Source organism: Hydrogenophaga atypica, from assembly GCF_042665215.1.
In the GTDB taxonomy this organism is placed as follows: Bacteria; Pseudomonadota; Gammaproteobacteria; order Burkholderiales; family Burkholderiaceae_C; genus Hydrogenophaga; species Hydrogenophaga defluvii_A.
Genome location: NZ_JBHTCA010000005.1, coordinates 1 through 54,349, shown reverse-complemented (window position 1 = coordinate 54,349; position 54,349 = coordinate 1). Strand labels below are relative to the sequence as shown.

The window sequence follows — 54,349 nt, the reverse complement described above, 5'->3', positions numbered from 1 at the left end:
CAACACCGTGGTCTCCGGCACCATGAAGATGCTCAACGCCCTGGAGGATTTCAAGCAGTTCGACGACGCGGGCGCACAGGTCGCGGTGATCGAAGGCTTCGGCATCTTGCTGCGCGTGTTGTACCCAGCCACGCCCCACATTGCCCACGCCCTGTGGACCGAGCTGGGTTACGCCGGCACCCTGGGCGAGCTGCTGGACGCACCTTGGCCGCAGGTGGATCCGGGTGCCTTGGCGCAGGACGAGATCGAACTCGTGCTGCAAGTCAACGGCAAACACCGCGGTTCCGTGTTGGTGCCGGCTGGCGCCGACAGGGCCACCATCGAGGCCGCCGCCCTGGCCAGCGAAGCGTTTGCCAAGGCCGCCAACGGCGCTCCGCCGAAAAAGGTGGTGGTGGTGCCCGGTCGCCTTGTCAACGTGGTGGTGTGACCATGGGCACACGCCGCGCTGTGGTGTTGGCTGGTGGTGTGGCGCTGCTGGGGGGCTGCGGCTTCAAGTTGCGTCAGCCGCCCAAGCTGGCCTTTGAAACCATCCGCTCGCCTGGCAACTTTGCCACGCCGGTGGCACGCGAGCTGATGCGGGCCCTGGAGCAGGCGGGGGTGCGCGTGTTGCCACCCGAGCCACCGCGCCAGCCCGGCCTGCCACCGCCCGCCAGCGAACCGGTGGACGTGGTGATGGACGTGCTGGCCGACCAGCGCGAGCGTGCCGTGGTGGGCATCACCGCCACGGGCCAGGTGCGCGAGCTGCAGCTGCGCACACGCTTCCGTTTTCGCCTGCGCAGCGCCCAGGGCGCCGATCTCATCGAGGACAGCGAGCTGCTGCAGACGCGCGACATCAGCTTCACCGAAACCGCCGTGCTGGGCAAAGAGGCGGAAGAAGCGCTGATGTACAAGGACATGCAGACCGACATCGTCCAGCAGGTGCTGCGCCGCCTGAGCGTCGTCAAGCGTTGAACGCCACGGGCCGGGGTCACTCTCCCGCCACCACCACCCGGTTGCGCCCACCTACCTTGGCCTGGTACATGGCCGTGTCGGCGGCTTTGAAGAGGGCGTCGGCGTCGGCATGGAGCACCGACAGCGTGGCCACGCCCACACTGACCGTGACCCGCAGCGGCGTGTCCAGACCTGGTGCCGGCACCGGCATGTCCTGCATGGCCTTGCGTATGCGTTCCCCGGCGTAGCGCGCCTGAACCACGTCGGTGTCGGGCAGCAACACCACAAACTCTTCACCGCCGTAGCGCGCCAGCGTGTCGGCCGGGCGAAGCATGGCTTGCACCGCCATGCAGATGGCGATGAGCACGCGGTCGCCCACGTCGTGGCCGTGGGCATCGTTCACGCGTTTGAAGTGGTCGATGTCAAACAACAGGCAGGACAGCGGGTGGCCATAGCGGTGCGCGCGGGCGACCTCCAGTGCCGCCTGGTCCATCAGGTAGCGGCGGTTGCGCGCCCCCGTCAGGGGATCGGTGGTGGACAACAACTCCAGCTCGCGCGTGCGTTCCTGCACCCGGTCTTCCAGCTCCTGGTTCTGTGTTTCCAGCGCGGCTTTGGCGGCGAGCAATTCGTCCTGTGTGCGCTTGATGTCGGTGATGTCGTGTTGCACGCCGATGAAATGGGTCAACGCGCCGCGCTCGGAGAACACCGGTGCCAGCGTGAGCTGGTTCCAGTACAGCTCACCGTTCTTGCGGTAGTTGCGCAGGCTCACCTGCACCGGCTCGGCGCGCTGAAGCGCTTGCCGCACCGCGTGCAGGCCGGGCTGGTCGCGGTCGTGGGCACTCAGGAAGCGGCAGTTGTGGCCCAGCACCTCGTGGGCGCGGTAGCCGGTGCTGCTGAGGAATTTCTGGTTGACGTAGACGACGGGAAAATCGTCCACCTGCGCATCGGCAATGGCGATGCTGTCGTCCGACGCCTCCACCGCGCGCTGGAACAGACGCAAGGCGTTTTCGCGTTGCCGGGCTTCGAGCACGAAAGCACCCAAGCCCAGCGCGGACAACACCACCGCCAGCAGGAATTCCTGCAACTGCAGGTCGCTGCGAGGCAGGTTGCCACTGGCGTAGGGGCCTGATTCCGCCGCGGTCAGCACGATGGCGATGGCGGCTGTCCAGAGGCTGGCCCAGGCACCGCCGACCGTGCCGTGGCGCAAGGCCAGCCAGGCCACGGCGGGCAGCATCAGCACCACGCTCAGCGCCGGGCTGTCCAGACCCGTGAAGCGCTCGCCAAACACCAGCAGGTTGAGCACGACCAGCAACAGGGTTTCGGGCCACCAGCGCCAGCTGCGCAGCAGGTGCAGGTGTTCGCTCTTGAGCTGCGGCCCCCAGAGGTCCAGCAGCAAGGGCGTGAGCACCATCAGGCCCAACGCATCGCCCAGCCACCACACCAGCCAGTGGCCCCACAGCCCCAGGCCCTCTGGATGTTGTGGGTGCAGCAGTGCCCCCAGCAGGGCCGACAGCCCGCTGGCCAGCCCCGCGCCCAGCACCACAAACCAGCCCACGTGGACCACCCGCTGCACAGAGAACACCCGCCCGCACAACCGCGTGATGGTGTAGGCGCCGACCAGGACTTCCAGGATGTTGGCGGTGGCAAAACCCAGCGCTTGCGGCAGGCTGTAGGTGCCCCAGTCCACCAGCAGTTCCACGGGCACCATCAGGGCGGCAAAAAACCCCCATTGCCGCCGGGGCGACAACAGCAAGGCGGCCAGCACCACCGCGTTGGGCAGCCACAACATGGCCGGGCCATCGGGCGACAGCGTGAAGCGCACCGACAGCCAGCCCGTGGCCGCGTACAACACGCCCACCAGCAACAGGCGCGCCCACAGCGCGTCCAGCCCCCAGAAGTGTGGGCGCGGGATGCTGGCGGGCGTGAAGCCGTGGGTGGGCGGCAGCAGCGAGTCCATGGCGTGGCGGGCGGGGAGGGGCCTGGGGGCCAAGCTTTGACAATTCGACTATAACGGGGGCTGACACTTTTGCCGCTTCATTTACCGTACCGGGTATGCCCAATCCGCTCGAAGCCTCCGCATCCGCGCCGTCCGTGCATGGCGTGCCGCAGCCCCACAGCCCCGAGGAGCTGTGGCGCCTGCTGCAAAACCCCCAGTCCACGGCCCATGGCGCGCAGCACCTGGGCGATGCGCTGGTGCAAAGTGGCGTCATCACGGTGCGCCAACTGGCCGAAGCGCTGCAAACCCAGGTGGAGGAGCGCAAGCTGGGCGTGTACCGCCAACTGGGCCGTCAATTGCTGGACAAGGGCGTGCTCAGCGAAGCGCAACTGCGCCAGGTGATCGCCGGCTGGCTGGGCAACCGCGTGGTGGACGCCCGCCACTACCGTTTTGACCCCGAGGCCCTGGCCATGGTGCCACGCGCTGTGGCAGAGGCCGAGTCGGTGCTGCCCCTGTTGCGGCACGAAGACCTGCTGGTGGTGCTGATGGCGGACCCGCTGGACAAACGGCTGCACGATGAATTGCGCTTCATGACGCAGATGCGCATCGTGCCGGTGCTGGCGGCGCCCGGCACGCTGATGCCGGCGCTGGAGCGTGCCTACCAGGCCAGCGCGGGCAGCCCCACGCCCACCACGGGCACCCGCATGGCCGCCAAAGATCTGGCCGTCAACCTGATGGCGGGCAGCGATGTCGGTGTGAGCGAACCCGATGGCGACATCGTCAGCGAGTCCGACAACACGCTGGTGCGCATGATCAACTCGCTGATCGAGGAAGCCATTGCACAGAAGGCCTCCGATATCCACATTGAAACGCGGCCAGCGCCCAAGACGGTGCGCATCCGCCTGCGCCTGGACGGCGAACTCAAGCGCTACCTGGAGGTGGAGTCGCGTTTTCGTTACGCGCTGGTGGCCCGCATCAAGATCATGGCGGGCATGGACATCTCCGAGCACCGCAAGCCGCAGGATGGCAAGATCGACTTCGCCCGTTTTGGCGGCAGCAAGACCGAGCTGCGCGTGGTCACCGTGCCCACCGCCAACGGCCTCGAAGACGTGGTGCTGCGCCTGTTGGCGGGCTCCAAGCCCATCCCGGTGGACGCCATCGGCCTGAACCCGCGCGACCTCACCCAACTGCAGCGCCTGGCGCAAAAACCCTACGGTCTCATCCTCGTGTGTGGCCCCACCGGCAGCGGCAAAACCACCACGCTGCATTCGCTCATCGCCGACATCAACACCGAGGGGCGCAAGATCTGGACCGCCGAGGACCCGATCGAAATCACCCAGGAGGGCCTGCGTCAGGTGCAGATGAACCCACGCATCGGCTGGACCTTTGCGGCCGCCATGCGCACCTTTTTGCGCGCCGACCCCGACGTCATCATGATCGGCGAAATGCGCGACGAAGAGACCGCGCGCATCGCCATCGAAGCCTCGCTCACCGGCCACCTGGTGTTGTCCACCCTGCACACCAACTCGGCGCCCGAGAGCGTGGGCCGGCTGCTGGAAATTGGCCTCGACCCGTTCAACTTCTCCGATTCGCTCCTGGGCATCCTCGCGCAACGCCTGGTGCGCCGCCTGTGCAAGGCCTGTGTGACCGCCCGACCCGCCACGCAGGACGAACTGGAGGCCCTGGCGACCCAGTATCTGGAGAGCGTTCAGCACGTGGATGCGCGCGACGTGGCAGCGCAGATCGCGCGCTGGACCGAACAATATGGGCAGGACGATGGCCACGGCGGGCGCTACCTGCGCAGCTTCATCAAAGGCGGCGTGGGTTGCACCGTGTGCGAAGGGCGTGGCCACAAAGGCCGCCTGGGCATTTACGAGCTGATGCTCAACGACGAAGACATCCGCCACCACATCCGCCGCCGATCCTCGGCCACCGAGATCCGCGACACCGCGCTCAAGGCCGGCATGAAAACACTGCGACAAGACGGCATCGACAAGGTCATTCAAGGCCTGACCGATCTGCCCGAAGTCATCGCCGCGACGAACTTATGACCACCCCGTTGCTTGCCGTGGGCCACTGACATGTTGCTCCAGGCCCTCACCACCGCACGCGACCTGGGTCGCCTGCAGGACATCCTGGGCGTGTTGATCCGCCATGGTTTTGGCGACACGGTGCGCCGCCTGGGTTTGGCCGACGCGCTGGAAAAAGCCGGCCACGCCTTGCGGTGGGACCACGCGGCCGACCTGGCCCGCCTGCCGCCGCCGGTGCAGGTGCGGCTGGCACTGGAGGAGCTGGGGCCCACCTTCGTCAAGCTCGGCCAGATCCTGGCCGGTCGCGCCGACCTGTTCGGGCCCGAGTGGATCGCCGAATTCGAGAAGCTGCACAGCCAGGTGCCTGCGCTGCCGCTGGACAGCCTGCGCCCGCAGTTGCGAGACGACCTCGGCGGTGAGCCCGAGGCCGTGTTCGCGCGATTTGACGCCGAGCCGCTGGCCGCCGCATCGATTGCCCAGGTGCACCGCGCGCAACTGCACGATGGCACCGAGGTGGTGGTCAAGATACGCCGCCCTGGCATCACGGACACCATCGAGGCCGACCTGCGCCTGCTGGAGCGCCTGGCCGCATTGGCCGAGGCCGAGCTGCCCGCGCTCAAGCCCTACCGGCCGCAGTTGCTGGTGCGCGAGTTCGCCCGTTCGCTGCGGCGCGAGCTGGACCTGGCCAACGAATGCCGCAACGCCGAGCGCATTGCCACCAACCTGGCGGCGCTGGAGCACATCGTCATCCCACGCGTGCACTGGGCACACACGGGCGCCCGCGTCAACGTGCAGGACTTTCTGGACGGCGTGCCTGGCCACCAGCTGGACCGTCTCACGCCCGAGGCCGGGTTTGATCGCCAGCTGCTCGCGCGACGCGGTGCCGGCGCCGTGCTCAAGATGATCGTGGAGGACGGTTTTTTCCACGCCGATCCGCACCCCGGCAACGTGTTCTACCTGCCGGGCAACCGCATTGCCTTCATCGACTTCGGCATGGCCGGACGTCTGAGCGAGCGCCGCCGCGACGACCTGTTGCAACTGCTGCTGGGCCTAGTGGAGCACCGTGCCCAGGCCGTGGCCGACGTGCTGCTGGACTGGGCGGGCGACACCCACGGCATCGACACCGCCCAGTTGGAGAGCGAGATCGAGGCCTTTGTGGACCAGTACCACGGCGTGTCGCTGGCCAAGCTCAGCCTGGGCCAGATGCTGGCCGATGTCACCACCATCCTGCGCGAACACAAGCTGGGCTTGCCGTCCGATCTGGCTCTGCTCATCAAATCTTTCATCACCCTCGAAGGCATGGGCCGTGGGTTGGACCCCGGCTTCCACATGGCCACCGAAGCCCTGCCCTTGCTCAAACGTGTGCTGCGTGCGCGCTACCAGCCCAAGGCGCTGGCCAGGCGGGGCTGGTCGCTGCTGCGCCGCAGCCTGGGGGCTTTGGAGCAGTTGCCCGACGACCTGGGGCGTTTGCTGCGCAATGCGCGGCGCGGCCGATTGCAGGTGGGCATCGAGCTGGCCCACCTCAAGCGTGTGGGCGACCAGATCGACCGCGCGGCCAACCGCCTGAGCATGGCGCTGGTGGTGGCCGCGCTCATCATCGGCTCGTCCATCGTGCTCACGGTGCAGGGTGGCCCCACGCTGTTTGGCCTGCCGGCTTTTGGCCTGATGGGTTTTGCGGGTGCGGTGGTGTTCGGCATCTGGTTGCTGCGAGCCATGGCGCGCAGCGGGCGCGAGGACGGAGACGATTGAGCCTTCAACTCATGCCTTCAGGCGCGAAATGCGCCCCCTACTTGTCAGCCTGCAACTCCGTGAGCAAGTGCAATGGCCTCACATCTTTTGATTTGACATCGTCTTCATTCAAGGTGATGTATTTTTTGTTCAAATAAACTTGAATGCGGGACCAGGAGTCGCCATAGGGCTGCCTTAACGTCAACACGACTTTTCCATCATGCAGGTAATTGATGCCGTTGCCGCCATGAGTGGCTTTGTAGCGCAAGGCTTTTCCATCGATCCCTTCGTTAAAAGCTTGGTGTCCGGTGGTCTTTAATATCACATCGTAGAGATCATTTTCATTTTTTTCTGCGAAGTGCGCCATTTCGACTTCTACACCATCACCCTTGAGAAATTTTCCATATGGATTCACCACTGGTCGCTCTTGCGCTGCGCTGAGTGTGCAAAAAAACGCCAAGGCGGCGAATGTTATTTTCAATGCGTTGATATTCATTAATGTTCGATATGTAGTCAAGTGACGACTGACTAAAGCGGTTTAGGTAATGTCTGCCGAAAGCGGGTGCTGACTGTGGGGGTTGGTCATATAAATATTTAGGCTCTTAATAGGGTTTGATAGTTCTATCGCAGATAGGTTCTGATCATTCCTTTGCGTGCAGACGTGGAGTTCTCGCACATGCTTTGGGCTTGCTTGTAAATGGCATGTGCCTGCTCCTTGTTTTTTTCAATCACCTCTTGATGGCTCGCTTTGCCTAAAACCACGTTGTAGTTTAGGTAGTGAGCGCTTTGAGTCGAAAGCGTTTTCTTGGCCTGCTCAACCATTTGATCCAGCAGTTCAAAAGAGCCGCCCCAACGCGGACTGAGATAGTTGACGGCATTGATGCGTGCGGCGAGGTTTTTGGGATCGACCTGATTGGCTACTTGAAGCCATTGGGCCGCATGTTGCCCAGCCGCTTGACCTTGGCTCGCGGCGATGCCAATCGCAATACTATGGGGCAAGGCCGAATGGGGGTCGAGTCGCATGGCTGTTTCCAAGTAGGCCATCGATTTTTCGTTGAACTGCTTCATTGCGCCCAATTGGGCGCGGCTGACCTGTGCAGCAGGACGATCACTGCGAGCGAAGCTGGCTTGCTGTGCATAAAAGCTGCCGGCAAGCAAGTTGGCAAAAAACGATTGAGGGCGCTGATCCACCCACATGTGCACCAATGCCTCTTGTCCCATGCTGAATGTTTCCAGCTCAACAAGTGTGCGCAACGTCAACAAGTCTCCACCCTCTGAGTTCAAATTGTTTTTGTGAAGCGTGGCAAGTAATTTTTCAAGTTTTTCATATTGACCGTTGCTCAGCAGTTCGACTCGTTGTGTAAAGTCCATGCCAACGGAATCGCCGGGGACCAACGTACATTCTGCCGCCTGCGCAGTCCCCATGCATGCACTCAATGTCATTGCGACAACCAGTCGCGAGTTGCTTAATTTTCGAACGATTGACTTTGAAGACATCATAATTTCCTCCTGGATATGTTGATTGATGCGTTGACGCTAAGAAATAAATTGCGATCAATGGGGTTTGAGGGGTTGCAGTAGATGCAGGCTCATTGCGCTCTGGTTGTTTAAAGTGATTTTTCTGAATTTTGCAAGCACAGGATTCTAGATAACTTAAATTCAGTCTCGTTCTGGTCCTGCAAAATCTGTTATTTGATGTTGCAGTGCTTTGGTTGACTGGTTTGAAGCTTTGTTTGAAAAGCAGTGGCGCCAGAATATATGTGGCGACGTGCCTTGCGTTGGTTGCACATCGCTGCAATTTTCTGGACCATTACTGTATGAGGACGCCACGCAGAGCACAAGTGAATTGACAAAAAATGCATTTCACCGAAATGAATCCCAGCTGATCGCAGCGTGTTGTTGATGCACGTGTTCAATGTCGAGGACGAGGCCGCTTTTATTGCCCACTGCAAAGCAGCCTACGAGCAACCCTTGCAGTAGATTTTTGAATGAGCCCGCTGCTCTTGGCCAACATCACCGTGACCTTGCTGCTGTTCATGGCGGCGATGCTGATGGGCCTGTGGAGCTTGCTGCGCGGACCCCACGCGCAGGACCGCGTGCTGGCCCTGGATTTTCTTTACGCCGTGGGCATGCTGGTGCTGGTGCTGGGCAGTGGCGCGGTGGCTTTGCTGTCGGGTTTGGGTCTGTGGCGCCTACCCGATTTTTTCTTGCGCATGCACGCCCCCGCGCTCGTCTTCACCCTCGCGGCATGGGACGTCACTTTTGCCTTCATCGTTCACTTCAGCGCCACCGGCCAGGGACTGGCGCTGCACGTGTGGCTGATCATCATCGTGTTGTCGATCACCGCGCCGGTCTGCAGCATGCTGCTGATGCGGGCCGTGCTGTTCCGCCGCCGCTGTCCGAGCGGGATTGAAGCACGGGGCGCCGACGATAATCCGTGCCCATGCAAGTCCCCTCGGCCCAGATCGCCCCACACCTTCAGCGTGGCCTCAAAAGCCTGTACACGCTGTACGGCGACGAACCCCTGCAGCAACAAGAGTGCGCCGATGCCGTGCGCAGCGCGGCACGGGCGGCGGGCTACACCGACCGCAGTGTGTTCACCGTGGCCGGTGCCCATTTCGACTGGAGCGAGGTTTTGGCCGCTGGTGGCTCGCTCAGCCTGTTCGCCGACAAGCAGATCGTGGAGATCCGCATCCCGTCGGGCAAGCCGGGCAAAGACGGCTCACAGGCTTTGCAGCAACTGGCCGAGGCCGCGCGTGGCAACGACAGCGTGTTGACCCTGGTGTTTTTGCCGCGCCTGGACAGCGCCACCCAAAAGGGCGCGTGGTTTGGGGCGCTGGACGCCAATGGCATCACCGTGCGCACCGACCCCATCGAACGCCTGGCCTTGCCGCAGTGGATTGCGCAACGCCTGCAAGCCCAAGGCCAGCGTGTGCAGGCCGGCGAGGCCGGGCAGCGCACGCTGCAGTTTTTTGCCGACCGCGTGGAGGGCAACCTGCTCGCGGCGCACCAGGAGATTCAGAAACTGGGCCTGCTGTTTCCCGAAGGCGAGTTGTCGTTTGAGCAGGTGGAAAGCGCGGTGCTCAACGTGGCCCGTTACGACGCCTTCAAGTTGGCCGAGGCGGTGCTGGGCGGGCAGTTGGGCCGTGCCCAGCGCATGCTCGACGGCCTGCAGGCCGAGGGTGAAGCGCCGGTGCTGGTGCACTGGGCCCTGGCCGACGACGTGCGCACGCTGCACCGCGTCAAGCAGGCCATGGCCGAGGGCAAGCCTTTGCCCTTGGCCTTGCGCGAAAACCGCGTCTGGGGCGCGAAGGAAAAGCTCATGGAGCGTGCCCTGCCGCGCATCACGGCCGCCCAGGCGGCGGCGTTTGTGGTGGATGCACACCGGGTGGACGGCATCGTCAAAGGCCTCAGGCAGGCCGATTGGCCCAGCGACCCGTGGCAGGCCTTGCACCGCCTGGCCATGGGCGTGTGCCGGGCCTGCGCAACACGTTAAGGGCGCAACGCCCGCCTGAGCGCGTCGGCGCACAAGGCGACGGCTTCGTTGGCCTCGTCGATCACCCGGCCCATGGGCATGAAACCGTGGATTTGCCGCTCAAAGCTCAACAGCGTCGCGCGGACACCCGACTCGCTGAGCCGCTGCGCGTAGGCGATGCCTTCGTCGCGCAAGGGGTCGTAGCCGGCGGTGAGTACCAGCGCGGGTGGCAGTCCCGCCAGGTCGGGGTGGCGCAGCGGCGAGGCGCGCCAGTCGTTGTCCTGCGCCGGGTCGGCGATGTAGTGGTCGTGGAACCAGGTCATGGTGTCGGCCGTCAGCAGGTAGCCCTGTGCGTTGCGCCGGTGCGAGTCGTGCGTGCGGTGTTGGTCGGTGGCCGGGTAAATCAGCAGTTGAAAGGCCAGTGGCACCTCGCCACGCAGCGTCAATGCCACCACCGCCGCCAGGTTGCCGCCCGCGCTGTCGCCGCCCACCGCCAGGCGGGTGGCGTCCAGCCCCAGCGCAGCGGCTTGGGCCGCCACCCAGCGCGTGGCGGCGCAGGCGTCATCCACGGCGGCCGGGAAAGGGTGCTCCGGTCCCATCCGGTAGTCCACCGACACCACCACACAACCCGAGGCGATGGCCAGCTGCCGGCACAGGGTGTCGTGGGTGTCCAGGTCGCCAATCACCCAGCCGCCGCCGTGGAAGTACACCAACGCCGGGCGCGGGCCCGCGCCGTCGCCGTGGCGGTACAAGCGCAGCGCAATGGGGCCGTGAGGGCCGTCGGCCACCAGCGCCTGCACGGTGTCGATGGGTGGTGGCTCGGGCTGGGTGATGTGGCGACGTTCGCGGTAGAAGCGGCGGGCCTCCTCCACGCTCAAGGTGTGGGTGGGCGGCACGCCACGTTCGATGATGAGGTCGAGCAGGGCGCGGGCTTGGGGGTGCAGCATGGGGCCTCCAGGGGTGTGTGGGCGCAGTTTAGGTGCGTCGGTGCGAAAATGCCGTCATGAACGCGATGAATGTCCCCGAACTGATGCAGACCCTGGGCGTGCAGGCCCGCCGCGCCGCTTTCGAGATGGCACGTGCCCCGGCCGCGCGCAAGCGCGATGCGTTGCTGGCCTTGGCCCGCCTGCTGCGCGCCAACGTGGACGCCCTGCAGGTGGACAACGCCAAGGATCTGGAGCGTGCCCGTGCCAACGGGCTGAGCGAGCCCATGGTGGACCGCCTGAAACTCACGCCCAAGGTGCTGGAAACCTGCGCCGAAGGCTGCGAGCAGCTCGCCGCCATGGCCGACATCATTGGCGAAATCATCGGCATGAAGCAGCAGCCCAGCGGCATTCGCGTGGGCCAGATGCGTGTGCCCATCGGGGTGTTCGGCATGATTTACGAGAGCCGGCCCAACGTCACCATCGAGGCCGCCAGCCTGTCCATCAAGAGCGGCAATGCGTGCATTCTGCGCGGTGGCTCTGAGGCCATCGACAGCAACCGCGCCCTGGCCAAACTGGTGCAACAGGCCCTGGCCGAGGCCGGCCTGCCGGTGGACGCTGTGCAGCTTGTGCCCACCACCGACCGTGCTGCCGTGGGCCAGCTCATCACCATGCCTGCCTATGTGGACGTGATCATCCCGCGTGGTGGCAAGGGCCTGATCGAGCGCATCAGCGCCGAGGCCAAGGTGCCCGTGATCAAGCACCTGGATGGCAATTGCCACACCTACGTGGACGACCCTTGCGACATCGCCATGGCGGTGAAGGTGGCCGACAACGCCAAAACGAACAAGTACAGCCCCTGCAACGCCAGCGAAGGTCTGTTGGTGGCGCGTGGTGTGGCGGCCGATTTTCTGCCGCGCATTGGTGCCATCTACGCACAAAAAGGCGTGGAAATGCGTTGCTGCCCCGAGGCCAAGGCGCTGCTGGTGGCTGTGCCCGGCGCGCAGGTGAAAGATGCGACCGAGCAGGACTGGTTTGAGGAGTACCTGGCGCCCATCATCAGCATCAAGGTGGTGAGCGGCGTGGACGAGGCCATTGCCCACATCAACCGCTACAGCAGCCACCACACCGACGCCATCCTCACCACCGACCATGTGCACGCCCAGCGCTTTTTGCGCGAGGTGGATTCGGCCAGTGTCATGGTCAACGCCAGCACGCGCTTTGCCGATGGCTTCGAGTACGGCTTGGGGGCGGAAATTGGCATCAGCACCGACAAGTTCCACGCGCGTGGGCCGGTGGGCATCGAGGGCCTGACCTCGCTGAAGTACGTGGTGCTGGGCGAAGGCGAAGTGCGCGGCTGAGGGGCTGTGGCCAGCCCGGTGGTGGGCGAAACGGGCTGCCATGCCTTCCCGACGCCACCGGGTGTGTCCCGGCTGTGTCCATGGCAGCCCGCCCGTTTTCCCTGAATGTTCTGCTGACCCTCTGTGGGGCCTGAACCGTCGGCTGCTCTGTGGCGCCGTGTGGGTTGTTCGCTCCCTGATCGCTGCGTTCTCTGACGCTTGGGCTCCCTGGCAGTTTGGACGGGTGGTGTTGCGCCTCCCCGGATCGGATGCATGGCACCGATCCCGCAACAGTCACCCGTCCCCTGTCTTCTTCTTGTCTCGCCGTGTGGCGCCTCCCTGTGACGCTGACCGACTTTTCCCTCCCTGTACCGGCCCATCGCTTCGTGGTGGCGATGTGTGTCCCGGTGAGATGAAGTGTGGCCTCAAAGGTAAAAACAAACTTCCGCTCTTGTGACATTTGTGTCAGATGCTGGAAAGTTTTTCACCGATCCCTTGTCACGTTGTTGCGGGCCCAACTGTAGTCAAAAAGTGCATACAAGATGCTCGGAGAAATGGGGAGAGGGCCATTCCTTAGATAAAAAATGCGGAATTTGTAACTAAGGTGACTTTTCGGTCAGAATGGGGGTGAGATCGGGTTGACACACGGCGGACTGGCCGAGCACCCGTCAAAAGCCTTCAGCACCATGAACCCCAACGATGCCGCCTTGTCGCCTTTTGGCGTGAGGACCAACGGTCCCACCATCCACGACTTCCCCGAGGAGGCGCGTGCGTTTCTGCGCGACAACGGTCAGATGCGGGTGTACCAGCGGGGCGAAACGGTGCAGCGCACCCGGGTGCCGCTGACCGCGGCGGCCTGGCTGCAAAAAGGCCGCTTGCGCACCGTTGTGTACCAGCCCGACGGTTCGGAGCATGCCCGAGGGTGGGTCATGACCGAGGAGCTGTTTGGCCTCTTCAATATACTGCTGCCCGATTGCCCCGCGCTCAACCACCTGGTGGTGGACACGGACGAGGCGCACGTCCTGCATTTTTCGCGCGACCTCCTGCTTGACATGATGCACCGCTTCCCCGACGCCCGGTGGGGGGTGTCGGTGGCGCTGAGCCGGCGCATCGCGCAGATGTCCGATTTCATCGACGTCACCGGTCCGGGCTTGCTGGAAGACAAACTTCGCGCCTTGCTGGTGTGGTGGTCGAGCCACTATTCTGTGCCCGCACGCGACGGCAGCGTGGAGCTGTGGGTCACACAAAACGACTTGGCCAATGGCGTGGGTGCCTCCCGCCAGCGCGTGCAGATGGAACTGAAGGCCATGCGCGACCGAGGCGAGCTGGACGTGGCGTACCGCAAGATCGTTTTGCGACCGCGTTTTTTTGAGCAACTTCAGGCGACCCAGGGCTGATTGACGATGAACGACCCGAGTGGCGCTTTTTCTCCCTTCGGCATCAAAACGGTGGGCTTCACCGTGCACGACCTGCCGCCCGAGGCACGCCACCTGCTGCAGACGCGTGGCACAAGGCGGCGTTACCGCCGGGGTGAGGAGGTGCAGCGCCGCGGGGTGGTGCCGGCGCATGCCTCATGGCTGTTGAGCGGGCGTTTGCACTGCATGGCGGCGCATCCCGACGGGGCCGAATTGCACGGCGGCTGGATCATGGCGCAAGAGATTTTTGGCATCAACAACTTGATGTTGAACCGCAGTTCACGCATGACCATCCGCGTTGACACACCCGACTGCGAGGTGCTGCATTTTCCGCTGGAGGTTTTGCGCGAGCTGGTCATGACCCTGCCCGAGGCCGGCGTGGGCGTGGCCGTGGGCTTGAGCAAACGGCTGCGTCAGCAGTTCGACATCATCGAGGTGGTGGGCCAGCGCACCCTGGCCGGCAAGTTGCGGTCGGTGTTGCGTTGGTGGAGTACTCACCACGGCATCCCTGCGCGCGATGGCAGTGTGGAGCTGTGGGTGGGGCAAGGTGATTTGGCCACGGGTGTGGGTGCCTCCAGGCAGCGTGTGCACGAAGAGTTGAAGCACTTGCGTCAGAGCGGCGACATTGAGCTGGCGTACCGCAAGGTGATCCTGTACCCGCGGTTTTTTGAACACCTCGATTCGCCCGCCGCTCCCGACTGAGGCCCCCAAAAGCAGTTCAGGCGGGGTGTGTTGCGCCTCCCCGGATCTCTCGATCCCGCAACACACACCCGCCTTCCTGTCTTATCGTCGTCGCTCTGTGGCGCCTCTCCCTTTTTCGCTCCCTCTGTTCTTCTGCTGACTTTTTGTTATTGCTCCCTGCTGAGTCCGTACTGTGCCGGGGAATGTCACGAAAGAAATCCACAACCGTGACATTTCCGTCAGATACCGTCAGCTTGGGTTCAGACGGGGTTTTCGCACCGTCAAGCCTCCGCTGAGGACGCTGGCGGGATAATCCTGCCCCATGAACCCCAAGCAGCGTGTGGTCGTCGGCCTGTCCGGCGGCGTGGATTCGGCCGTGAGCGCCCATTTGCTCAAGCAGCAAGGCCATGAGGTCATCGGCATCTTCATGAAGAACTGGGAAGACGATGACGATAGCGAGTACTGCTCGTCCAACATCGACTTCGTGGACGCCGCCAGCGTGGCCGACGTGATTGGCATCGAGATCGAGCACGTCAACTTCGCGGCCGAATACAAGGACCGCGTGTTCGCCGAGTTCCTGCGCGAGTACTCGGCCGGCCGCACGCCCAATCCCGACATCCTGTGCAATGCCGAGATCAAGTTCAAGGCCTTTCTTGACCACGCCATGCGCCTGGGTGCCGAAAAAATCGCCACTGGCCACTACGCACGCGTGCGCGAGCACGGCGGTGCTTTCCAGTTGCTCAAGGGCCTCGATGCTTCCAAGGACCAGAGCTATTTCCTGCACCGCCTCAACCAGGCGCAGCTGAGCAAGACGCTGTTCCCGGTGGGTGAACTGCACAAAACCGAGGTGCGTCGCATCGCGGCGGAGATTGGCCTGCCCAACGCCAAGAAGAAAGACAGCACCGGCATCTGTTTCATCGGCGAGCGGCCGTTCCGCGACTTCCTCAACCGCTACATCGCCAAAGAGCCCGGCCCCATCAAAGACGACAAGGGCCGCACCATCGGTCAGCACCAAGGCCTGAGCTTCTACACCCTGGGCCAGCGCCAGGGCTTGGGCATTGGTGGTGTGAAGGAAAAAGGCGCACAGCGTGGCGGTGGTGAACACGCGCCCTGGTTTGTGGCGCGCAAAGACGTGGCCAAGAACACGCTGTGGGTGGTGCAAGGCCACGACCACCCGTGGCTGTTGTCGCCCACCCTGCGGGCGCAGGACGCGAGCTGGGTGGCGGGCGTGCCGCCAGCGGCTGGCAACATCGCCGCCAAGACGCGTTACCGGCAGAGCGACGCGCCGTGCCGATTTGCGCCCGAGGGCGAGCGGGGCTTCCGTCTGGATTTCAGCGAGGCCCAATGGGCGGTCACGCCGGGGCAGTCGGCCGTGTTGTACGACGGCGAGGTGTGTTTGGGTGGCGGTGTCATCGACACCGAGGCGGCCGACTTCGCTTGACCGATCAGGCCGCCAGGCTCACCCGGTCGCGGCCACTTTCCTTGGCTTGGTACAGCGCCTTGTCGGCACGGGCGATCCAGGCGGTCGCGTCTTCGCCTTGCTGCTGCGTGGCCACACCGGCCGACAGCGTGAGCGTGAGCACCACCTCGTTGGTTTGTTTGTGGCGAATTTTGAGTGCCTTGGTGCGCAGGCGCACGCGCTCGGCCACTTCCTTCGCCAGTGCCGGTGTGGCGTGGGGCAACAAAATGGCGAACTCCTCGCCACCATACCGTGCCACCGTGCTGCCGGCCTCGCCCACCGACAGCCTGAGCAATTCGCCCAGGGCGCTGAGCACGCGGTCGCCCATCAGGTGGCCGTGGCCGTCGTTGATGGCCTTGAAGTGGTCGATGTCCAGCATCACCAGCGCGTGTTGGGTGCCGGCGTTGGGCGGGGTGCGCAGCAACTGGCCCATCTTGTGGTCCAGCCCTTTGCGGTTGAGCACGCGGGTGAGCGCGTCCACAAACACGTCTTCCCGGGCGCGCTGCAGGTCGGTGCGCAGCTGCTCGATCTCGCGCTGACTGGCGGCGACCTGTGCCTGCAGCGCGGCCGCCGAGCTGCGCATCGCCTCGGTCTGCTGCAGCGCCTGGCCCAGGTGCAGGCCCAGGCGCTCGGTGTCGCTGGATTGCAGCGCCTGCGACAGGCCGGCCAGGTGTTGTGTGAAGTCGCCCGCCTCGTTGCCGGTGCGCGCCGCGCTCTCCGACATGCCCGTCATCACCCGCTGCATGTCGCCACTGATGCGCTCCATGGTCTTGTCGTCGATGCCGGCGATGTGTTCGCGGTACAGGCGCACCATGGTGTTGTCGCTCAGGCGCGCTTCGGTGCGGGTGAAGTGGTCAAAGGCCTGGTTCAGGCGGCCGTTGATGCCGGCGACGTATTCGTAACACACGGCGTAGGTGACCGGGTTGAAAGCGGCGCTGTGCTGGTTCATCAGTGCCAGCACGGCACGCAGCAGTTCGGCGCTTTTTTCCTTGGATTCGGTGTAGAGCATGTCTCGGGCAAACCAGGTGGGTCAAAAGGCAAACAAAACAAACAACAGGCAAAAAAAACCCGCCGAGGCGGGTCGCCCGTCAGAACGGGATGTCGTCGTCCATGTCTTCAAAACCGCTGCTGGCCGGTGCCGGCCGGGCAGCGGGTTGGCGGGGTGCGGCAGCGGGCGCGGCCGCACGCGGTACAGCCGCCGGGCGGCTGTAGCCACCACCACCACCACCGCCCTCGTCACCGGGGCCACCCATGCCTTCACGGCCGCCCAGCAACTGCATTTCGGTGGCGATGATGTCCACCGTGTTCTTCTCCACGCCGGTGGCCTTGTCCACGTAGGTGCCGTATTTGAGCCGGCCTTCAACGTAAATGGGGCGGCCCTTTTTGACGTATTCGCCGGCGATCTCGGCCAGGCGGTCGTAGAACGTGACGCGGTGCCACTGCGTGTCTTCCACCGTTTCGCCGGTGTTGCGGTCCTTGCGGCGGCTGGAGGTGGCCACACTCACGTTGGCCACGGCCTGGCCCGAGGGCAGGTAGCGAATTTCGGGGTCGCGGCCGCAGTTGCCGACGAGGATGACTTTGTTGACGGATGCCATGAGTGGAATGTCCTGATGTGAGTACCGAGATTGTGCCGCAAGTGGCTTGGCCTGGCGCTGATGGCTGGTCAGTCGAGGTGGGCCAAGTGATTGGTAGCGGCGCGCGCCAGCGCCTCATCGAAGGTGGCCAACGGGCAGCGCAGCTCGGCGGCCAGCCACAGGTAGGCCGCGTCGTAGGCGCTCAGGCCGTAGCGCTGGGCCAGATCGACCACTTGCACCGGGTCCGTGGCGTGCAGTTCGATGTCCAGCTCGGCGGCGATGGTCAGGCCGGTGAGCGCGTGGGTCTCGCCGCGTCGGTGTTTTTTGAGGGCCACACTGGCGATTTCGCTGCTCAGCAAATGGGGTGCGTGCAGATTGCGGCCGTCAAACCGGCCCTGCGCCGCTTCAAACCAGGGTTCGCGGAACACCAGGCCAGCCACGGCGCTGCAGTCCACCACCAGCGGTGGGCGCTCCAGGTAGCTCGGCGGCGGCTCGGCCACAAACAGCGGGGCGAGCGCGGTCATCGACTGTCGCGGTCTTCGCGGATGAGGGCCAGGCTGGAGGCCTGCTCGGCGATGGGCTGCGGGTGGCGGGCCCGCAGTTCCGCGCTCACCTGTTCAATGGTTTTCCAGCCCCGGCGCACCGGGCCCAGGCCACCTGCCGGGGTTGTACGGCGCAACACCGCGCCCGAGGTGGGGCGCACGCCGACCTCGTGCACCGCCTGCTCCAGCAAGGCCATCAGTTCGCCTTGGAGCGAGCGGTGGTTGCGCGCAGCCCGTTGGCGCAGGGCGTTGGCCCAGTCGTCGGGCACGTCTTTGATGGAAAGATGAGGCATTTTGAAGCCATTTCAGATGTGGTTTCATTTTGAATTCGTTGTGGCGCATATTCAAGCGCCGCAGGCTGGAAACTACACTGCAGCCGATGAAAGGCGAGCCCGATTTCCTGCAAAACCTGCGCAACGAGATGGGCGATGGCCGCCAGTGGCTGGACCGCGCCGTTGTGATCACCTTTGCGGTGCTGGCCGGGCTGGCGGTGGTGGGCTTCACCCTGTTGGCCGATGCCGCATTTGAGTGGTTTGACGCCTTGCGAAGCGCCGCCTGGTGGGCGCCGTTGCTGTGGACGCCCGCTGTCACCGCGCTGGTGGTGTGGGCCGTGCGGCGCTGGGCCCCGGCGGCGGCGGGCTCGGGCGTGCCACAGGTGATGTGTGCGTTGGCGCCCGAGGTGCCGGCCACCTCGCGCGGGCGGTTTGTGTCGCTGCGCATCAGCGCGGCCAAGGTGCTGGGGGTTTCGGGTGGTTTGCTGGCCGGCCTGTCCATCGGCCGGCAGGGGCCGTCGGTGCAGGTGGCCGCGGGTGTCATGCACCACGCGCGCCGCTACCTGTCACCCAAAACCGCCATCTCCGAACGCGAATTGCTGGTGGCCGGTGGGGCCGCCGGCATCGCGGCGGCCTTCAACACGCCGCTGGGCGGCATCGTGTTTGCCATCGAAGAGTTGAGCCGTCGGCTGGAGCAGCGCAGCAGTGGCCTGATGTTGGCGGCCATCGTGGTCTCAGGTCTGGTGGCGGTGTCGGCGTTCGGCAACCTGTCCTACTTTGGTCGGGTGCGGGCGGAGGCGGTGTCGTGGTGGGCCCTGGTGGGGCCCGGCCTGCTGGTGGCGGTCGCCTGCGGGCTGCTGGGCGGTTTGCTCGCTCGGTTGATGATCGCATCCTTCACGGGTCTGCCCGACCGCTTCTGCGCCTTCCGGCGCCGTTACCCGGTGCGGTTTGCCGCCGCCTGTGGTTTTGTGGTGGCCGTGATTGGGGTGGTGAGCCAGGGGGCCGCGCTGGGCGGTGGGCATGACCACACGCGCGAGTTGTTGGCGCTGCCGTCGGCACAAGAACACACGCCTGTGCTGTTCACCTGGCTCAAGTTTGTGGCCTCGTGGCTGTCGGCCTGGGCCGGCGTGCCGGGCGGCATTTTTGGCCCCAGCCTGTCGCTGGGTGCGGGCGTGGGCGCCGACGTGGCCTGGTTGACCGGCTCGCCCCACCTGCAGGCCTTGATTGCGCTGGGCATGGCCGCGTTTCTGGCGGCGGTCACGCAGACGCCCATCACCGCCATGATCATCGTGATGGAAATGACCGATGGCCATGGCATGGTGCTCAGCCTGATGGCCGCCGCTCTGCTGGCCAGCCTGGTGTCGCGCATGATCAGCCGGCCGCTCTACAGCACCTTGTCCCAGCTCATGCTGCGGGGTGTGGTGGACAGCCCGGCGCCTGCCGCACCCGAGGCGTCTGGCGCTTCAGTGCGCCGGGACTGAGGCCGCGTTGCGGGGCGCTTGTGGTGCCATGCCCCAGGCCACCGCCAGCCACAACACCGTGAGCGCGGCGGCGGCAACAAAAACGGCTTGGCTGCCGTGCTGGCGCAGCAACCAGCCGCCGGCCGCGCCACCGGCAAAAAAGCCCAGCGACTGCAGCGTGTTGTAAACCCCCAGCGCGGTGCCTCGGTGGGCAGAAGGTGCAAGGCGGGACGCCAGGCTTGGTTGGCTGGCCTCCAACGTGTTGAAGCCGACAAAAAACACACACAACAGCGCGGCGAGCAGCGGCACCGAAGGCGCCTGCTCGCTCAGCAAAAAGCCCACCTGCGCCAGCACGATGAGGCCAATGGCCAGCAGAAACACCGCGCGCAGGTAACCTTTGCGCTCCAGCCGGAACAGCCCGCCGCCCATGATGAGCAGCGACACCACCATGGCCGTCAGATAGACCTGCCAGTGGTCGGCGGCCGGCAGGCCCGCGCCCACCAGCAAGGCTGGCACCACCATCCACATGGCCAGTTGCACCGCGTGCAGCACAAACACGCCCAGGTTCAGCCGCAACAGGCCACCGTGGGCCAGCACCTCGCGCAGGCCACCGCGCCCTGCGTCCTTGTGTTGAGGCGGCTCGGGCGGCACCACCCAGGCCACCAGGGCCATGCCGCCCAAAGCGAGCGCCGCCGTCAGACCAAACAGCCCGCCCAACCCGATGCGTGCGGCCAGCCAGGGCGCCAGCACCAGCGACAGCGCAAACATCAGGGCGATGCTGGCGCCCACCATGGCCATGGCCTTGGTGCGGACCTCATCGCGGGTGACGTCGGCCAGAAAGGCGGTGACGGCCGCCGAGATGGCGCCCGCGCCCTGCAGCGCGCGGGCCGCCGCCAGCCAGTGCACCGAAGGCGCCCAGGCCGCCAGGGCGCTGCCCAGCGCAAACACCGCCAGGCCCGCCAGGATGACCGGCTTGCGGCCCCAGCGGTCAGAGGCCATGCCCAGCGGCATCTGCAACACGGCCTGGGTGAGGCCGTACAGGCCCATGGCCAGACCCACCAGGGCCGGGTCGTCGCCACCGGGCAGGCGCTGGGCTTCCAGCGCAAAGACCGGCAGCACCAGGAACAGGCCCAGCATGCGCAGCGCAAAGATGGCCGCCAGCGAGGCGCTGGCGCGCCGCTCCAGCGGGGTCATGCGGTGGGGGTGGTCGGGAACGGAGGCGGACACGCGGTACAGGAGACGGTACTGGGGGCAAAGGGCGCGTTGGGCCGGGCCGGCGCGCCAGAAATGAAGCGGCTATTGTCCCTCAAGCCCGTTGCACGTTTGCCAGCCCCGGCCATTCGCTCAGCTGGGCGAGCGAATCCACCAGCGCGTCGTGTGGCGCCTCGGCGATCGGCTCGCCGTGGTTGTAGCCGTAGGTGACCAGCACCACCGGGCAGCCGGCGGCGCGTGCGGCCAGGCCGTCGTTTTGCGAATCGCCCACCATCAGGGTGCGTGCGGGCGCCGTGCCCAGGGCTTCGCAGGTTTTCAGCAGGGGCAGCGGGTCGGGCTTTTTGCGCTCAAAGCTGTCGCCGCCGAACACATGCGAAAAAAAGCCGGCCAGCCCTTTGTCGTGCAGCAGGGGTTGCGCGAAGGCCAGGGGCTTGTTGGTGACGCAGGCCAGGGGCAGGCCGGCATCGCGCAGGGCTTGCAGGCCGGCCAGCGCGCCGTCGAACACCTGACTGAAACGGCCGTTCACATGGAGGTAGTGCCGCTGGTAGGCGGCCCAGGCGACGGGCAGGCGCGCGGCGGGGTCGGGTTCGCCCAAGTGCGCCATGGCCGACAGCAGCAGGTTCTCCGAGCCCTTGCCGATCATGCGTTCAACTTGCGCGCGGCCCAGGGCCGGCAGGTGCAGCTCGGCCAGTGTGCGGTTGAGGGCTTCGACAAAATCGCCCAGTGTGTCCACCAGGGTGCCGTCGAGATCGATGATGGCGGCCTGCAGTTGGCTGGCGTTGCGCAAAGTGGGTTTCATGTGGCTGGGCTGATGAATCGTTCAGAAAAATGCGATTGTCCGCGCGCGGACTTTGGCCTGAAATACACGCCTCACTGCAACAGCCGCCATGAACGCCTTGTCCCACCCTGCCACGCCCCCCTCCGCACCTTTGGCGCGTGTCGAAGACCGGCGTTTGCTGACCGGTCAGGGGCGTTACGTGCACGACGTGGTGCGCCCCGGCATGTTGTTCGCCGCGTTTGTGCGCAGCATGCACGCCCATGCGTCTATCCAGGCGCTGGACCTGGAGGCGGCGCGTGCCTCAGAAGGCGTGGTGGCGGTGTTCGACGGTGCGGCGCTGGCGGGCCTGCGCCTGCCCGGCGCCAACCCGCTGTGGCCGGTGAGCGATGGGCACCGTGCGTCGTTGTTGCCCACTGACACAGCCACCAGCGTGGGCCAGCCCTTGGCCGTGGTGGTGGCGCGCAGCGCGCGAGCGGCCGCGCTGGCCGCCGAGGTGGTGTGGGCCGATGGCGAGGCTTTGCCCGCACAGACCGACCTGGGTGCGCAGGGCTCGGTTGTGAGCGAACTGGTCTGCCGAGCGGGCGCCCCTTCGGCGGACATCGCTGCAGTGTGTGTGACCGTCGCCCACACCCAGCCGCGTGTGCTGGCGTTTGCCATGGAGCCCCGTGCCGTGGTGGCCGAGTGGGATGAGGCGGCGCAGTCGCTGTGTGTGTGGCTGGGCACCCAGACGCCGTCGCGGGCGCGCGGCGACATCGCTTCGGTGCTGAACCTGCCCGTGGCCCAGGTGCGTGTGATCGCGCCCGATGTGGGCGGCGCGTTTGGCGCCAAGTCTTCGCTCACGCCCGAAGAACTGGTGGTGGCCTGGCTGGCGCGCGAGCTCAAGGCCTGTGTGAAGTGGACCGCCTCGCGTTCCGAAGAATTCACCTCGGGTGTGCACGGCCGGGGGGCACAACTGCAGGGCAGCTTGGCGCTGGGCGCCGACGGCCGTTTTGAACACCTGCAGGCGGCGTTGCGTTTCCCCGTGGGCGCGTGGCTGCCGTTCAGCGCGTTGGTGCCTTCGCGCAACGCGGCCCGCATCCTGCCCGGCCCTTACCGCGTGGCCGGCGTTGATATCACCTCCAGCGCAGAAACGTCGAATGCGGCGGCGGTCAACATCTACCGCGGCGCTGGCCGGCCCGAGGCCGCGCTGCTGATGGAGCGCCTGGTGGAGCGCGCCGCACGGGCGCTCAGGATGGACCCGATCGAACTGCGCCGCCGCAACCTGATCACCGCGAAAGACATGCCGTTTGCCACGCTCACCGGCGAGACGCTGGACGCCGGTGACTACCGCGCCGCGCTGGACCACGCCTGCGAGGCCTTTGGCTATGCCGCCGAACGCGCCCGCCAGGCCGAACGCCGCGCCGCGGGCGAGTGGGTGGGCATCGGCGCTGCCCTCTACATCGAACCCTGTGGCCAGGGCTGGGAGAGTGCGCGTGTCACCTTGCGTGCCGATGGCTCGGTGCGGGTGGCCAGCGGGTCGTCCGCCCAGGGTCAGGGCCATGAAACCAGTTACGCGGCCATCGCCGCGCAGGCCCTGGGCGTGGCGCCCGAACGCATCGAGGTGGCACATGGCGACACCGCCACCTGTCCCGAGGGCATTGGCGCGTTGGCCAGTCGCAGCATGGCGATTGGTGGCAGCGCGGTGCTGCTGGCCGCGCAGGACGCCGCGCGCCGCCGCGATGCGGGCGAGGCCTTGCCGCTGACGGCCGAACACATCTACACCGCGCCCGCCGAAGCCTGGAGCTACGGCTGCGTGATCGCCCGTCTGCACATTGACCGCGACACCGGCAAGCCCACCATCGAGCGCATCGTCTGGGCCGACGACGCGGGCCACATCGTCTCGCCACAACTGGCCCAGGGCCAGTTGCTCGGCGGCATGGCGCAAGGCATTGGCCAGGCCTTGTTCGAGCGCCTGGTGTACGACGCCGAAGGCCAGCTCGTCACCGGCTCGCTGATGGATTACGCCGTGCCCCGCGCCGACGACATGCCGCCCCTGGACGCCGTTGACCTGGTGGGCCTGCACCAGCCCACCCAGGCCAACGCGCTGGGCGCCAAAGGTGTGGGCGAGGCCGGCTGCATTGGTGTGCCTGCCGCCCTGCTCAACGCCGCCGCCGACGCGCTCTCGCCCGTGGGCGAAGTGGACCTGGACTTTCCTCTCACCGCCGAGCGCCTCTGGCGCGCCACCCAATCCCCCTTTTCGAAAGTTGCCCCATGAGTACCAAGTACGCCAAACAAGACGCCAAGGCCTACGCCCGCCAGCATTTCCGTGGCGTCTGGGCGGCCACCGCCACGCCGTTCAACGCCGACCTGTCGCTGGACGAAGCGGGCTTTCGCCGCAACCTCCAGCACTGGATTCACACGCTCAAACTCGGTGGCCTGTTCGTGAGTGGCAAACAGGGCGAGTTTTTCTCCATGTCGGTGGCCGAGCGCAAGCGCACCTTTGAACTGGCGGTGGAAGAAGCCGCTGGCCACTGCGGCATCGTGACCTCGTGCTCCGACACCAACCTCGACGTGGTGCTGGACCTGGCCCGCCACTCGCAAGCCATCGGCGCCGACTACATCGTGGTGCACAGCCCCGTGCTGCACTTCCACCACGACGCCGAGGCCACGGTGTACGAGTACTACCGCCACCTCAGCGAGCAGCTGGACATTGGCATTGCCTTGTGGAACCACCCCGACTGCGGCTACATCATGAGCCCCGAGCTGTGCGCGCGCATTGCCGAGCTGCCCAACATCGTGGCCATCAAGTACAGCGTGGACCGCCCGCTCTACAAAAAGCTCACCGAACTCGCGGGCGACAAAATCCTGGTCAGCACCGCCTCTGAAGAGGAGTGGCTGGACAACATCATCGAACTGGGCTGGCAGCTCTACCTGTGCTCGACCCCGCCCTTTCTGCTGCAAACGGCGGTGGACCAGCGCATCAACGACTACACCCGCCTGGCCTTTGAAGGCAAACACGCCGAAGCGCGTGCCGTGCGCGACAGCCTCGCCCCCGCACGTCAGGCCTTCAAGTCGGCGCGGCCCAGCGGCACGCCGCAGGCCTACACCAAATACTGGATGGAGCTGTTGGGCCAGGTGGGCGGCCCGGTGCGCCGGCCGTTGCTCAACCTGACCGACGCCGAAAAAGCCGCCACCCGCGAGGCCTTGGCCCGCAGCGGCCTGAAGCTGGCCTGAGCCATGGGTGGTGTGTCCCTCAAGGTCAATGGCCAGCCGGTGCTGGGCGGTGAAGACGCGTCGCAAACCCTGATCGAGCTGCTGCGCGACCAGTTGGGCCTGACAGGCACCCACGCCGGCTGCGACACCGCCCAGTGTGGTGCCTGCACCGTGCTCGTCGATGGGCTGGCCGTCAAGTCGTGCAACGTGCTGGTGCGCCAGCTGCCCGGCGCCGAGGTGCAGAGCATTGAGGCCCTGGCCGCGCCCGACGGCACCCTGCACCCCATGCAGCAGGCCTTTGGCCAACACCACGCGCTGCAGTGTGGCTACTGCACCCCCGGCATGGTGATGCGCGCCGTGGCCATGGCCGCCGAAGACGTGCCGGCCGAACCCGATGCGGTGCGCCCTGCGCTGGCAGGCAACCTGTGCCGTTGCACCGGCTACAGCGGCATCGTCACGGCGGTGTGCCAAGGGCTGCGCCAGATGCGGGCGGCGCCATGAGTGTGTTGGACTTTCGCACCGCGACCCGGATGGCCGATGCGGTGGCCTGGCTGCGCGAAGACCCCGACGCCAAGCTGCTGGCCGGTGGCCAAACTTTGCTGGCCGCCATGCGCCTGCGCCTGGCCGCGCCCACGCTGCTCATCGACCTGCAGGCCCTGCCCGAGCTGAAAGGCCTGCGCGAAGACGCGGGGCAGCTGTGGGTGGGCGCCATGTGTTCCCATGCCCAGGTGGCCGCCTCGCCCCTGGTGCGCCAGCGCCTGCCCGGCCTGGGGCGGCTGGCCGCCGGCATCGCCGATCAGCAGGTGCGCAACCGGGGCACGCTGGGCGGCTCCATTGCCAACGCCGACCCGGCGGCCTGCTGGCCTGCGGGTGTGCTTGCCCTGGGCGGCACGGTGGTGACCGACCGGCGCGAGATCACCGCCGACGACTTTTTCCAGGGCTTGTTCAGCACCGCGCTGGAGGCTGACGAGGTGCTGGTGGGTGTGCGGTTTCCCCTCGCGCCGCGCCTGCACTACCTCAAGTTCGAGCAGCCCGCCTCGCGGTTTGCGCTCACCGGCGTGGCGGTGGCACGCACGGCCGACGGCGTGCGTGTGGCCCTCACTGGCCTGGGGCATGGCGTGTGCCGCTGGCCTGAGGCCGAGGCCGCGCTGGCGCGCCGTTTTGATGCCCAGGCCTTGAACGGCCTGGTGGTGGACGCGGCGTTGGCCAGCAGCGATCTGCATGCCAGCGCCGAGTACCGCGCCCACCTGGCAGGTGTGCTCACCCGCCGTGCCGTCCAACAACACCTCACCAGCGCACCATGAACTTCCAAGGCACACAAACCCTGAACCAGCCGCTGCAGCGTGTGTGGGACGCCCTGCTCGACCCCGCCGTGCTGCAGCAATGTGTGGCGGGGTGCGACAAGTTCGAACGCACCAGCGACACCGAATACGTCAGCAGCGTCAAGGTCAGCATCGGCCCCGTGTCGGCGCGTTTTGCCAGCACCATGACCTTGCTGGAGATGACGCCTCCCAGCGCCTGTACCCTGCGCTTCGCCGGGCAGGGTGGGGTGGCCGGTTTTGGCAAAGGCGAGGCCAAGGTGGCGCTGACCGCGGTGTCGGCCACCGAAACGCGGCTCGACTGGACGGCCGACGCCCAGGTGGGCGGCAAGATCGCACAGCTGGGTGCGCGCCTGATCGACGGTACGGTGCGCAAGATGAGCGAGGACTTTTTTCAGCGTTTTGCCGCCCTGCTCGTGGCTGCGCCGGCCGATGCGGCGCCTGGCGAAGCGGCGTCGGTGTCCCCGCCCACAAAGCCCACCCCACCGCAGGCCGTGCCCGACAGCGTGTGGGTGGCCACCTTGTTGGTGGGGGCCGCCGTGTTGCTGTGGTGGTTGGCCTGATGCTTGCCCCTCGCCGCACCCTCGCCCCCCAGCGTGTTGCGCTGATGGGGCTGGGTGCCATCGGCCAGCGTTTGGTGACGTTGCTGCTGGCGCGGCCCGATGAGTTTGAGCTGGTGGCCGTGCTGGTGCGTGACACCGCCCGTGCCGCCAGCGAGTGGCCCTCACTCGCGCACCTGTTGGTGGCGGACACACACGCGCTGCTGAACACTCGCCCCGACGTGGTGGCCGAATGCGCCGGCCACGCGGCGGTGGACGCGCACGCCGAAGCCATCTTGTGCAGCGGCACCGATCTGGTGCTGGTGTCGGTGGGCGCGTTGGCCGATGGGGCGCGCCTGGCGCGGCTGCAGGCCGCTGCGCGCGCCGGTGGTGGCCAGCTGCGGCTGGTGCCGGGTGCCATCGGTGGCCTCGATTGGTTGGGCGCGGCCCACAGCGCTGGGCTCGACGAGGTGACCTACCGGGGGCACAAACCCCCGCTTGCGTGGCTGGGCACGGCCGCGGCCGACACGCACGACCTGGCCCAGCTCCGCCGCGCCACCTGTGTGTTCCGTGGCAGCGCGGGCGAGGCCGCCTTGCGTTTCCCGCGCAATGCCAACGTGGCCGCCACCGTTGCCCTGGCCACGCTGGGCCTGGAACAGACGCGGGTGGAGCTGTGGGCCGATCCGGATGCCGTCGACAACGTGCACGAGATCGAGGCCTCGGGCGCGGCCGGCCGGCTCACGCTGCGCCTGGCCAACCGGCCCGACCCGCTGAACCCGCGCACGTCACACATCACCGCCCACAGCGTCTGGCACACCCTGGCGCGGCGCCGCTGTGTCGCTTTGAAGATTCCTATCACACCGAGGAGAACCCATGCGAGCCCCCATCAACTTTGCGCGCTGGACACAAGAGCACCAGCATTTGCTCAAACCCCCTGTGGGCAACCAGCAGATCTGGACCGACTCGGACATGATCGTCACCGTGGTCGGCGGGCCCAACCAGCGCTCCGACTTCCACGACGATCCCTTCGAAGAGTACTTCCACCAGTTCAAAGGCAATGCCCACCTGCTGATCGCAGACCGGGGCAAATTCGAACGCGTGGATCTGCGCGAGGGCGACATCTTTCTGTTGCCCGCCCATGTGCGCCATTCGCCCCAGCGTCCTGAAGCCGGCAGCCTGTGCACCGTGATCGAAATGCCCCGCCCTTTGGGCACGAAAGATGCTTTCGAATGGTATTGCGCTGCCTGTGGTCAGCGCGTCTACCGGGCCGAGGTCCAGTTGGCCAGCATCGTTGAAGACTTGCCGGTGGTCTACCAGCGGTTTTACGCATCGTCGGTGGCCGAGCGCACGTGTGCGGCATGCGGCGAGGTGCACCCGGGCAGCGACTGGCAGGCCTGGCACGCTACCCGCGTGCGCGCTGGCACCGGTGGGTGAGGGTTTGTACTGATTAGGCTTAGTTAATTTAGGTCTAAACTAATTTCAACGCGGTCGGTGGTGGCCGTTTTTTTGTCCCCAAGGAGTGTCCTCATGAAGTTCAAACTGAGTGGTCTGGTGTTGGCAGTGGGTGTGATGGCTTGGGGCGGTGTGGCCCAAGCGCAGGTCAAGATCGGTTTCCTGGGCACCCTGTCCGGTCCGGCCGGCGCGCTGGGTCAGGACCAGTACGACGCCTTCATGCTGGGGCTGGAACACGCGGGCGGCAAACTGGGTGGCCAGGCGGTGCAGGTCATTCGCGAAGACGACCAGCTCAAACCCGACTTGGGCGTGCAACTGGCGCAAAAACTCATCGAGCGCGACAAGGTCAACATCATCACCGGCGTGACCTTCTCCAACGTCATGATGGCGGTGCACAAGCCCATCACCGACGCCGGTGTGCTGCTGCTGGGCTCCAACGCCGGCCCCACACCCATCACCGGCAAGGGCTGCAGCCCGATGTACTTCAGCACCTCGTGGAACAACGACTCGCTGCACGAGTCCATGGGCCAGCACGCCACCGATGCCGGCTACAAAAAGGTCTACCTGCTGGCGCCCAACTACCAGGCCGGCAAAGACGCACTCTCGGGCTTCAAGCGCTTCTACAAAGGCACGGTGATCGACGAGGTCTACACCCAGGTCAACCAGCCCGACTACTCGGCCGAAATTGCCCAACTGCAAGCCGCCGCGCCCGACGCCATCTATGTGTTCTACCCTGGTGGCATGGGCGTGAACTTCGTCAAACAGTACCGCCAGGCCGGCCTGCTGGGCAAGATTCCGATGTTGTCCACCTCCACGGTCGATGGCACCACCTTGCCCGCCCTCAAGGACCTCGCGCTGGGTGCGGTCACCGGCTCGCCTTACAGCCCCGACCTCGACAACCCGCAGAACAAGAAGTTTGTGGCCGACTTCCAGGTCAAGTACAAGCGCCTGCCCTCGTTGTACGCGGCGCAGAGCTACGACGCCGCCATGCTGCTGAACTCGGCCCTGACCAAAACCGGCGGCAAGACCGACAACAAGGAAGCCCTGCGCGCCGCAATCAAGGCGGCCGATTTCAAATCGGTGACCGGCCCCTTCAAGTTCAACAACAACCAGTTCCCCATCCGCAACTTCTACCGCGTGGATGTGGCCAAGGACGCCTCGGGTCAAGCCGCTTTTGTGAACAAGGGCGTGGCACTCAAGGACCACGCCGACGCCTACCACAAAGAGTGCCCTCTGAAGTGATCTGAAGCGGGCAGAGAACCCGGCCCACCCCGCAGCGCGGGGGGGCTTCTTGTTGGGAGGCGTGCACCCGGGGGGTGACGCACGCCGTCACACATCCACAGGTGCGCCATGACCCTATCCCTGTTTGTCATTCAGATGCTCAACGGGCTGCAGCTCGGGGTGCTTCTTTTCATGTTGTCCGCCGGTCTCACGCTGGTGTTCGGCATCATGAACTTCGTCAACCTCGCGCACGGCAGCCTGTACATGATGGGCGCCTACTTTGCCGCATTTGCCTACGGCCACACCGAATCGTTTTTGCTGGCGGCGGTGGCCGCCCTGGTGGGTTCGGCCTTGCTGGGCATGTTGATGGAGAAGGTGGTCGCCTCGCGCCTCTACACCCGCGACCACCTCGATCAGGTGTTGGCCACCTTCGGCCTCATCCTGTTCTTCAACGAGCTGGTGCGCATGATCTGGGGCCCGTCGCCGGTCTACATGAACATGCCCGATTGGCTGTCGGGTGCCATCGATCTGGGCGGCATCATGTACCCCGCCTACCGCTTCGTCATCATCGTGGTGGGCTTGCTGGTGGCGCTGGGCTGCTACCTGCTCATCAGCAAAACGCGCGTGGGCATGTTGATCCGCGCGGGCTCCAGCAACCCCACCATTGTGGCCGCGCTGGGCGTCAACATCCAGTTGCTCAATGCACTGGTGTTTGCGTTGGGCGCCACCCTGGCGGGGCTGGCCGGTCTCATGAGCGGCCCCATTCTGTCGGTGCAGCCGGGCATGGGTGAACCCATCCTCATCATGGCCATGATCGTGATCGTCATCGGTGGCATCGGTTCGGTGCGCGGGGCCTTCTATTCGGCGCTGATTGTGGGCCTGATCGACACCGTCGGTCGCGCCTTCCTGCCCATGTTGCTGCGCGAGTTCCTGGACCGCAGCACCGCCATGGCCGCCGGCCCGGCGCTGGCGTCCATGCTGATTTCCATCTTCATGGCCCTGGTGCTGGCCTTCAAGCCGCAAGGCCTCTTTCCGGTGAAAAACGCATGAACACGAAGCGCATCTCCTTCTGGTTCACCGTGCTCTTGGTGCTGGCGCTGCTGCTGGTGCCGCTGTACGCGCAGGTGGCGGCCGAACCTTTTGCCATCACCTTTGTGAGCCGCGTGCTGGTGTTCGGTATTGCCGCCATCAGCCTCAACCTCATCCTGGGGTTTGGGGGCATGGTCAGCTTCGGCCACGCGCTCTACCTGGGCCTGGGCGCCTACGTGGTGGGCATCGCCGCCCACCACGGCAGCGACAACGGCTGGCTACAACTGCTCATCACCGTGGGCCTGAGCGCCGTCATCGGCGCGCTCACCGGGCTGGTGTCGCTGCGCACCGTGGGTGTGGCCTTCATCATGATCACGCTGGCCTTTGCGCAGATGTTCTACTTCCTGTTTGTCAGCCTCAAGCAGTACGGTGGTGATGACGGTTTGTCCATCCCCACGCGCAGCCAGTTCGGTCCGCTGGACCTGGGCTCGCCACTGGCGCTGTACTACACCGCGCTGGTCTTGCTCCTGCTGGCGTTGCTGCTGTCGCACCGGCTGGTGCATGCGCGTTTCGGCATGGTGTTGCAGGGCGCACGCGTCAACGAGCGCCGCATGAAGGCCATGGGTTTTGCCACCACCCGCTACAAGCTGTTGGCCTACGTGGTGTCGTGTGTGTTGTGTGGCATGGCCGGCCTGCTGTACGCCAACCTCACCGGTTTTGCCGCGCCCGCTTACCTGGCCTGGACGGTGTCGGGCGAGATCATCGTGATGGTGGTGCTCGGGGGCATGGGCACCGTGCTGGGGCCGGTGGTGGGCGCACTCACCTTGCTGGTCACCGAAGAAATCCTCAAGGCCATCACCGAACACTGGATGCTCATCCTGGGTCCGTTGATCGTGCTGGTGGTGCTGACCGCCAAACGTGGCATCTACGGCTACATGCTGGACTATGACGAGCGCCGCGAACGCCGCTTGCTGGCCGCAGGAGACAAACCATGAGCGCCCCCCTGCTGAAGGTCAGCGACCTGGTCAAACGTTACGGTGGCCTGCTCGCCACCGACCACCTCTCGCTGGCCCTGCAACCGGGCGAGCTGCACGCCATCATCGGACCCAACGGCGCCGGCAAAAGCACCCTGATTGGCCAGCTCGGCGGCGAGGTGTTTCCCAACAGCGGTCGCATCGAGTTCGACGGTGAGGACATCACCGCGCTGTCGCCCGCACCACGCGCCCTGCGTGGCCTGGCCCGCTCGTACCAGATCACCTCGGTGTTTCCCGAGTTCACCGTGCTGGAAAACGTGGCCCTGGCGCGCCAGGCGCACTGCGGCCACAGCCTGGGCTGCTGGAAGCCGGTGCTCCAACAGCCCGAGCTGGTGGACCCCGCGTTGCGCACCATCGCCCAGACCGGCCTGAGCCACCGCACCCACACCCGCGTGTCCGAACTCGCGCACGGCGAGCGCCGCCAGCTGGAGCTGGCCATGGTGCTGGTGGCCAGCCCGAAGTTGCTGCTGCTCGACGAACCCATGGCCGGCATGAGCCACCAGGAGTCGGGCAAGGTGGTGGACATGCTGCGCGCCCTCAAGGGCCGCTACACCATCCTGCTGGTGGAGCACGACATGGACGCGGTGTTCGCGCTGGCCGACCGCATTTCGGTGCTGGTCTACGGCCGCATCATCGCCACCGGCACCCCCGACGAGATCCGCGACAACCCCGACGTCCGCACCGCCTACCTCGGCGATGAAACCCTGGATGCCTAAGATGAACGCCCTGCTCAAGATCGAAGACATCGAGGTCAACTACGGTGACGCCCAGGCCCTGTTTGGTGTGTCGCTCGAGATGGCCGAAGGCGAGTTCACCACCCTGCTGGGCCGCAACGGCATGGGAAAGACCACCACGGTGGGCGCAGCCACCGGGATGCGCGGCCCGCGCGCCGGCCGCATCACCTTTGCCGGCCAAGACGTGACCGGCTTGCCCTCCTACAAGATCGCCCGCATGGGCGTTGGCCTGGTGCCCGAGCAGCGCCAGGTCTTCCCCAACCTCACGGTCTACGAAAACCTGGTGGCCACCGCCCACAACCGCCTGGGCAGCAAACACCCGTGGACGCTGGACCGCGTGTACGGCCTGTTTCCGCGCCTCAAGGAGCGTGCCAGCAACCTGGGCTCCAACCTGTCGGGCGGCGAGCAGCAGATGTTGGCCATTGGCCGTGCGCTCATGACCAACCCGCGCCTGCTCATCCTCGACGAGGCCACCGAAGGCCTGGCACCCCTGGTGCGCGCCGAGATCTGGCACTGCCTCGAATCGCTGCGCAGCACCGGCATTTCGGTGCTGGTCATCGACAAGAACATCGGACCGCTGATGCGCCTGGCGGACAGCCACGTCATCCTGGAAAAAGGCCGCAACGTCTGGCAAGGCAGCACCGACAGCCTGCGCGCCAACCCGGCCATGCTGCACGAAACCCTGGGAGTTTGAAATGATGGACACCGAAAGCTGGCGCCAGTTCAGCGCGGAAGAGTTGGAGCGCGGCTACAACGCCCGCGCCACCGTGCCCGACGTGGACGCCCTGCTGCGCGACTACCGCGAACAGTCCGCGCCGATGTACGCGCTGCCCTGTGTGCGCGACATCGCCTACGGCCCCCACCCCGACGAGCGCCTGGACCTGTTTCCCGTGCCCGGGCGCAGCAACGCGCCGCTGTTCGTGTTTGTGCATGGTGGCTACTGGCGTGCCTTGGGCAAAGAAGACTCGGTGTTCATGGCGCGCTGCTTCACGCAGCGTGGCATTGCCGTGGCGTCGCTCAACTACGCCCTCTCGCCCGGCGCATCGCTGGGCGAGATCGTGGCCCAATGCCAGCGCGCCCTGGGCTGGTTGCACACCCACGCGGGTGCCCATGGCATCAACGGCGGGCACATGGTGCTGGCTGGCAGCTCGGCGGGTGGGCACCTGGCCGCCATGATGCTGTCGCCGCCGGCCCAGCGTGCCCACGGCGTGCCGGCCGGCGCGGTGCGTGGTGCGGTGTTGGTCAGTGGCCTGTTCGACATGGAGCCTGTGCAGGCCACCCGCCCCAACGATTGGTTGGGTCTGGACGTGGCCACCGCGCGCGCGCTGAGCCCGTTGCACCACCTGCCCGACCCCACCACCCCGCTGTGTGTGGTCGTGGCCGGCATCGACACCGACGAGTTCAAGCGCCAGTCGTGGTTGTACGCCGATGCGTGCGCCGCGCAGGGCAACCCGGTGGTTCGGCTGGACGTGCCGGGGCGCAACCACTTCGACGTCATCCTCGACTGGATGGACCCCGACAGCGCCCTCAGCCGCGCGACCTGGCCCTTGTTCGACGCGGCGTAGCCGCCGCCGGCTGCGTGGCCAGGCTGGCCATGTGCTGGCGGAAATGGGCCAAAAACGCCTGGCCTGCCTCGGTCAAGGGGCGTTCTGGCGCGGTCAGCGCCACGATGTTGCGTTCGATCACGGGCGCGGCCAGCGGTACGCCACACACCCCCACGGCGCGAGCGCTGGCCAGCGCGTACCAAGGCAGCACCGACACCGCCAGGCCTGCTTCTACCAGCCCGATGGCGGTGCCGACCTGTGCCACCTCGTAGGCCGGCGACAGGCGCCCGGCCAGCTCGGCGAACCCTTGCTCCACCAGAGGCCGCAGGCCACTGCCACGCTGCACCAGCGCCAGGGACTCGCCCAGCAGATCGGCCCAGGCCACGTCGGGCAAGGCCGCCAGCGGGTGGCTGGCCTGGCAGGCCAACATCAGTCGGTCGCGGTACAGCAGCGTGGCGCTGAGGTCGGTGGCCTGCGCGTCGGCGGTGCACACGCCGAGGTCCACCTCGCCGCTGCGCACCAGTGCCGCGATTTCGTGCACCGGCGGGTCGCGCAGCGTCAGCACCACATCCGGCCACTGGCTGCGGAAGCCCGCCATCACCGACGGCACCAAGGTGGCCGCCAGCAAGGGCGATGCGGCCACGGCCAGCCGTGTGTCGCGCCGCTGGCTCCACTGGCGCAGGCCATCGAAGGCGGTGTCGAGCTGGACGAACACCGCCGCCACGGTGGGCAACAGCTCGCGCCCGGGATCGGTGAGGGTCAGGCGGCGTGTGGTGCGTTCAAACAGCCGCACCCCCAGTTCGCCTTCAAGACCGCTGACCAGCATGGACAAGGCGGAGGGCGTGAGGTGCAGGCGCTGTGCGGCGCGGGTGATGCTGCCATCCTGCGCCACGGCGGCAAAGGCGCGCAGTTGCCGCAGCGTGGCGGCACTGGGCCGAGACGGCGGTGAGGGGAATGAAGTGGGCGGCGGTGTGGCCATGGCACTCAGTCGTCGGTGTCTTCGCCCGGCGCCAGGGCCGCACGGGCGTGGTTCACCAGCCGTTCCAGCAGGGCGTCGAGCTGGCGCTGCTCGGCCTCAGTCAAGCAGGCCAGGATGTCGGTGTTGCGTTGCAAGACGACGCCGACAATTTTTTGGTAGACCCGTTCCCCCTTGGGGCTCAGTGTCAACACCACGCCCCGGCCGTCGGTGGGGCTGGGCGCCTTGCGCACCAGGCCTTGTTCCACCAGGGCTTGCGCCGCGCGGCTGGCCTGGCCTTTGTTGAGGTTGGCGCGGTGGGCCAGGTCGTTCACCGACAGCGGCGTGAACGCACCGATGGCCGACAGGCAGCGCCCCTCGCTCAGCGGCAGCCCTGCGCCCTGCAGGTAGGCGGTCTGGCTGACCCGGTCGGTGAGTTTGTTGAGGGTGTGCAGCCGGTGGGTGAAGGTGCGGTCGAGCGCGTAGTGGGCAGGCGGCGTGGTCATGCGCCTACTGTACGCCAGCTGGTTGCGCGCGCAGCCAGGTGTGTGCGTCGTCGGCCAAGCGCTGCGTGAGTGGGGCGGCCTCCAGACCGTGAGCGGTGTCGCGCGCCAAGGCCACCCCCTGACCCGCCCACAGCGGCGAAAAATCGCCACTGCCTTGCGCCTCGGCGGCGGCGCGCAGGGGCGCCAGCGCGCCACCTGCCAGCGGAAATGCGGGTGCCAGCGGGCTGATCGGCCCCAGCTCGCGCATGGCCCGGTTGAGGATGCCGCGCGCGGGTCGGCCAGTGAACACGTTGGTGAGCGCGGTGTTGTCTTCGGCCGCCATGAGGGCGGCGCGGTGGGGTGCCGAGATGCGCGCCTCAGCGCAAAACAGGTAGGCCGTACCTACCTGAACGGCCGCAGCACCCAGGTGCAGCGCGGCGGCCATGCCCCGGCCATCGGCGATGGCGCCGCCGGCGATCACCGGCACGTCCACCGCCCGCACCACCTGGGGCAGCAGGGCCATCAGCCCGGGTTGGGTGCACACCTCGTCGTTCAGGAACAGGCCCCGGTGCCCGCCGGCCTCCACTCCTTGGGCGATCACAGCGTCGCAGCCGTTGGCGGCCAGCCAGCGCGCCTCGGCCACCGTGGTGGCCGACGAGAGCACCACCGCGCTGCTGGCCTTCACCCGGGCCAGCAGATCGGGCGCGGGCAGGCCGAAGTGAAAGCTCACCACCTCGGGCCGCAGCGCCTCCACCACCTTGCAGAAAGCGTCGTCGAAGGGGGCGCGGTTGGACACCGGGATGGGCGTGTCGGGTCCCAGGCCCAGTTCGCGGTAGAAGGGCGCCAAACGCTCGAGCCAGGCCAACTCGCGGGCGGCGTCTGGCGTGGGCGGTTGGTGGCAGAAGAAGTTGAGGTTGAGCGGCCCGCCGCTGGCGGCGCGGAAGGCCGCCACCTGCTCGGCCACCTGGGCCGGCGTGAGCATGGCGCAGGGCAAGGAACCCAGGCCCCCGGCGCGCGACACGGCGATGGCCAGCTCCACCCCCTGTGCGCCTGCCATGGGCGCTTGCACGATGGGCTGCGAGATGCGCAACAGGTCAAGCGCGCGGCGATCGGGCCAGTGGGGCATGGGGGGTCTCCAACAAAGGGTAACGGCGGGTCAGCCAGGCCAAAAGCATCGCGCCCAGCACCAGGGCGCCGGCGGCACTTTCCAGCCCGCGCGCAAACCCCTGGCCCACGTTGGCGCTGTGTTGCAGCAGCAGCGCCACCATGGGTGGGCCGATGATTTGGCCCAGGCCATAGACGGCCGTGAGCTGGCCCATGAAAGCGGCCGCCTGCGCGGGCCGCAAGCGCCGGGCCTCCTGCATGCCGAAGAAGCTGATGGCCGTGAACGGCAGGCCCACCAGCAGGCTGCCCAGCGCAAAACCGACCAGGCTGGGCCACCACACGCTCAGCAGCACGCCCAACGCCTGCATGGCGTAGCAGCCCACCAGCAGGCGGCGCCGGTCGATGTGGTGCGGCAGGCGTGTGCTCAGAAACGCGCCCAGCGCCACGCCCAAACCCAGCAAGGGCCAGAACAGGTCCAGCCAGACCGAGCCGGGCAGCGCCTGGCGTGCGATCACGGGCAAAAAGGTGGCGGTGACGATGTAGCCCAGGCCCGACAGGCCATAGGCCAGCGCAAAGTAGCCACATTCCGCCGCCCCGTGTGTGGTGGCAGGTGGGACGGTGTTGGCCTGTGTGGCGGCCGTGACCGCCGGCCCGTTGAAGATGCGCCAGATGCCCGCCGTGAGCAGCAACGCCAGCACGCCGAACACCGCCCAGCCGCTGGCGGCGGCCCAGCCGTCCACCACCATGGCGCTGGCCGCCAGGCCGCTCAGGGCGATGCCCAGGCCCGGCCCCATGTAAATCAGCCCGCCCCAGGTGGGCTTGCCCAGCGCGGCCAGTCGCGCCAGGCACCAGCCCGAGGTCTGCACAAACACAAACGCGCTGGCCACACCGGCCAGAAACCGCAAAGTGGGCCAGCTGGCGGCCCAGGGCGCGGCCATGCCCAAGGTGAGCAGCACCGTGGCCGCCAGCCCCAGCTTGACCAGCCGCGCCGGTGCCGGCATGGTCGCCCCACCGGGCCAATGGGCCACCAGGGTGGGCAGCAGCGCACACAACACGGCGCCCATCAGGTAGCCGATGTAGTTGGCCGTGGCCAGCCAGCTTGCGGTGGCGAGGTTGACCACACCGTCGTGCAGCATCATGGGCAGCAGCGGTGTGAAAGCGAACCGGCCGATGCCCATGGCCACGGCCAGTGCGCAGAGGCCGGCCAGGGCCACGGTGATGGGCCGAGCTGGCTGGGGGCGGCCCGGCGCGGCGCTCATGCCAGTGCCCCCACGCTTCCCGCTGCGCGTGGTGCGCTGCCCCCCGAGGGGGTACGAGCTGGCTTGGGGCGGCCCGGCGCGGCGCTCATGCGAAGTGGTCGAAAGCGCGGCCGGGCATGGCCTGTTCGCGGCCTTGCGCGTCCAGCAGACGCAGGCTGGCGGCGGCGTCGATTTGGCCCACGCGCGTGACGTTCACGCCAGCTTGGATGGCGGCCTGGGCCACCGCGTCGCGTTGGGTGCCCGGCGCGGTGAACACCAGTTCGTAGTCGTCGCCGCCGGTCAAGGCGTATTCGAGTGCGCGCGCGTCACCGGTGCCACGCAGGTCGTCGCTGGTGGCTTGCAGCACGGCGGGCGCATGCAGCGTGGCGCCCACGCCGCTGGCCGCGAGGATGTGGGCCAGGTCGCCGCTCAAACCGTCGCTGATGTCGGCCGCCGCGTGGGCCACGCCGCGCAAGGCCAGGCCCAGTGCCAGCCGGGGTGTGGGACGTTCCATGCGTTCGCGCACGCGGGTGAAGGCGGCGGCGTCCAGTGCGACGCCACCACGAAACACCTCCAGCGCCAACCGTGCGTCGCCCAGCGTGCCGCTCACGTAAATGTCGTCGCCCGCCAACGCGGCCGCGCGCCGCAATGCCAGCCCGGGCGGCACCTGGCCCGTCACCGTGAGGCACAGGTTGAGCGGGCCTCGGGTGGTGTCGCCACCCACCAGCTCGCAGCCGTGGGTGTCGGCCAGCGCGAACAGGCCCTGCGCAAAGCTGGCCAGCCAGGCGTCGTCGGCCTGCGGCAGTGCCAGTGCGAGGGTGAAGCCCAGGGGCTCGGCGCCCATGGCCGCCAGGTCGCTGAGGTTGACGGCCAGCGCCTTGTGGCCCAGCGCGGCGGGGTTCACCGTGGAGAGAAAGTGCCGGCCCTCGACCAGCATGTCGGTGGACACCGCCAGTTGCTGCCCCGGCGCGGGCGAGAGCAAGGCGCAGTCGTCGCCAATGCCCAGCGGCACATCGGCGCGGGCCGGCCGCTGGCGCTGAAAGTGGCGCCGGATCAGTTCGAACTCACCCATGGCTGGCGTTGGCTTCGTCGCGTGGCGGCCACAAGAAAGACAGCGGTGCGCTGCGGATGCGCGAGCGGATTTCGGCCCGTATGCGCTGGCGGTTCACCTGGTTGATGTTCTGCGCCTTGAGCGCCAGCCGGAAGGCAAGGTAAAAGCTCACCGCCAGGTTGATGGGGCCCACCACCACCACACCGGCCACCGCCCACCAGAAGGCCGGCTCTGCCAAGACCTGCAGGCCCAGCGTGGCAGCGGCCGCCGCCACCTGGCCGGCCGACAGCGTGACGTGGCGCACTTCCAGCCCCAGGCCAAAAAACGCGGCAAAGGCCGGGATGAGTCCGAGCATGAACCCCAGCGAGATGTTGGAGGCAAAACCCGAGATGTGGCGCCGCATGAAGCCGGCCCAGCGTGCCGCCCTGGCCACGCCCAAGGTGCGCGTGAAATGGGGGTGGTGGGTCATGGCCGAATCAAGCCGGTGCAGCACAAACCAGTTTTCCACCCAGCCGGCGATGATGCTGGAGGCAAACAGCAGCACACCGGTGAAGGCGGCGAACAGCGCGGTGGGGCCAATCACGTTCAGGTCGTGCAGCACATGGTGGGCCTGTTCGGCGTTGATCATGTGGGCACCCGCAAAGTGCGCCAGCAGGCCACTGATGAGCACCACCACCGGCACCACCAGCCCCACGTTGCCCACGATGGCGGCCACCTGCGAGCGGAACAAGTGGGCCACTTCGTCCACAAAGCTGCGCACCGCTTCGTTGGACTTGAGGTCGCGCAGCTTGGCCACCATGGCCGGCGCGGTCACAGCGGGCTGTTTGGTGGCCACGGTGAGGTGCAGCAGTTGCACCAGCACAAAGGACACGGCGTAGTTCAACCCGGCGGCAAAACCCATCCAGAACGCCGACAGGCCCAAGGCGTACAGCGCGAACTTGGCCCAGGTGGTGAGCCCGATGACGGCACCACCGCCGGCCGCCTTGGCCAGCATGGCGCGGTACTCGGCCCGGTTGCGGGTGATGTAGTGCTCGCCACTTTCGGCGCTGCGCTCGGCCACACGCGCGGCGGTGAGGTGCGAGCTCGACGCGATCAGCTGGCGCACGCTGCGGCTTTCCTGCCCCACCCGCACCAGATCGGCCAGCAGCGTGGCGCTGGCGCGTTCGCCCTGCTCGGCCAGCAGGCAGTCGATCAGGCCTTTGGTGCGCAGCACACGTTCGCGCAACTGCCGCAGGCGGAACACGATGCCGACCGAAATGCCATGTGCCTCCAGGTGGCCGTACACGGTGTAGGCGGCGTGGCGGCAGTTGTCGAGTTGCTGGCGCAGGGCGTTGGCGGCGTCTTGCGCTTGTGGGCTGTGTGGGCCCCACCGCGACACGCTGGCGCGGAAGGCCTCCAGCACCTGAGGCAGCGCATGGAAATGCCGCGCCTGGCGCGCGTCGTCGGACATGCGCACACGGATTTCGGCGGCAAAGCCGGTGGCACTGACCTGGCTGACGGCAAACACCGTGGCGTCGAGCAAGCTTTGTTGCCAGGTGCTCAACGCCACGCCGCTTTCGGGTGCGCCTGGCGACTGGCTCAACAGCCGGCCGATGCGCGCCAGCGTGTCGTCATCGAGCGCGCGCAGCCAGGTCACGTCAAAGGGGTAGGGAAACAGCAGGTCGAACAGGGGCCCGATGTCGGTGGTTTCAGGCGTGGTGGGCAACAGCTTGCGGCGCAGACGGTGACCCAGCTCGCTCAGGAAGGCGGTGCGGGGGGCAAAACCGTGGTCGGCCAGCAGCGGCGTCACGTCCACGGTGTGGTGAAAGGTGGACCACCAGCGTTGCCAGCGCGGCAACCATTCGGGGCGCTGCTCGGCCGCGTCCAGCAACTGGGTCACGCGGCGTGTGCAGGCCAAGGCGTCGCTGCGGTCACCGCGCACCCAGTCGAGCACGGCCATCAGCCAGAGGTGGCGTTGCGCCAGCGGCGCGTCGGGGTCCAGTCGGTCCAGCAGGGCGTGGGCGTCGGGGGAACGTTGCATGGTCAGTTCAGAGGGCCGCCGCGCCGGGCCGCCCCAAGCAAGGCCGCGCCCCTCGGGGGGCAGCGAAGACACAGAGTGCGTAGCGTGGGGGCATCAGTGCAGCGTCCGGGCGGTGCCGCCAGCGCCGCTGGCGTCGAGCACAAACAGCGGGATCTCGGTCTCAAAGCGTTCACCGTCTTCGGCCACGCAGAAGTAGCTGCCGCGCATGGTGCCGGTGGCCGTGCGCAGGCGCGCGCCGCTGGTGTACTGGAAACTTTCGCCCGGCTTGAGCAGGGGCTGGTGCCCCACCACCCCCAGGCCCTTGACCTCTTCGGTGTGGCCCATGGCGTCCACGATGTGCCAGTGGCGCGCAATCAGCTGCGCCGCCACCTCACCGGTGTTGGAAATGGTGATGGTGTAGGCGAACGCGTGCACGCCCCGTTCGGGGTCGGACTGCTCGGGCAGGTACTGCGGTGCGATCTCGCAGTGGAACTGGTACTTGGGCATGGGCGGATGTTACCTGCGCGCCAAGTCTTTTGCCGGCCTGCGAAAATGCCGCCACCGCCTCGTTCTCCGACCCGCCCATCACCCACCCGCCATGACCTACCGCATCGCACCGTCCATCCTCTCCGCCGACTTTGCCCGCCTGGGCGAGGAAGTGAAAAACGTCATCGCCGCTGGCGCCGACTGGATCCACTTCGACGTGATGGACAACCACTACGTGCCCAACCTCACCTTCGGGCCCATGATTTGCCAGGCGCTCAAGCCGCACGCCAAGCAGCCCGACGGCACGCCGGTGCCCATCGACGTGCACCTGATGATCCAGCCGGTGGACGCGCTGGCCGGCGCCTTCATCGACGCCGGTGCCGACCTGGTGAGCTTCCACCCCGACGCCAGCGCCCACGTGCACCGCAGCGTGCAGGCCATCAAGGCCAAAGGCGCCAAGGCCGGCCTCACCTTCAACCCCGCGCAGCCGCTGGACGTGTTGGACTACCTGATTGACGACATCGACCTCATCCTGATCATGAGCGTGAACCCGGGCTTTGGCGGCCAGAGCTTCATCGATTCCGCCTTGCGCAAGATCGAGGCCGCGCGCAAACGCATCGAGGCTTCGGGCAAGGACATCCGGCTGGAGGTGGACGGGGGCATCAAGGTCGACAACATCCGCCGCGTGGCCGATGCCGGCGCCGACACCTTTGTGGCCGGCAGCGCCATTTTTGGCAAGCCGGATTACAAGGCCGTCATCGACCAGATGCGGGCGGCGCTGAAGGCCTGACGTTGCCCACGCTGTTTTCGGTCTCGGGTGAGTAAGGCGGGCCGATCTTGAACACGCCGCTCACGCGTGCACACGGCGTGCCATCGGCGCGCACCAGGCCCTGAACGAAGACCAGTGAGCGTGTGGCGCGCAGGGTTTGCGCCTCGCCTTCGACCCAGCAGCCCAACGGTGCGGGCGCGAGGTAGTCGATCTGCAGGCTGATGGTGGGCAGAAAGCGCGGGCCGATTTCGGGCGTGGTGCGCAACGCCGTGGCGGGCAGCAGCATGTCGCAGAAGCTGGCCATCATGCCGCCGTGCAGGTTGCCCATGGGGTTGGTGTGTTGTTCCAGCACACGAAAACCCAGCTTCACCACATCGCCCTGGTGCATCAGGTACAGCGGCCCGTTGTGCCGCATGAAGTTGCCACCCATGGCCAAAGGGGCGAAGCCGGCAGGGATGGGCGGCTTGACGCTCATCGCGTTTCGCGTTCCACGTCCTGCTGGAAGCTGGCCGCGTGCATCAGCGCCTGCTCGCGCATCATGGTCGGGTAGACCACCTGGAAGTCGGCCACGATCTGGGCCAGGGGCATGTCGTCGAAGGCGCCGCGCTGGTTCACGTACTCCATGTGGCGGTTGCCGGCCTTGTCAAAGGGGTGGTAGATCGAATCGTGGCGGCCATCGAAATCCAGCGGCAGCAGGCCAAAGCGTTCGCACAGCTCGATGTTGAAGGCCGGCGTGGCCTTGACCCACTGGCCGTCCAGCCAGATGTCGGTGTAGCCGTGCCAGATGAACATGTCGGTGTCCATGGTCTGGCGCATGCGTTCGGTGCTCATGTGGTTACGCACGTCGGCGTAACCCACACGCGCCGGGATGCCCGCCGCGCGGCAGGCGGCCGCCAGCAGCGCGGCCTTGGGCACACACCAGCCGTAGCCTTTGTCCAGCACGCTGCTGGCGCGCATGTGTTCGGGCGCCAGGTCAATCCGGTAGGGGTCGTAGCGGAAGCCGTCGCGCACCGCCAGATACAGCGCCACCGCGCGTTCGCGTTCATCCGCGCCCTGGGCGTGTTGTTGTGCGAAGGCGATCACGCCGGGGTGGTCGCTGTCGATGAGGGGGGTGGCAGCCAGGCTGGCGGGGGTGGCGGGTGTGGTCATCAAAGTCTCCTGTGCCAGTGTGGCCAAAAGCCGGCTGTGGGCTTGTCACCTCGGCGTCGTTCAACGTTGCATGGTTTGCGGCAGCCAAAGCGCAATGTCGGGCACCCAGATCAACAGCACCAGCAGCACCAGTGCGGCGATCACAAACGGCAGAACTCCGCCAAAAATACGTTGCGACGGTATGCCACTGGCCCGCTCAAGCACAAACACGTTGAGACCGATGGGCGGTGTGATCATGGCGATTTCCATCAGCACGGTCAGGAAGATGCCGGTCCACACCGGGTCGTAGCCCAGGCCTTTGGTGATGGGTAGCACCAGGGGCAGCGTGAGTATCAGCATGCCGAAGGTGTCCATGATGGCGCCCAGCACCAAATAGAGCAGCACCAGTGCCAGCATGATCATCATGGGTGAGACAGCCAGCCCCGACACCCAGCCCACCATGTGTTCGGTCAGTCGGGTTTGCACCAGGAAACGCGAGAACACCACGCCGCCCATCAGCACCAGAAAAATCGATGCCGAGGTGCGAACTGTTTCTTGTAGCGCCAGGCGCAGGCCCTGCCACTGGAAACGCCCTGTGCCCACGGCGATCAATACCACGCCAACCACCCCCACGCCCGAGGCTTCGGTGGGTGTGAAGGCACCAATGTAGATACCACCGATGACCACCACGAACAGCAAAGCCACCGCCAGCGCACCGTGCAATTCGTCGCGCAGCGATGAGGACGGCTTCGCGACCGCCCGTGTTGCACCACGTGCCGGGTAATGACGCCGCTGCAGCATGACGGTCACGGCAAAAAACAGCGCGAGCAACAGGCCAGGCACTATGCCAGCCATGAACAACGCGCCAATGGATGTCTCGCTCCAGACGCCATAGATCACCAGCGGAATGCTGGGTGGGATGAGGATGGCCAGGGTGGCTGCGCTGGCCACTGTGCCGGTGGCCAGCGATTCGCTGTAGCCGCGTTTGACCATTTCGGGCACCGCAATGTTGCCCATGGTGGCCACTGCGGCGACGCTCGAGCCGGTGACGGCGCCAAAAGCGCTGGAGGCCATCACGGTGGACACCCCCAGGCCACCCGGCAGGCCGCCCACCAAACGCTGGGCCAGGGTGAACAGATGATCGGCCAGCCCGGTGCGAAAGATGAGCTGACCCATCAAGATGAAAAGGGGCACAGCCACCAGCACGAAGTTGGTGCCGTTGTCCCAGAGCACCAGGCCCACTTGTGTGAGCGCCTGCGTTGGCCCGGACAGCAATGTGTATCCCAGCGCGCCCGCGCCCATCAGCGTCAGCCCCACGGGCAGGCCGGCGATCACCAGCACCAGCATGCCCACCATCACCAGCGCACCCAGTGTCAGCGGCTCCATCAGCGACCGCCTTTCTGCGCCAACCGCACCACTTCCACCACCGCTGCCAGCAGCGCCGATGTGGCGGCCAATGCGGCCAGCGGCCAGAAGGGAATCGCAACAAACTCGGCCCGCTCGCCAAACTCGCGCATGTCCAGTGCCAGCACCGCCATGGCCCAGGCCAACAGTGCCAGCAGTGTGGCGGTGAGCAGGCGGCGCAGCATGGTGAAGCCGCGTTGCAGCGCGGGCGACAGGCGTTCCTCGACCAAAGTCACGCGGATGTGCTCGTCGGCCCAACTGGTGCCAGCCAGGCCGACGGTCATGACCAGCAGCAGCAGCAGCTCTTTCACGTCGGTGCCCCAGGCCAGTGGTGCGTTGAACACATAGCGCAGGCTCACGTCAGCCGTGACCAGCAGGGCGAGAGCCGGCAGCAGCACATAGGCTGCCCAGCCCTCCCAGAGGGCGATCAATTTGTGCATGGAATCGGTGCGCTTATTGGGGCAGCAGACCAGCGACCGGTTGTTCCACGGTCAGCTTGAACAACTCGTCGGGCGTGGCATTGCGGTACTTGGCTTCCAGGCGGCGGATGTCGGCCAACAATGCGTCGGCCGGCACGCCGGCGGCCTTCTGGTCGGCCACCCACTTGTCTTGCACGGGTTTGAGTGTGGCCACCCAAGCGGCTTTTTCCTCGGGCGTCAGGGTGATCAGCGTGACGCCGTTCTGACGGTAGATCTCCTTGGCCTTGGTGCGGAAGTCCACGCCTATGCCTTGGCTCACGGCGTGCCCCATCAGTTGTTGAAAGTGAGCAAAGGCCGGCTTGAGCGCGGCAGGCAGGTTTTGGTAGGCGTTGCGGTTGATGCAGGTGTCAACGTGTTGTGCGGTCAGGCCCAGGGTGGTGTGGTACTTGGCCAGTTCATAAATCTTGAAAGGCACAAAACCGGGGTCCACCCAAATCACCGCATCGGCCACGCCTTGCTGCATGGCGGTGTAGATCTCGGGGAAGGGGATGTTGAGCGTGACCATGCCCAGCGCGGCGGCGGCCTCGGGCGAAAACCCCTGGGCGATGACACGCAGACCCTTGAGGTCTTCGGGCTTGCGAATTGGCTTTTTGCTCATGATGTCGGACACACCGGCGACGGCCGTGTAACCGTACAACACGCCGCGCGCCTGCCATTCCTTGGTGAAGTATTTGGGCGCCAGCTCCTGAATCACCCGGGTGGCTACCACCGGGTTTTCAGGCGTGACAAAGGGCACCTCGATGGCCTTGTGCAGTGGAAATCCGCTGGCTTCATACGAGGTGTAGCAGGTGGCGTGTTCGGTCACACCATTGCGCACCGCGCGCCAGCCATCGGCCGCTGCGTGCAGGGTGCCCCCGTGAAATTCTTCGATCACCAGCTTGCCATTGGTGGCCTTGCCCAGCCACTCGAAACCCCGGTGCCACACCGTGGGCACCAAGGAGGCGGCCGGGTTGGGCGATGAAAAACGCAGCTTTACGGGTGCACCGTCGTAGGTGACTTTGGGCTGGGCTGCGGGCACCTTGCCGGCGAACCAGTCTTCGGTGGTGTAGGCGTGCGCCCAGGTGCTCAAGGCCAGGCTCAGGGCCAGGGCGCCAGTCAGGCGGGACAGGGTGGGCTTCATCTGGGATTCTCCAATGGGGACGGGCGTGAAGGAAAGCAGACGATTTTCACCCATGCTGCTTGAAGCTTGAAATACATATTTGTGGGTTGCATATAACCATGTTGACGCGGTTTGTGACGTCGCAGATGGGGCGCCGATAATCCAGCCCCATGACGCCCGCCTTCCCTCCCATCGTGCGCCCTGACCTGCGCTTCCTGCTGGCGCACCCGGCGCATTTCATCGCCCTGGGTGCGGGCTCAGGCCTGAGCCGCAAGGCGCCCGGCACGGTGGGCACGCTGTGGGGTTGGGCTGCCTTTCTGCTGCTGCAAACCCTGTGGCAGCCCACCGACATCCAGTGGGCTGCCACCCTGGGCCTGATGGTGTTGGGCGGCTGGTGGGCCGCCGAGGTGACCGCGCTGCACATGGGCATTGCCGACCCCGGCCACATCGTCATCGACGAAATTGTGGCCATCTGGCTGGTGCTGTGGTTGGCCATGCCCATGGGCTTCTGGGGCCAGGCGGCGGCCTTTGCCCTGTTCCGCTTTTTCGACGCCGCCAAGCCGCAGCCCGTGCGCTGGGCCGACCGGCTGTTCAAAGGCTTTGGCGCGCGCGGCGCCTGGGGCATCATGTTCGACGATCTGGTGGCGGCTTTTTGCACGCTGCTGGTGATCGCCGTTTGGCGGTTTTGACGAGTGGTTTTGACAGGCGCTTCTGATGGACGACGATACCCCTCACCTGTGCATCCAACTCGCCGACGCGCTGCGCGCGCGCGGCCTCATGCTGGCCACGGCCGAGAGCTGCACCGGTGGCCTGATCGCCGGTGCCTGCACCGACCTGAGCGGATCGAGCGACTGGTTTGAGCGGGGCTTTGTGACCTACTCCAACGCGGCCAAAACCGAGCTGTTGGGCGTGCCCGCCGCGCTGATCGACGCCCACGGCGCGGTGAGCGAGCCGGTGGCGCGTGCCATGGCCGAAGGCGCGGTGGCGCATTCGCATGCGCGCTTGTCGGTGGCCGTCACCGGCGTGGCCGGCCCCACCGGCGGCAGCGCCGACAAGCCCGTGGGCACGGTGTGGTTTGGCTGGTGCGTGAACGGCAGCACCCACAGCGAATGCCAACGTTTCGACGGTGACCGCGCAGCGGTGCGAGCCGCCACCGTGCGGCACGCGCTGGCGGGGCTGCTGGCGCGGCTGGGCTGATCCGCGGGCTGGATCAGGCCGAACGCACGAAGCCATCGAGGGGCCGGCGCGGCGTGTGGGGCTGCGGCGCGCAGTGGCCCACACGGCTGAACATCTGCACCACCTCGTCTTCCGCAGAGCGGCCCAGCAGCAAGGCTTGCAGGCGCTCGCGGTGCGGCCGCATTTCTTCAAACTCCTGCGGTGCCTGGCTCATGGGGTGCATTTGCAGGCCGAGTTCGGTGGCCTTGAGCTGCTGGCGCATGTAGGCGCGCCCGGCCAACGCCTCGGCATGGCGGGTGGTGCCGGCGGCGGCATCGCGCGCAAACGGCGTGCTCAGCCACACAAAACCCATGGCGCTCAGGCTGTGGCTCTCAAAGCGTTCCATCATCTGGCGGTAGGCGGTGCTGCCTTCCGCCGGCGGCTGTGTGCGGTCAAAGGCCCCCACCGCGTTGGCCAGGCGCGGCAGCCAGCCATTGACGCTGATGCCGTCGCGGTGCCGGGCGATTTCGTCTGGTCCCACGCGCGTGAGGCGCACGCTCTCCATCACCGTGCGCGGTGTCAGCAGCTCCACCCGAGCCGACTGCCAGCACAGTTCGCGCAGGGCCGCCACTTGAGCGGTGTCCACCGTGGCCCCATGGCGCACGTGCTCGCCTTCCACCACAGCGGCCAGCGCGGCCAGTGTGGCCGGTGCCACCGGGCGGGTGGTGTCGTAGGGCACCTTGGCGGTGTGGCGGCGCCGCAGCTGGGCAAACAACGGGTCTTTGGCCGGGGCGGGCGCACCGGGCGACCAGTGCACGCGCGCCACCGGGCGGGCGTCGAGGCTGCGGGGGGCAAACGCGCCCTCGGGGAACAAAGTGACGGTGGGGGCCAGGCCACGTTCCTTGAGGGCGATCACCAGCGCTTCGATGAAGGTGCCCTGGCTGACAACGATCTGGCGGAACCAGGGGTCGGTCATGGGCAGGGTGCGCTCCAGGTCCACGTGCAGGGTGAGGGTGTGGTGTTCACGCAGGTCCACCAGCCAGGGCTGGCGGTTGTGCGAGTTGGGCGCCAGGATGGCGTGGGCCAGCGCCCAGCGGCGGGGGTCGGGCTCGTCACCTGGGCCGTTCCATGCGGCCACGGCTTCGGCAGGCAGCTCGGTGCTGCAGCCGCTGAGACCGGCGGTGGTGGCAGCGGCGGCGAGGGTGCCACCGCCCACGAGGCGGATGAAGTGTCTGCGTTCCATGGGGGCTCCTAGGCGTGGGCGTTTTGCAGACGCGGTTCGTGACCCAGGTCGCGGAGCGCTTGGTGCAGCGCATCGGGCCAAGGCGTGTGGGGTTCGGTGCCAATCAGCCCCTGCAGCGAGGCGTTGTCCAGTTGGTGTGGGCGCTGCCAGAGGTAGCGCATGCCACACAGGCTTCGCAGCGTGGGCGACACCAGGCCCAACGCCCGCAACAGCGGCCACGGCATGGCCTGGGTGCGCAGGGGACCCGCAACGCCTTGCAAGCCGGCCACCCAGTCGTCCAACGTGAGCGTGTGGCCCTGGAAGTGCAGGGTGGCGAAGGCGGGCAGGCGTTCGCGCTGCTCGGCCACGCGCACAAAGGTCTGGGCCAGATCGGGCAGGTAGGCCCAGGCGTGGGGCACGCCCAACGGGCCGGGCAGCGTGAGCTTGCCACGTTGCAGGTCCTTGGCCAGCACCAGGTCCAGCCACGAGCCGCTGCCGGCGCCAAAAAAGTCGCCCGCGCGAATGACGATGGTGCGTGGGCCACCGTGCTGGGCGCGGTCTTGCAGGTGCTGCTCCAGCGCCACCCGCACCCGGGCCTTGGTGTGGTCGGGCTGCGGCGGTGTGAGTTCGCTCAATTGCGCCGGCAGTTGGCTGCCATAGCCGTACACGTTGCCCGGCACCATCAGCGTGGCGCCCAGTGCCTGGGCCAGCGAGGCCGCGTGCTCGGCCAGCTCGGGCACCTGACGCTGCCACGCGGCATCGGTGTAGCGGCGGGGGTTGAGCGCGTGCACCACCACGGTGGCGCCTGCGGCGGCTTGTTGCAAGGTGGTGTGGTGGTGCAGGTCTTGCCGCAGCCATTCGATGGCGGGATGGGCGTGGGTTGGGGGGCGGCGCCCAGGCCGCACCTGGGCCAACACCCGCCAGCCGGCTTGTGCAAAAGCCTGTGCGGCCGCACCGCCAAAACGGCCGGCTGCGCCGAGGATCAAGACAGTGAGTTGGTGCATGGCAGGCCTTGAGGCAGTGGAATGCTTTCATTGTGCGAAGCAAGGTGTATCTGCACAATTGGCTATTGGCACAGAACAGCTATTCATCCATGCATACCGAACGCTTCGATTGGGACCTGGTGCGCGCCTTTTTGGCCGCGCTGGAACACGGCAGCCTGCTGGGTGCCGCGAGGGCACTGGGCAGCAGCCAGCCCACGCTGGGCCGGCAGATCGGGGCGCTGGAGGTGCAACTGGGCACGGTGCTGTTCGAGCGCACCGGCCGAGGCCTCTTGCCCACCCAGGCCGCGCTGCAACTGGCCGATGCCGCCCGCGCCATGCAGGCCGGTGCCGATGCCCTGGCCCGAGCGGCGTCTGGTGGCACGGCGGCGGTGTCGGGCACGGTGCGCATTTCGGCCAGCCAGCCGGTGGCCTGCCACGTGCTGCCGCCCGTGCTCGCGCAAATGCGGCAGGTGTTGCCCGATGTGCAGGTGGAGCTGGTGGCCAGCAACGCGCTGAGCAACCTGCTGCGTCGCGAAGCCGACATCGCGTTGCGCATGGTGCGGCCGGACCAGGCCTCGCTGGTGGCCAAACGCATTGGTGTGGTGGGGGTGAGCGCCTGCGCCCACCGCGACTACCTGCGCCGCCGTGGCACCCCGCGCCAGCCGCAGGACTTGCTGCAGCACGAGCTGGTGGGCAGCGACCGTCAGCAGGACATCGTGCGCGGCTTTGCCGCCATGGGCCAGGAGGTGACGTCCGCGCACTTCGCCTTCCGCACCGACGACCTCATCGCTTACTGGCAGGCCGTGCGTGCCGGCCTGGGCATTGGCTTTGTGGCCACCTACATGCTGCGCGAAGACAGCGCCGTGTTGCCTGTGCTGCCCCAGCTCAAGCTGCCCACCTTGCCCATGTGGCTGGTGGTGCACCGTGAAATCCGCACCAGCGCGCGCATCCGCGCGGTGTACGATTTCCTCGCGCAGGCCGTTCCCTCGGCGCTGTGATCCATTGGAGCCTTCCATGCACCCCAACCAACAGACGCTCGAGCGTTTCTACCAGGCGTTTGCCCAGCTCGACGCCGACACCATGGCCGCGTGTTACGCACCCGACGTGGTGTTTGAAGACGAGGTGTTCCAGCTCAACGGCCAGCGCGAGGTGGGGGGCATGTGGCGCATGTTGTGCACCGCCACCCGCACCAAGGGGCGAGACGATTGGCGCCTGGAATTCAGCGGTGTGGCGGCCGATGCCCGCACCGGCCAGGCCCACTGGGATGCCCACTACCGATTCAGCGCCACCAACCGCCTGGTGCTCAACCGCATCGATGCACGGTTCGAGTTCAACGAACAAGGCCTCATCACCCGCCACCGCGACCGCTTCGACTTCTGGCTTTGGGCTCGGCAGGCGCTGGGCATGCCGGGTTGGCTGCTGGGCTGGATGCCCTGGTTCCGTCAGAAGGTGCGTGCCCAGGCCATGGGCAATCTGAACAAATTCCTCGCATCGCAAGGCTGACCATACACACCTTAGATTGGGGCGGTTTTGAGGCACGTGACTTTGCCGTGAACGGCGTCACCCTGCACGCACGCGTGAGCGCCGACTGGGACAACGCACGCCCCGTGCTGTTGCTGCAACACGGCTTTCCGCAAACCCATGTGATGTGGCGGCGTGTGGCGCAGGCGCTGCAACCGCACTACCGGCTGGTGTTGCCCGATCTGCGCGGCTACGGCGACTCGGCCAAACTGGTGGGTCAGGACGACCACGCCCAGGCCAGCAAGCGCGCCATGGCGGCCGACCTGGTGGCGCTGATGGACACGCTGCAGGTGAGCCGCTTTGCCCTGTGTGGCCACGACCGGGGTGGCCGCGTCGTACACCGCTTCGCGCTCGACCACCCCGACCGACTGGAGCGGCTGTGCGTGATCGACATCGCGCCCACCTTCGACATGTACGCCGCCACCGACATGGCCTTTGCCCGCGCGTACTACCACTGGTTCCACCTCATCCAGCCCGCCCCTTTGCCCGAGACCATGATCGGCGGCGACGCCCGCGCCTACCTCAGCGCCAAGCTGGGCGGCTGGGGTGCCGGTGGCCTGGCCCACATCGAGCCCGGCGCCCTGGCCGAATACGAACGCACCTTCTGCCGGCCCGAGGCCATCCACAGCGCCTGCGAGGACTACCGCGCCAGCGCCGGCATCGACCTCGAACACGACCGCATCAGCCGAGAGCGCGGCGACAAAATCGCGTGCGACACCCTGGTGCTCTGGGGCGCCAAAGGCGTGGTGCATCGCATGTTCGATCCGCTCGCCCTGTGGCAGGCGCAATGCGCCGCCACGGTGAGCGGCCACGCCATGGACGCCGGCCACTTCATCCCCGAAGAACAGCCCGAGGCCACCGCCGCCGAACTCCACGCCTTTTTTGGAAAGACCGCCCCATGATCGTTGTCCACCACCTCAACCACTCGCGTTCGCAGCGCGTGTTGTGGCTGCTTGAAGAACTGGGTGTGCCCTACCGCATCGAACGTTACGAGCGCGACCCCAAAACCATGCTCGCACCGCCCGCGCTGCAAAAGGTGCACCCGCTGGGCAAGTCGCCCGTCATCACCGACGGCAAGCTCACCGTGGCCGAGTCCGGCGCCATCCTCGAATACCTGGTGGAGCGCTACGGCGAAGGCCGCTTCGTGCCGCCGGTGGGCACACCCGAACACCTGCGCTACCGCTACTGGATGCACTACGCCGAGGGCTCGCTGATGTCGCCCCTGCTGATGAAGCTGGTGTTCGATCAGGTCGAAAAAGCGCCCATGCCCTTCTTCGCCAAACCCATCGCCAAGGCGATTGCCGCCAAGGTCAAAGGCGCCTTCGTCAGCCCCAACATCGAACGCCACCTCGACTACCTGGAAGGCGAGCTGCAACACGCCGACTGGTTTGCCGGCCGCGACTTCAGCGCCGCCGACGTGCAGATGAGCTTCCCCCTCGAAGCCGCCGCCGCCCGCGCCGGCCTCAACAACAGCCGCCCCCGCCTGATGGACTGGCTGCAACGCATCCACGCCAGGCCGGCTTACCACCGGGCGCTGGAACAGGGTGGGCCGTTTGAGATTTTGGGGTGAGGCGTGCGCTTTAGCGACACGTGCTGGGCAACGGACAACGTGCCTCGATGAGGCGCCACGACGAATGGCATTCAAGCACTGTTGAGCGTTTTTGCGCATCCAGAAAAAGGGAGATGGTTTTGGCAAATAAGTGGGGCATTCCTCGGGACGTGGAGGAAGCGGTTTTGAGGCGTGATGCCCGATGTGTCTACTGCGGATGTGAGTTCGGTTTTGAGCGCGCCACTCAGCGCTCATGGGAACACATCATCAATGACGTGACCATTGCAACGATGGATAACATTGCACTTTGCTGCATTGGGTGCAATGCCTCGAAAGGAGCCAGACACCTCGCGCAGTGGCTGGACTCGCCAGGCGCAAAACGGCGCGGCATTTCTGAGGCCACCTTGGCGCCAGTCGTTCTTGCGGCTTTGCAGGGCCCGATCTAAAAGTTGACAAAAGCCCGGCCCCAGCAGGTGGAGTCACCGCCCTACCTCGTAATTTCATCCGCGCCTAAAATCTCCCCCGTACCGAAAGAACCGTCATGGCCGCAGCCATGGAAGGCTTTCATTCTTGCAGCCAAGTGTGGTGAAGATATGACCAAGCCTTTCATTTCTCTGTGCCCCGAGATCACGCGGGCCGATGCGTTCCACCTCATGGACTGGTTGGAAGACGAGCAGGTGACGCGCTACCTGAGCGATTCGCGCCACGTCTCCCGGTTCATTGAACAAGTGGTCGGGCGGGTTCAGTTGCCCATCCTCACCCATCTCTTCAACCAGGGCGGCCGCTTCTTCATGGCCTGCGACCGGCACGACGTGCCGGTGGGATTTGTGCGTTTGGTCAAGAACGAGGCGGACTGCGAGATGGTCCTGGTCATCGGTGACCGCGACAACTGGGGGCGCAAGCTGGGTGCCAGTGCGATCCGCGAAGGCATGAAGCTGGCGTTTCTGGAGATGCGGGCGGAGCGCCTGATCGCCAAGATCCACGCGGACAACGCGCGCTCGCTCAAGGCGTTCGAGCGTTGCGGCTTTCTGATTCAAAGCGACACGCCCGCGCTGAAGTCGCTGGCCATGCACTCAGAGCGTTACCTGCGGCTGTTGCGCGAAGGCACTGCAGATGAAGCGACCGGCATCCACATCACCGAAATCGACCAGGCGCGGCTGAGACACCTGCTGGCGCTGGCGCACCCGTCGGCGGTGTTTGAGCTGGAGCATGAGGTTGAGCGGGCCACCGTGGTGGAGCCGCACCAGGTGCCACAAGACGTGGTCACGATGAACTCGCGTGCCGTGGTGCGTCTGGACGGCGAGGCGGTGGAGGTGGCGCTGGTCTACCCCGAAGAGGCGGACGACAGCGCCGGCAAGTTCTCGGTGTGCTCCGACGTGGGCACCGCCATCCTGGGCTACAAGGAGGGCGATGCGTTTGACTGGCGCATGACGCACCGCACTCGCCACGTGCAGATTGAAAAGGTGCTGTACCAGCCGGAAGCGGCGGGCCACTTCCACCTGTAGCAGGCCGTTGAAAAAATGCGTGGTGAAGGGGCCTCGGCCACTGATTCCGAGGAATCGAACTTCTGCGAAGCGTCCGCGCGGTGGATTCGGCACTCATTTCGGTCCGTTTCCAGGCCATTGCGCCCATTTCGGGCGCACCTATCCCATGGCTCACGCATGATGCGCGTCCCACCAGCCGCCCAGGCTACCCATGCGTACCAGGTTGTAGGTGGCAAAGCACAGCAGCGCCTGGCCCGCGAGCTTGGCCTGACCGATCAATTTGGTCTTGGCCAGACCACCCACTGTCTTGATCCAGCCAAAGGCCTCCTCGATGCGCTTGCGCACTTTGAGGCTGGTCTTGTAGCCCTCGTGGCGCCGGATGCGGCCATCGACCGCCGAGTGCTTGTCCTTGGCCGCCA

The 54,349-nt window shown here is 66.4% G+C and carries 55 protein-coding genes and 2 pseudogenes (1 of these 57 cut by a window edge); 32 read left to right on the top strand and 25 right to left on the bottom strand.

Translation table 11 applies throughout. The features are described from left to right. Both leuS and ACFQPB_RS09190 read left to right on the top strand, forming a co-directional pair. Positions 1-427, top strand: the final stretch of a protein-coding gene (leuS, locus tag ACFQPB_RS09195; RefSeq protein ID WP_382222170.1) for a leucine--tRNA ligase. 2,261 nt of this gene lie to the left of the window's left edge; the window shows 427 of its 2,688 coding nt (coding positions 2,262-2,688); its start codon lies beyond the left edge, outside the window; it ends in the stop codon at positions 425-427. Positions 428-429: 2 nt separating this feature from the next. Then, the gene (locus ACFQPB_RS09190; RefSeq protein WP_382222168.1) at positions 430-951 is read left to right on the top strand and encodes an LPS-assembly lipoprotein LptE; all 522 of its coding nucleotides are present in this window, start codon (positions 430-432) and stop codon (positions 949-951) included. 16 nt (positions 952-967) lie between these two features. Here the strand turns inward: ACFQPB_RS09190 and ACFQPB_RS09185 are convergent, their stop codons facing one another. Then, entirely contained in the window at positions 968-2,887 is a 1,920-nt protein-coding gene (locus tag ACFQPB_RS09185; protein ID WP_382222165.1) for a sensor domain-containing diguanylate cyclase, read from the bottom strand. Between the two features lie 95 nt (positions 2,888-2,982). Between ACFQPB_RS09185 and ACFQPB_RS09180 the strand changes: the two genes are divergently transcribed. Further along, entirely contained in the window at positions 2,983-4,917 is a 1,935-nt protein-coding gene (locus ACFQPB_RS09180) for a GspE/PulE family protein (protein WP_382222164.1), read from the top strand. A 30-nt stretch (positions 4,918-4,947) separates the two neighbouring features. Continuing rightward, entirely contained in the window at positions 4,948-6,645 is a 1,698-nt protein-coding gene (locus ACFQPB_RS09175; RefSeq protein ID WP_382222162.1) for an ABC1 kinase family protein, read from the top strand. Positions 6,646-6,682: 37 nt separating this feature from the next. On the opposite strand, the gene ACFQPB_RS09170 is transcribed toward ACFQPB_RS09175, so the two are convergent. Then, positions 6,683-7,120 (bottom strand): hypothetical protein, encoded by a 438-nt coding sequence (locus ACFQPB_RS09170; RefSeq protein WP_382222159.1) that lies wholly within the window; start codon positions 7,118-7,120, stop codon positions 6,683-6,685. 125 nt (positions 7,121-7,245) lie between these two features. Further along, entirely contained in the window at positions 7,246-8,121 is an 876-nt protein-coding gene (locus ACFQPB_RS09165; protein ID WP_382222156.1) for a DUF4034 domain-containing protein, read from the bottom strand. 491 nt (positions 8,122-8,612) lie between these two features. Here ACFQPB_RS09165 and ACFQPB_RS09160 point away from each other — a divergent pair. Both ACFQPB_RS09160 and holA read left to right on the top strand, forming a co-directional pair. After that, positions 8,613-8,993 (top strand): annotated as a pseudogene (locus ACFQPB_RS09160) (monovalent cation/H(+) antiporter subunit G); the annotation flags it as partial. Positions 8,994-9,067: 74 nt separating this feature from the next. Continuing rightward, entirely contained in the window at positions 9,068-10,120 is a 1,053-nt protein-coding gene (holA, locus tag ACFQPB_RS09155) for a DNA polymerase III subunit delta (RefSeq protein WP_382222153.1), read from the top strand. Here holA and ACFQPB_RS09150 read toward each other — a convergent pair. Further along, entirely contained in the window at positions 10,117-11,046 is a 930-nt protein-coding gene (locus tag ACFQPB_RS09150) for an alpha/beta hydrolase (protein ID WP_382222150.1), read from the bottom strand. The genes holA and ACFQPB_RS09150 overlap by 4 nt on opposite strands. Before the next feature lie 56 nt (positions 11,047-11,102). On the opposite strand from ACFQPB_RS09150, the gene ACFQPB_RS09145 reads away from it, so the two are divergent. The 4 genes from ACFQPB_RS09145 (at position 11,103) to mnmA (ending at position 15,899) form a co-directional block, all read left to right on the top strand. After that, positions 11,103-12,383 carry a glutamate-5-semialdehyde dehydrogenase gene (locus ACFQPB_RS09145; protein WP_382222148.1) on the top strand — a complete coding sequence of 427 codons (1,281 nt, stop codon included), beginning with the start codon at positions 11,103-11,105 and terminating at the stop codon, positions 12,381-12,383. 665 nt (positions 12,384-13,048) lie between these two features. Next, positions 13,049-13,759 (top strand): Crp/Fnr family transcriptional regulator, encoded by a 711-nt coding sequence (locus tag ACFQPB_RS09140; RefSeq protein WP_382222145.1) that lies wholly within the window; start codon positions 13,049-13,051, stop codon positions 13,757-13,759. Between the two features lie 6 nt (positions 13,760-13,765). Beyond that, positions 13,766-14,479: a Crp/Fnr family transcriptional regulator gene (locus tag ACFQPB_RS09135; RefSeq protein WP_382222142.1), complete on the top strand. Its 714-nt coding sequence runs from the start codon at positions 13,766-13,768 to the stop codon at positions 14,477-14,479. A gap of 301 nt (positions 14,480-14,780) precedes the next feature. Further along, positions 14,781-15,899 carry a tRNA 2-thiouridine(34) synthase MnmA gene (gene mnmA / locus ACFQPB_RS09130; protein WP_382222141.1) on the top strand — a complete coding sequence of 373 codons (1,119 nt, stop codon included), beginning with the start codon at positions 14,781-14,783 and terminating at the stop codon, positions 15,897-15,899. 4 nt (positions 15,900-15,903) lie between these two features. Here the strand turns inward: mnmA and ACFQPB_RS09125 are convergent, their stop codons facing one another. The 4 genes from ACFQPB_RS09125 to ACFQPB_RS09110 form a co-directional block, all read right to left on the bottom strand. Beyond that, positions 15,904-16,926, bottom strand: a complete 1,023-nt coding sequence (locus ACFQPB_RS09125) for a GGDEF domain-containing protein (RefSeq protein WP_382222139.1) — start codon at positions 16,924-16,926, stop codon at positions 15,904-15,906. 79 nt (positions 16,927-17,005) lie between these two features. Next, positions 17,006-17,512 (bottom strand): single-stranded DNA-binding protein, encoded by a 507-nt coding sequence (gene ssb / locus ACFQPB_RS09120; protein WP_382222136.1) that lies wholly within the window; start codon positions 17,510-17,512, stop codon positions 17,006-17,008. A 68-nt stretch (positions 17,513-17,580) separates the two neighbouring features. Beyond that, positions 17,581-18,015 carry a type II toxin-antitoxin system VapC family toxin gene (locus tag ACFQPB_RS09115; RefSeq protein WP_382222133.1) on the bottom strand — a complete coding sequence of 145 codons (435 nt, stop codon included), beginning with the start codon at positions 18,013-18,015 and terminating at the stop codon, positions 17,581-17,583. Further along, complete coding sequence (locus tag ACFQPB_RS09110; RefSeq protein ID WP_382222130.1) at positions 18,012-18,326, bottom strand: FitA-like ribbon-helix-helix domain-containing protein; 315 nt, start codon at positions 18,324-18,326, stop codon at positions 18,012-18,014. Before ACFQPB_RS09110 ends, ACFQPB_RS09115 begins: the two co-directional genes overlap by 4 nt. 86 nt (positions 18,327-18,412) lie before the next feature. Between ACFQPB_RS09110 and ACFQPB_RS09105 the strand changes: the two genes are divergently transcribed. Continuing rightward, a complete protein-coding gene (locus tag ACFQPB_RS09105; protein ID WP_382222127.1) occupies positions 18,413-19,786 on the top strand; it encodes a chloride channel protein in 1,374 nt (457 codons plus the stop codon). On the opposite strand, the gene ACFQPB_RS09100 is transcribed toward ACFQPB_RS09105, so the two are convergent. After that, complete coding sequence (locus ACFQPB_RS09100; RefSeq protein ID WP_382222124.1) at positions 19,769-20,992, bottom strand: MFS transporter; 1,224 nt, start codon at positions 20,990-20,992, stop codon at positions 19,769-19,771. The genes ACFQPB_RS09105 and ACFQPB_RS09100 overlap by 18 nt on opposite strands. 79 nt (positions 20,993-21,071) lie before the next feature. After that, entirely contained in the window at positions 21,072-21,776 is a 705-nt protein-coding gene (gph, locus tag ACFQPB_RS09095) for a phosphoglycolate phosphatase (RefSeq protein ID WP_382222121.1), read from the bottom strand. 88 nt (positions 21,777-21,864) lie between these two features. Here gph and ACFQPB_RS09090 point away from each other — a divergent pair, with 88 nt between their 5' ends. The 13 genes and pseudogenes from ACFQPB_RS09090 to ACFQPB_RS09030 all read left to right on the top strand — a co-directional run bounded on the left by ACFQPB_RS09090 (position 21,865) and on the right by ACFQPB_RS09030 (position 33,840). Then, positions 21,865-24,009 (top strand): xanthine dehydrogenase family protein molybdopterin-binding subunit, encoded by a 2,145-nt coding sequence (locus tag ACFQPB_RS09090; RefSeq protein WP_382222118.1) that lies wholly within the window; start codon positions 21,865-21,867, stop codon positions 24,007-24,009. Then, positions 24,006-24,968 carry a dihydrodipicolinate synthase family protein gene (locus ACFQPB_RS09085; RefSeq protein ID WP_382222115.1) on the top strand — a complete coding sequence of 321 codons (963 nt, stop codon included), beginning with the start codon at positions 24,006-24,008 and terminating at the stop codon, positions 24,966-24,968. The genes ACFQPB_RS09090 and ACFQPB_RS09085 overlap by 4 nt, the downstream gene beginning before the upstream one ends. Positions 24,969-24,971: 3 nt before the next feature. After that, positions 24,972-25,448: a (2Fe-2S)-binding protein gene (locus tag ACFQPB_RS09080; protein ID WP_382222112.1), complete on the top strand. Its 477-nt coding sequence runs from the start codon at positions 24,972-24,974 to the stop codon at positions 25,446-25,448. After that, positions 25,445-26,251, top strand: coding sequence for an FAD binding domain-containing protein (locus ACFQPB_RS09075; RefSeq protein ID WP_382222109.1), 807 nt, complete (start codon positions 25,445-25,447; stop codon positions 26,249-26,251). Before ACFQPB_RS09080 ends, ACFQPB_RS09075 begins: the two co-directional genes overlap by 4 nt. After that, entirely contained in the window at positions 26,248-26,829 is a 582-nt protein-coding gene (locus ACFQPB_RS09070) for a CoxG family protein (protein ID WP_382222106.1), read from the top strand. Before ACFQPB_RS09075 ends, ACFQPB_RS09070 begins: the two co-directional genes overlap by 4 nt. Further along, positions 26,829-27,575, top strand: a pseudogene (locus tag ACFQPB_RS09065) (aspartate dehydrogenase); the annotation flags it as partial. The gene ACFQPB_RS09070 and the pseudogene ACFQPB_RS09065, both read left to right, overlap by 1 nt. A gap of 103 nt (positions 27,576-27,678) precedes the next feature. After that, on the top strand, positions 27,679-28,239 hold the full coding sequence (locus ACFQPB_RS09060; RefSeq protein WP_382199566.1) for a 3-hydroxyanthranilate 3,4-dioxygenase: 561 nt from the start codon (positions 27,679-27,681) through the stop codon (positions 28,237-28,239). A gap of 93 nt (positions 28,240-28,332) precedes the next feature. Next, positions 28,333-29,499, top strand: coding sequence for an ABC transporter substrate-binding protein (locus ACFQPB_RS09055; RefSeq protein ID WP_382222103.1), 1,167 nt, complete (start codon positions 28,333-28,335; stop codon positions 29,497-29,499). 108 nt (positions 29,500-29,607) lie between these two features. Then, positions 29,608-30,528: a branched-chain amino acid ABC transporter permease gene (locus ACFQPB_RS09050; RefSeq protein ID WP_382222100.1), complete on the top strand. Its 921-nt coding sequence runs from the start codon at positions 29,608-29,610 to the stop codon at positions 30,526-30,528. Then, complete coding sequence (locus tag ACFQPB_RS09045) at positions 30,525-31,502, top strand: branched-chain amino acid ABC transporter permease (RefSeq protein WP_382222097.1); 978 nt, start codon at positions 30,525-30,527, stop codon at positions 31,500-31,502. Before ACFQPB_RS09050 ends, ACFQPB_RS09045 begins: the two co-directional genes overlap by 4 nt. After that, positions 31,499-32,257: an ABC transporter ATP-binding protein gene (locus ACFQPB_RS09040; RefSeq protein ID WP_382222096.1), complete on the top strand. Its 759-nt coding sequence runs from the start codon at positions 31,499-31,501 to the stop codon at positions 32,255-32,257. Before ACFQPB_RS09045 ends, ACFQPB_RS09040 begins: the two co-directional genes overlap by 4 nt. A gap of 1 nt (position 32,258) precedes the next feature. Further along, positions 32,259-32,969: an ABC transporter ATP-binding protein gene (locus tag ACFQPB_RS09035; RefSeq protein WP_382222776.1), complete on the top strand. Its 711-nt coding sequence runs from the start codon at positions 32,259-32,261 to the stop codon at positions 32,967-32,969. A 1-nt stretch (position 32,970) separates the two neighbouring features. Beyond that, a complete protein-coding gene (locus ACFQPB_RS09030; RefSeq protein ID WP_382222093.1) occupies positions 32,971-33,840 on the top strand; it encodes an alpha/beta hydrolase in 870 nt (289 codons plus the stop codon). Here the strand turns inward: ACFQPB_RS09030 and ACFQPB_RS09025 are convergent. The 7 genes from ACFQPB_RS09025 to apaG all read right to left on the bottom strand — a co-directional run bounded on the left by ACFQPB_RS09025 (position 33,803) and on the right by apaG (position 41,158). Continuing rightward, on the bottom strand, positions 33,803-34,798 hold the full coding sequence (locus ACFQPB_RS09025; RefSeq protein ID WP_382222090.1) for a LysR family transcriptional regulator: 996 nt from the start codon (positions 34,796-34,798) through the stop codon (positions 33,803-33,805). The genes ACFQPB_RS09030 and ACFQPB_RS09025 overlap by 38 nt on opposite strands. Before the next feature lie 5 nt (positions 34,799-34,803). Beyond that, positions 34,804-35,280 carry a MarR family winged helix-turn-helix transcriptional regulator gene (locus ACFQPB_RS09020; RefSeq protein ID WP_382222087.1) on the bottom strand — a complete coding sequence of 159 codons (477 nt, stop codon included), beginning with the start codon at positions 35,278-35,280 and terminating at the stop codon, positions 34,804-34,806. A gap of 4 nt (positions 35,281-35,284) precedes the next feature. Then, on the bottom strand, positions 35,285-36,385 hold the full coding sequence (locus ACFQPB_RS09015) for an NAD(P)H-dependent flavin oxidoreductase (protein ID WP_382222084.1): 1,101 nt from the start codon (positions 36,383-36,385) through the stop codon (positions 35,285-35,287). Then, positions 36,354-37,622, bottom strand: a complete 1,269-nt coding sequence (locus tag ACFQPB_RS09010) for a YbfB/YjiJ family MFS transporter (RefSeq protein ID WP_382222082.1) — start codon at positions 37,620-37,622, stop codon at positions 36,354-36,356. Before ACFQPB_RS09010 ends, ACFQPB_RS09015 begins: the two co-directional genes overlap by 32 nt. Positions 37,623-37,707: 85 nt before the next feature. Continuing rightward, positions 37,708-38,673 (bottom strand): thiamine-phosphate kinase, encoded by a 966-nt coding sequence (gene thiL, locus ACFQPB_RS09005; protein WP_382222079.1) that lies wholly within the window; start codon positions 38,671-38,673, stop codon positions 37,708-37,710. Beyond that, positions 38,666-40,672 (bottom strand): site-specific recombinase, encoded by a 2,007-nt coding sequence (locus tag ACFQPB_RS09000; RefSeq protein WP_382222077.1) that lies wholly within the window; start codon positions 40,670-40,672, stop codon positions 38,666-38,668. Before ACFQPB_RS09000 ends, thiL begins: the two co-directional genes overlap by 8 nt. A 93-nt stretch (positions 40,673-40,765) precedes the next feature. Further along, a complete protein-coding gene (gene apaG / locus ACFQPB_RS08995) occupies positions 40,766-41,158 on the bottom strand; it encodes a Co2+/Mg2+ efflux protein ApaG (RefSeq protein ID WP_382222074.1) in 393 nt (130 codons plus the stop codon). 91 nt (positions 41,159-41,249) lie between these two features. Here apaG and rpe point away from each other — a divergent pair, with 91 nt between their 5' ends. Next, complete coding sequence (rpe, locus tag ACFQPB_RS08990) at positions 41,250-41,927, top strand: ribulose-phosphate 3-epimerase (RefSeq protein WP_382222072.1); 678 nt, start codon at positions 41,250-41,252, stop codon at positions 41,925-41,927. On the opposite strand, the gene ACFQPB_RS08985 is transcribed toward rpe, so the two are convergent. The 5 genes from ACFQPB_RS08985 to dctP are packed head-to-tail and all read right to left on the bottom strand — an operon-like array spanning position 41,893 to position 46,037. Then, positions 41,893-42,381, bottom strand: a complete 489-nt coding sequence (locus ACFQPB_RS08985; RefSeq protein ID WP_382222069.1) for a PaaI family thioesterase — start codon at positions 42,379-42,381, stop codon at positions 41,893-41,895. The genes rpe and ACFQPB_RS08985 overlap by 35 nt on opposite strands. Then, positions 42,378-43,055 carry a transglutaminase-like domain-containing protein gene (locus ACFQPB_RS08980; protein WP_382222066.1) on the bottom strand — a complete coding sequence of 226 codons (678 nt, stop codon included), beginning with the start codon at positions 43,053-43,055 and terminating at the stop codon, positions 42,378-42,380. The genes ACFQPB_RS08985 and ACFQPB_RS08980 overlap by 4 nt, the downstream gene beginning before the upstream one ends. 60 nt (positions 43,056-43,115) lie before the next feature. Further along, positions 43,116-44,420, bottom strand: coding sequence for a TRAP transporter large permease (locus tag ACFQPB_RS08975; protein ID WP_382222063.1), 1,305 nt, complete (start codon positions 44,418-44,420; stop codon positions 43,116-43,118). Next, positions 44,420-44,878: a TRAP transporter small permease gene (locus ACFQPB_RS08970; protein ID WP_382222060.1), complete on the bottom strand. Its 459-nt coding sequence runs from the start codon at positions 44,876-44,878 to the stop codon at positions 44,420-44,422. The genes ACFQPB_RS08975 and ACFQPB_RS08970 overlap by 1 nt, the downstream gene beginning before the upstream one ends. Positions 44,879-44,891: 13 nt before the next feature. After that, positions 44,892-46,037 (bottom strand): TRAP transporter substrate-binding protein DctP, encoded by a 1,146-nt coding sequence (dctP, locus tag ACFQPB_RS08965; RefSeq protein ID WP_382199584.1) that lies wholly within the window; start codon positions 46,035-46,037, stop codon positions 44,892-44,894. A 149-nt stretch (positions 46,038-46,186) separates the two neighbouring features. Between dctP and ACFQPB_RS08960 the strand changes: the two genes are divergently transcribed. Continuing rightward, positions 46,187-46,705, top strand: a complete 519-nt coding sequence (locus ACFQPB_RS08960; protein WP_382199585.1) for a phosphatidylglycerophosphatase A family protein — start codon at positions 46,187-46,189, stop codon at positions 46,703-46,705. Positions 46,706-46,730: 25 nt separating this feature from the next. After that, positions 46,731-47,213: a CinA family protein gene (locus tag ACFQPB_RS08955; protein ID WP_382222057.1), complete on the top strand. Its 483-nt coding sequence runs from the start codon at positions 46,731-46,733 to the stop codon at positions 47,211-47,213. A 13-nt stretch (positions 47,214-47,226) separates the two neighbouring features. Here the strand turns inward: ACFQPB_RS08955 and ACFQPB_RS08950 are convergent, their stop codons facing one another. Together ACFQPB_RS08950 and ACFQPB_RS08945 are read right to left on the bottom strand one after the other, a co-directional pair. Then, complete coding sequence (locus tag ACFQPB_RS08950; RefSeq protein WP_382222054.1) at positions 47,227-48,414, bottom strand: Acg family FMN-binding oxidoreductase; 1,188 nt, start codon at positions 48,412-48,414, stop codon at positions 47,227-47,229. Between the two features lie 8 nt (positions 48,415-48,422). Next, a complete protein-coding gene (locus ACFQPB_RS08945; protein WP_382222052.1) occupies positions 48,423-49,397 on the bottom strand; it encodes an NAD-dependent epimerase/dehydratase family protein in 975 nt (324 codons plus the stop codon). An 89-nt stretch (positions 49,398-49,486) separates the two neighbouring features. On the opposite strand from ACFQPB_RS08945, the gene ACFQPB_RS08940 reads away from it, so the two are divergent. From ACFQPB_RS08940 to ACFQPB_RS08920, 5 genes are all read left to right on the top strand, one after another. Beyond that, a complete protein-coding gene (locus ACFQPB_RS08940) occupies positions 49,487-50,374 on the top strand; it encodes a LysR family transcriptional regulator (protein ID WP_382222049.1) in 888 nt (295 codons plus the stop codon). 16 nt (positions 50,375-50,390) lie between these two features. After that, complete coding sequence (locus ACFQPB_RS08935; RefSeq protein ID WP_382222046.1) at positions 50,391-50,879, top strand: nuclear transport factor 2 family protein; 489 nt, start codon at positions 50,391-50,393, stop codon at positions 50,877-50,879. Positions 50,880-50,926: 47 nt separating this feature from the next. Continuing rightward, a complete protein-coding gene (locus ACFQPB_RS08930) occupies positions 50,927-51,799 on the top strand; it encodes an alpha/beta fold hydrolase (RefSeq protein ID WP_382222043.1) in 873 nt (290 codons plus the stop codon). Then, positions 51,796-52,467 (top strand): glutathione S-transferase family protein, encoded by a 672-nt coding sequence (locus tag ACFQPB_RS08925; protein ID WP_382222040.1) that lies wholly within the window; start codon positions 51,796-51,798, stop codon positions 52,465-52,467. Before ACFQPB_RS08930 ends, ACFQPB_RS08925 begins: the two co-directional genes overlap by 4 nt. Positions 52,468-53,039: 572 nt before the next feature. Next, positions 53,040-53,951 (top strand): bifunctional GNAT family N-acetyltransferase/nucleoside diphosphate kinase regulator, encoded by a 912-nt coding sequence (locus ACFQPB_RS08920; protein WP_382222037.1) that lies wholly within the window; start codon positions 53,040-53,042, stop codon positions 53,949-53,951. Positions 53,952-54,101: 150 nt separating this feature from the next. On the opposite strand, the gene ACFQPB_RS08915 is transcribed toward ACFQPB_RS08920, so the two are convergent. Next, positions 54,102-54,349: transposase (locus ACFQPB_RS08915; protein WP_382222034.1), on the bottom strand; the 248-nt coding region annotated here is incomplete at its 5' end.

Excerpts from the sequence above, each read along its gene's own strand:
- ACFQPB_RS09190 (WP_382222168.1), top strand. The coding sequence starts at position 430 with ATGGGCACACGCCGCGCTGTGGTGTTGGCTGGTGGTGTGGCGCTGCTG.
- ACFQPB_RS09185 (WP_382222165.1), bottom strand. The coding sequence starts at position 2,887 with ATGGACTCGCTGCTGCCGCCCACCCACGGCTTCACGCCCGCCAGCATC.
- ACFQPB_RS09180 (WP_382222164.1), top strand. The coding sequence starts at position 2,983 with ATGCCCAATCCGCTCGAAGCCTCCGCATCCGCGCCGTCCGTGCATGGC.
- ACFQPB_RS09175 (WP_382222162.1), top strand. The coding sequence starts at position 4,948 with ATGTTGCTCCAGGCCCTCACCACCGCACGCGACCTGGGTCGCCTGCAG.
- ACFQPB_RS09170 (WP_382222159.1), bottom strand. The coding sequence starts at position 7,120 with ATGAATATCAACGCATTGAAAATAACATTCGCCGCCTTGGCGTTTTTT.
- ACFQPB_RS09165 (WP_382222156.1), bottom strand. The coding sequence starts at position 8,121 with ATGTCTTCAAAGTCAATCGTTCGAAAATTAAGCAACTCGCGACTGGTT.
- holA (WP_382222153.1), top strand. The coding sequence starts at position 9,068 with ATGCAAGTCCCCTCGGCCCAGATCGCCCCACACCTTCAGCGTGGCCTC.
- ACFQPB_RS09150 (WP_382222150.1), bottom strand. The coding sequence starts at position 11,046 with ATGCTGCACCCCCAAGCCCGCGCCCTGCTCGACCTCATCATCGAACGT.
- ACFQPB_RS09145 (WP_382222148.1), top strand. The coding sequence starts at position 11,103 with ATGAACGCGATGAATGTCCCCGAACTGATGCAGACCCTGGGCGTGCAG.
- ACFQPB_RS09140 (WP_382222145.1), top strand. The coding sequence starts at position 13,049 with ATGAACCCCAACGATGCCGCCTTGTCGCCTTTTGGCGTGAGGACCAAC.
- ACFQPB_RS09135 (WP_382222142.1), top strand. The coding sequence starts at position 13,766 with ATGAACGACCCGAGTGGCGCTTTTTCTCCCTTCGGCATCAAAACGGTG.
- mnmA (WP_382222141.1), top strand. The coding sequence starts at position 14,781 with ATGAACCCCAAGCAGCGTGTGGTCGTCGGCCTGTCCGGCGGCGTGGAT.
- ACFQPB_RS09125 (WP_382222139.1), bottom strand. The coding sequence starts at position 16,926 with ATGCTCTACACCGAATCCAAGGAAAAAAGCGCCGAACTGCTGCGTGCC.
- ssb (WP_382222136.1), bottom strand. The coding sequence starts at position 17,512 with ATGGCATCCGTCAACAAAGTCATCCTCGTCGGCAACTGCGGCCGCGAC.
- ACFQPB_RS09115 (WP_382222133.1), bottom strand. The coding sequence starts at position 18,015 with ATGACCGCGCTCGCCCCGCTGTTTGTGGCCGAGCCGCCGCCGAGCTAC.
- ACFQPB_RS09110 (WP_382222130.1), bottom strand. The coding sequence starts at position 18,326 with ATGCCTCATCTTTCCATCAAAGACGTGCCCGACGACTGGGCCAACGCC.
- ACFQPB_RS09105 (WP_382222127.1), top strand. The coding sequence starts at position 18,413 with ATGAAAGGCGAGCCCGATTTCCTGCAAAACCTGCGCAACGAGATGGGC.
- gph (WP_382222121.1), bottom strand. The coding sequence starts at position 21,776 with ATGAAACCCACTTTGCGCAACGCCAGCCAACTGCAGGCCGCCATCATC.
- ACFQPB_RS09090 (WP_382222118.1), top strand. The coding sequence starts at position 21,865 with ATGAACGCCTTGTCCCACCCTGCCACGCCCCCCTCCGCACCTTTGGCG.
- ACFQPB_RS09085 (WP_382222115.1), top strand. The coding sequence starts at position 24,006 with ATGAGTACCAAGTACGCCAAACAAGACGCCAAGGCCTACGCCCGCCAG.
- ACFQPB_RS09080 (WP_382222112.1), top strand. The coding sequence starts at position 24,972 with ATGGGTGGTGTGTCCCTCAAGGTCAATGGCCAGCCGGTGCTGGGCGGT.
- ACFQPB_RS09075 (WP_382222109.1), top strand. The coding sequence starts at position 25,445 with ATGAGTGTGTTGGACTTTCGCACCGCGACCCGGATGGCCGATGCGGTG.
- ACFQPB_RS09070 (WP_382222106.1), top strand. The coding sequence starts at position 26,248 with ATGAACTTCCAAGGCACACAAACCCTGAACCAGCCGCTGCAGCGTGTG.
- ACFQPB_RS09060 (WP_382199566.1), top strand. The coding sequence starts at position 27,679 with ATGCGAGCCCCCATCAACTTTGCGCGCTGGACACAAGAGCACCAGCAT.
- ACFQPB_RS09055 (WP_382222103.1), top strand. The coding sequence starts at position 28,333 with ATGAAGTTCAAACTGAGTGGTCTGGTGTTGGCAGTGGGTGTGATGGCT.
- ACFQPB_RS09050 (WP_382222100.1), top strand. The coding sequence starts at position 29,608 with ATGACCCTATCCCTGTTTGTCATTCAGATGCTCAACGGGCTGCAGCTC.
- ACFQPB_RS09045 (WP_382222097.1), top strand. The coding sequence starts at position 30,525 with ATGAACACGAAGCGCATCTCCTTCTGGTTCACCGTGCTCTTGGTGCTG.
- ACFQPB_RS09040 (WP_382222096.1), top strand. The coding sequence starts at position 31,499 with ATGAGCGCCCCCCTGCTGAAGGTCAGCGACCTGGTCAAACGTTACGGT.
- ACFQPB_RS09035 (WP_382222776.1), top strand. The coding sequence starts at position 32,259 with ATGAACGCCCTGCTCAAGATCGAAGACATCGAGGTCAACTACGGTGAC.
- ACFQPB_RS09030 (WP_382222093.1), top strand. The coding sequence starts at position 32,971 with ATGATGGACACCGAAAGCTGGCGCCAGTTCAGCGCGGAAGAGTTGGAG.
- ACFQPB_RS09025 (WP_382222090.1), bottom strand. The coding sequence starts at position 34,798 with ATGGCCACACCGCCGCCCACTTCATTCCCCTCACCGCCGTCTCGGCCC.
- ACFQPB_RS09020 (WP_382222087.1), bottom strand. The coding sequence starts at position 35,280 with ATGACCACGCCGCCTGCCCACTACGCGCTCGACCGCACCTTCACCCAC.
- ACFQPB_RS09015 (WP_382222084.1), bottom strand. The coding sequence starts at position 36,385 with ATGCCCCACTGGCCCGATCGCCGCGCGCTTGACCTGTTGCGCATCTCG.
- ACFQPB_RS09010 (WP_382222082.1), bottom strand. The coding sequence starts at position 37,622 with ATGAGCGCCGCGCCGGGCCGCCCCCAGCCAGCTCGGCCCATCACCGTG.
- thiL (WP_382222079.1), bottom strand. The coding sequence starts at position 38,673 with ATGGGTGAGTTCGAACTGATCCGGCGCCACTTTCAGCGCCAGCGGCCG.
- ACFQPB_RS09000 (WP_382222077.1), bottom strand. The coding sequence starts at position 40,672 with ATGCAACGTTCCCCCGACGCCCACGCCCTGCTGGACCGACTGGACCCC.
- apaG (WP_382222074.1), bottom strand. The coding sequence starts at position 41,158 with ATGCCCAAGTACCAGTTCCACTGCGAGATCGCACCGCAGTACCTGCCC.
- rpe (WP_382222072.1), top strand. The coding sequence starts at position 41,250 with ATGACCTACCGCATCGCACCGTCCATCCTCTCCGCCGACTTTGCCCGC.
- ACFQPB_RS08985 (WP_382222069.1), bottom strand. The coding sequence starts at position 42,381 with ATGAGCGTCAAGCCGCCCATCCCTGCCGGCTTCGCCCCTTTGGCCATG.
- ACFQPB_RS08980 (WP_382222066.1), bottom strand. The coding sequence starts at position 43,055 with ATGACCACACCCGCCACCCCCGCCAGCCTGGCTGCCACCCCCCTCATC.
- ACFQPB_RS08975 (WP_382222063.1), bottom strand. The coding sequence starts at position 44,420 with ATGGAGCCGCTGACACTGGGTGCGCTGGTGATGGTGGGCATGCTGGTG.
- ACFQPB_RS08970 (WP_382222060.1), bottom strand. The coding sequence starts at position 44,878 with ATGCACAAATTGATCGCCCTCTGGGAGGGCTGGGCAGCCTATGTGCTG.
- dctP (WP_382199584.1), bottom strand. The coding sequence starts at position 46,037 with ATGAAGCCCACCCTGTCCCGCCTGACTGGCGCCCTGGCCCTGAGCCTG.
- ACFQPB_RS08960 (WP_382199585.1), top strand. The coding sequence starts at position 46,187 with ATGACGCCCGCCTTCCCTCCCATCGTGCGCCCTGACCTGCGCTTCCTG.
- ACFQPB_RS08955 (WP_382222057.1), top strand. The coding sequence starts at position 46,731 with ATGGACGACGATACCCCTCACCTGTGCATCCAACTCGCCGACGCGCTG.
- ACFQPB_RS08950 (WP_382222054.1), bottom strand. The coding sequence starts at position 48,414 with ATGGAACGCAGACACTTCATCCGCCTCGTGGGCGGTGGCACCCTCGCC.
- ACFQPB_RS08945 (WP_382222052.1), bottom strand. The coding sequence starts at position 49,397 with ATGCACCAACTCACTGTCTTGATCCTCGGCGCAGCCGGCCGTTTTGGC.
- ACFQPB_RS08940 (WP_382222049.1), top strand. The coding sequence starts at position 49,487 with ATGCATACCGAACGCTTCGATTGGGACCTGGTGCGCGCCTTTTTGGCC.
- ACFQPB_RS08935 (WP_382222046.1), top strand. The coding sequence starts at position 50,391 with ATGCACCCCAACCAACAGACGCTCGAGCGTTTCTACCAGGCGTTTGCC.
- ACFQPB_RS08925 (WP_382222040.1), top strand. The coding sequence starts at position 51,796 with ATGATCGTTGTCCACCACCTCAACCACTCGCGTTCGCAGCGCGTGTTG.
- ACFQPB_RS08920 (WP_382222037.1), top strand. The coding sequence starts at position 53,040 with ATGACCAAGCCTTTCATTTCTCTGTGCCCCGAGATCACGCGGGCCGAT.